At 73.5% G+C, this 55,994-nt stretch carries 49 protein-coding genes and 1 tRNA gene (1 of these 50 running past the window's edge); 24 read left to right on the forward strand and 26 right to left on the reverse strand.

The features are described 5' to 3' along the window. A partial coding sequence (locus tag BM064_RS27395; RefSeq protein ID WP_177236187.1) for a hypothetical protein occupies positions 1-262 on the forward strand: 262 nt, incomplete at its 5' end. 522 nt (positions 263-784) lie between these two features. On the opposite strand, the gene pnp is transcribed toward BM064_RS27395, so the two are convergent. The 5 genes from pnp to BM064_RS08370 all read right to left on the reverse strand — a co-directional run bounded on the left by pnp (position 785) and on the right by BM064_RS08370 (position 7,510). Then, positions 785-2,923: a polyribonucleotide nucleotidyltransferase gene (gene pnp, locus BM064_RS08350; RefSeq protein ID WP_092859320.1), complete on the reverse strand. Its 2,139-nt coding sequence runs from the start codon at positions 2,921-2,923 to the stop codon at positions 785-787. Between the two features lie 299 nt (positions 2,924-3,222). Continuing rightward, positions 3,223-3,492 carry a 30S ribosomal protein S15 gene (gene rpsO, locus BM064_RS08355; protein ID WP_092859321.1) on the reverse strand — a complete coding sequence of 90 codons (270 nt, stop codon included), beginning with the start codon at positions 3,490-3,492 and terminating at the stop codon, positions 3,223-3,225. A 636-nt stretch (positions 3,493-4,128) separates the two neighbouring features. Then, entirely contained in the window at positions 4,129-5,028 is a 900-nt protein-coding gene (gene rpoH, locus BM064_RS08360; protein ID WP_092859322.1) for an RNA polymerase sigma factor RpoH, read from the reverse strand. A 175-nt stretch (positions 5,029-5,203) separates the two neighbouring features. After that, a complete protein-coding gene (locus tag BM064_RS08365) occupies positions 5,204-6,274 on the reverse strand; it encodes a hypothetical protein (protein WP_092859323.1) in 1,071 nt (356 codons plus the stop codon). A 126-nt stretch (positions 6,275-6,400) separates the two neighbouring features. Further along, positions 6,401-7,510 (reverse strand): pseudouridine synthase, encoded by a 1,110-nt coding sequence (locus BM064_RS08370; protein WP_092859324.1) that lies wholly within the window; start codon positions 7,508-7,510, stop codon positions 6,401-6,403. Here BM064_RS08370 and BM064_RS08375 point away from each other — a divergent pair. From BM064_RS08375 to BM064_RS08385, 3 genes are all read left to right on the forward strand, one after another. Next, on the forward strand, positions 7,509-7,859 hold the full coding sequence (locus BM064_RS08375) for a DUF6476 family protein (RefSeq protein ID WP_092859325.1): 351 nt from the start codon (positions 7,509-7,511) through the stop codon (positions 7,857-7,859). The genes BM064_RS08370 and BM064_RS08375 overlap by 2 nt on opposite strands. A gap of 219 nt (positions 7,860-8,078) precedes the next feature. After that, positions 8,079-8,153: transfer RNA gene (locus BM064_RS08380), tRNA-Glu, on the forward strand. A gap of 198 nt (positions 8,154-8,351) precedes the next feature. Continuing rightward, the gene (locus BM064_RS08385) at positions 8,352-8,921 is read left to right on the forward strand and encodes a 5-formyltetrahydrofolate cyclo-ligase (RefSeq protein ID WP_092859326.1); all 570 of its coding nucleotides are present in this window, start codon (positions 8,352-8,354) and stop codon (positions 8,919-8,921) included. A 157-nt stretch (positions 8,922-9,078) separates the two neighbouring features. On the opposite strand, the gene BM064_RS08390 is transcribed toward BM064_RS08385, so the two are convergent. After that, a complete protein-coding gene (locus tag BM064_RS08390; protein ID WP_092859327.1) occupies positions 9,079-10,332 on the reverse strand; it encodes an Hsp70 family protein in 1,254 nt (417 codons plus the stop codon). A 677-nt stretch (positions 10,333-11,009) separates the two neighbouring features. On the opposite strand from BM064_RS08390, the gene BM064_RS08395 reads away from it, so the two are divergent. Next, a complete protein-coding gene (locus BM064_RS08395; protein ID WP_092859328.1) occupies positions 11,010-13,493 on the forward strand; it encodes a ligase-associated DNA damage response DEXH box helicase in 2,484 nt (827 codons plus the stop codon). Between the two features lie 218 nt (positions 13,494-13,711). Next, a complete protein-coding gene (gene infC / locus BM064_RS08400) occupies positions 13,712-14,203 on the forward strand; it encodes a translation initiation factor IF-3 (RefSeq protein ID WP_245779099.1) in 492 nt (163 codons plus the stop codon). 179 nt (positions 14,204-14,382) lie between these two features. Here the strand turns inward: infC and BM064_RS08405 are convergent, their stop codons facing one another. Next, on the reverse strand, positions 14,383-14,886 hold the full coding sequence (locus tag BM064_RS08405) for an Lrp/AsnC family transcriptional regulator (protein ID WP_092859329.1): 504 nt from the start codon (positions 14,884-14,886) through the stop codon (positions 14,383-14,385). A gap of 150 nt (positions 14,887-15,036) precedes the next feature. Here BM064_RS08405 and BM064_RS08410 point away from each other — a divergent pair, with 150 nt between their 5' ends. Further along, positions 15,037-16,044, forward strand: a complete 1,008-nt coding sequence (locus BM064_RS08410; RefSeq protein WP_092859330.1) for an NADP-dependent oxidoreductase — start codon at positions 15,037-15,039, stop codon at positions 16,042-16,044. 450 nt (positions 16,045-16,494) lie between these two features. On the opposite strand, the gene BM064_RS08415 is transcribed toward BM064_RS08410, so the two are convergent. Beyond that, complete coding sequence (locus tag BM064_RS08415) at positions 16,495-17,721, reverse strand: argininosuccinate synthase (protein WP_092859331.1); 1,227 nt, start codon at positions 17,719-17,721, stop codon at positions 16,495-16,497. A gap of 284 nt (positions 17,722-18,005) precedes the next feature. Between BM064_RS08415 and BM064_RS08420 the strand changes: the two genes are divergently transcribed. The 3 genes from BM064_RS08420 (at position 18,006) to BM064_RS08430 (ending at position 20,487) form a co-directional block, all read left to right on the forward strand. Beyond that, entirely contained in the window at positions 18,006-18,980 is a 975-nt protein-coding gene (locus tag BM064_RS08420) for a calcium/sodium antiporter (protein WP_092859332.1), read from the forward strand. Between the two features lie 110 nt (positions 18,981-19,090). Next, the gene (locus BM064_RS08425; RefSeq protein ID WP_092859817.1) at positions 19,091-19,798 is read left to right on the forward strand and encodes a 3-oxoacid CoA-transferase subunit A; all 708 of its coding nucleotides are present in this window, start codon (positions 19,091-19,093) and stop codon (positions 19,796-19,798) included. Further along, positions 19,795-20,487 (forward strand): 3-oxoacid CoA-transferase subunit B, encoded by a 693-nt coding sequence (locus tag BM064_RS08430; protein WP_092859333.1) that lies wholly within the window; start codon positions 19,795-19,797, stop codon positions 20,485-20,487. Before BM064_RS08425 ends, BM064_RS08430 begins: the two co-directional genes overlap by 4 nt. A 100-nt stretch (positions 20,488-20,587) precedes the next feature. On the opposite strand, the gene BM064_RS08435 is transcribed toward BM064_RS08430, so the two are convergent. Next, positions 20,588-21,766, reverse strand: coding sequence for an MFS transporter (locus tag BM064_RS08435; RefSeq protein WP_177236188.1), 1,179 nt, complete (start codon positions 21,764-21,766; stop codon positions 20,588-20,590). A gap of 70 nt (positions 21,767-21,836) precedes the next feature. Further along, complete coding sequence (gene mobA / locus BM064_RS08440) at positions 21,837-22,547, reverse strand: molybdenum cofactor guanylyltransferase MobA (protein ID WP_092859335.1); 711 nt, start codon at positions 22,545-22,547, stop codon at positions 21,837-21,839. Positions 22,548-22,700: 153 nt separating this feature from the next. Between mobA and BM064_RS08445 the strand changes: the two genes are divergently transcribed. The 3 genes from BM064_RS08445 (at position 22,701) to BM064_RS08455 (ending at position 26,070) form a co-directional block, all read left to right on the forward strand. Then, entirely contained in the window at positions 22,701-23,540 is an 840-nt protein-coding gene (locus tag BM064_RS08445; RefSeq protein WP_143103286.1) for an AzlC family ABC transporter permease, read from the forward strand. Further along, positions 23,537-23,866, forward strand: coding sequence for an AzlD domain-containing protein (locus BM064_RS08450; RefSeq protein WP_092859337.1), 330 nt, complete (start codon positions 23,537-23,539; stop codon positions 23,864-23,866). The genes BM064_RS08445 and BM064_RS08450 overlap by 4 nt, the downstream gene beginning before the upstream one ends. Positions 23,867-24,237: 371 nt before the next feature. Further along, entirely contained in the window at positions 24,238-26,070 is a 1,833-nt protein-coding gene (locus BM064_RS08455; protein WP_092859338.1) for an adenine deaminase, read from the forward strand. 291 nt (positions 26,071-26,361) lie between these two features. Here the strand turns inward: BM064_RS08455 and BM064_RS08460 are convergent, their stop codons facing one another. Further along, positions 26,362-27,054: a TerB family tellurite resistance protein gene (locus tag BM064_RS08460; RefSeq protein ID WP_092859339.1), complete on the reverse strand. Its 693-nt coding sequence runs from the start codon at positions 27,052-27,054 to the stop codon at positions 26,362-26,364. Positions 27,055-27,188: 134 nt separating this feature from the next. Beyond that, entirely contained in the window at positions 27,189-27,707 is a 519-nt protein-coding gene (locus BM064_RS08465; protein WP_092859340.1) for a GNAT family N-acetyltransferase, read from the reverse strand. 126 nt (positions 27,708-27,833) lie between these two features. On the opposite strand from BM064_RS08465, the gene BM064_RS08470 reads away from it, so the two are divergent. Continuing rightward, positions 27,834-28,478: a flavin reductase family protein gene (locus tag BM064_RS08470; RefSeq protein WP_092859341.1), complete on the forward strand. Its 645-nt coding sequence runs from the start codon at positions 27,834-27,836 to the stop codon at positions 28,476-28,478. After that, the gene (locus BM064_RS08475; protein WP_245779100.1) at positions 28,475-29,035 is read left to right on the forward strand and encodes an adenine phosphoribosyltransferase; all 561 of its coding nucleotides are present in this window, start codon (positions 28,475-28,477) and stop codon (positions 29,033-29,035) included. The genes BM064_RS08470 and BM064_RS08475 overlap by 4 nt, the downstream gene beginning before the upstream one ends. Before the next feature lie 414 nt (positions 29,036-29,449). On the opposite strand, the gene BM064_RS08480 is transcribed toward BM064_RS08475, so the two are convergent. Next, positions 29,450-30,169 carry a DUF1428 domain-containing protein gene (locus BM064_RS08480; protein WP_177236189.1) on the reverse strand — a complete coding sequence of 240 codons (720 nt, stop codon included), beginning with the start codon at positions 30,167-30,169 and terminating at the stop codon, positions 29,450-29,452. A gap of 78 nt (positions 30,170-30,247) precedes the next feature. Between BM064_RS08480 and BM064_RS08485 the strand changes: the two genes are divergently transcribed. After that, complete coding sequence (locus BM064_RS08485; RefSeq protein ID WP_092859343.1) at positions 30,248-30,706, forward strand: MarR family winged helix-turn-helix transcriptional regulator; 459 nt, start codon at positions 30,248-30,250, stop codon at positions 30,704-30,706. A 31-nt stretch (positions 30,707-30,737) separates the two neighbouring features. Here the strand turns inward: BM064_RS08485 and BM064_RS08490 are convergent, their stop codons facing one another. The 8 genes from BM064_RS08490 to BM064_RS28010 form a co-directional block, all read right to left on the reverse strand. Beyond that, positions 30,738-32,156: an FAD-binding oxidoreductase gene (locus BM064_RS08490; RefSeq protein ID WP_092859344.1), complete on the reverse strand. Its 1,419-nt coding sequence runs from the start codon at positions 32,154-32,156 to the stop codon at positions 30,738-30,740. A gap of 7 nt (positions 32,157-32,163) precedes the next feature. After that, positions 32,164-33,231 carry an L-threonylcarbamoyladenylate synthase gene (locus BM064_RS08495; RefSeq protein ID WP_092859345.1) on the reverse strand — a complete coding sequence of 356 codons (1,068 nt, stop codon included), beginning with the start codon at positions 33,229-33,231 and terminating at the stop codon, positions 32,164-32,166. A gap of 137 nt (positions 33,232-33,368) precedes the next feature. After that, a complete protein-coding gene (locus BM064_RS08500) occupies positions 33,369-34,226 on the reverse strand; it encodes an MBL fold metallo-hydrolase (protein WP_143103287.1) in 858 nt (285 codons plus the stop codon). A 36-nt stretch (positions 34,227-34,262) separates the two neighbouring features. Continuing rightward, complete coding sequence (locus BM064_RS08505) at positions 34,263-34,742, reverse strand: cyclic nucleotide-binding domain-containing protein (RefSeq protein ID WP_092859347.1); 480 nt, start codon at positions 34,740-34,742, stop codon at positions 34,263-34,265. Between the two features lie 33 nt (positions 34,743-34,775). Then, a complete protein-coding gene (locus BM064_RS08510; protein ID WP_092859348.1) occupies positions 34,776-37,349 on the reverse strand; it encodes an ABC transporter ATP-binding protein/permease in 2,574 nt (857 codons plus the stop codon). A gap of 153 nt (positions 37,350-37,502) precedes the next feature. After that, positions 37,503-40,697 (reverse strand): efflux RND transporter permease subunit, encoded by a 3,195-nt coding sequence (locus tag BM064_RS08515; protein ID WP_092859349.1) that lies wholly within the window; start codon positions 40,695-40,697, stop codon positions 37,503-37,505. Between the two features lie 5 nt (positions 40,698-40,702). Next, positions 40,703-42,232, reverse strand: coding sequence for an efflux RND transporter periplasmic adaptor subunit (locus BM064_RS08520; protein ID WP_092859350.1), 1,530 nt, complete (start codon positions 42,230-42,232; stop codon positions 40,703-40,705). 273 nt (positions 42,233-42,505) lie between these two features. After that, positions 42,506-43,141, reverse strand: coding sequence for a glutathione S-transferase family protein (locus tag BM064_RS28010; RefSeq protein ID WP_092859351.1), 636 nt, complete (start codon positions 43,139-43,141; stop codon positions 42,506-42,508). A 180-nt stretch (positions 43,142-43,321) separates the two neighbouring features. Here BM064_RS28010 and ispH point away from each other — a divergent pair, with 180 nt between their 5' ends. The 4 genes from ispH (at position 43,322) to rnhA (ending at position 46,131) form a co-directional block, all read left to right on the forward strand. Beyond that, positions 43,322-44,314: a 4-hydroxy-3-methylbut-2-enyl diphosphate reductase gene (gene ispH / locus BM064_RS08530; RefSeq protein ID WP_092859819.1), complete on the forward strand. Its 993-nt coding sequence runs from the start codon at positions 43,322-43,324 to the stop codon at positions 44,312-44,314. A 67-nt stretch (positions 44,315-44,381) separates the two neighbouring features. Then, positions 44,382-45,029 (forward strand): class I SAM-dependent DNA methyltransferase, encoded by a 648-nt coding sequence (locus tag BM064_RS08535; protein ID WP_092859352.1) that lies wholly within the window; start codon positions 44,382-44,384, stop codon positions 45,027-45,029. Further along, complete coding sequence (locus BM064_RS08540; RefSeq protein ID WP_177236190.1) at positions 45,026-45,637, forward strand: LysE family translocator; 612 nt, start codon at positions 45,026-45,028, stop codon at positions 45,635-45,637. The genes BM064_RS08535 and BM064_RS08540 overlap by 4 nt, the downstream gene beginning before the upstream one ends. A gap of 2 nt (positions 45,638-45,639) precedes the next feature. Beyond that, positions 45,640-46,131, forward strand: a complete 492-nt coding sequence (gene rnhA / locus BM064_RS08545) for a ribonuclease HI (RefSeq protein WP_092859353.1) — start codon at positions 45,640-45,642, stop codon at positions 46,129-46,131. A gap of 419 nt (positions 46,132-46,550) precedes the next feature. On the opposite strand, the gene BM064_RS08550 is transcribed toward rnhA, so the two are convergent. Further along, complete coding sequence (locus BM064_RS08550) at positions 46,551-47,879, reverse strand: dicarboxylate/amino acid:cation symporter (RefSeq protein ID WP_245779101.1); 1,329 nt, start codon at positions 47,877-47,879, stop codon at positions 46,551-46,553. Between the two features lie 309 nt (positions 47,880-48,188). Here BM064_RS08550 and BM064_RS08555 point away from each other — a divergent pair, with 309 nt between their 5' ends. Genes BM064_RS08555 through BM064_RS08570 form a run of 4 tightly spaced genes read left to right on the forward strand, consistent with a single transcriptional unit; the run spans position 48,189 to position 51,077 of the window. Beyond that, on the forward strand, positions 48,189-48,569 hold the full coding sequence (locus tag BM064_RS08555) for a cupin domain-containing protein (protein WP_092859355.1): 381 nt from the start codon (positions 48,189-48,191) through the stop codon (positions 48,567-48,569). Then, entirely contained in the window at positions 48,566-49,660 is a 1,095-nt protein-coding gene (gene mtnA, locus BM064_RS08560; RefSeq protein ID WP_092859356.1) for an S-methyl-5-thioribose-1-phosphate isomerase, read from the forward strand. Before BM064_RS08555 ends, mtnA begins: the two co-directional genes overlap by 4 nt. Positions 49,661-49,665: 5 nt before the next feature. Next, entirely contained in the window at positions 49,666-50,463 is a 798-nt protein-coding gene (locus tag BM064_RS08565) for a GNAT family N-acetyltransferase (protein ID WP_092859357.1), read from the forward strand. Beyond that, complete coding sequence (locus BM064_RS08570; RefSeq protein ID WP_092859358.1) at positions 50,463-51,077, forward strand: FMN-binding negative transcriptional regulator; 615 nt, start codon at positions 50,463-50,465, stop codon at positions 51,075-51,077. Before BM064_RS08565 ends, BM064_RS08570 begins: the two co-directional genes overlap by 1 nt. Before the next feature lie 135 nt (positions 51,078-51,212). On the opposite strand, the gene BM064_RS08575 is transcribed toward BM064_RS08570, so the two are convergent. The 4 genes from BM064_RS08575 to uvrC form a co-directional block, all read right to left on the reverse strand. Then, entirely contained in the window at positions 51,213-51,785 is a 573-nt protein-coding gene (locus BM064_RS08575) for an HD domain-containing protein (protein ID WP_092859359.1), read from the reverse strand. Positions 51,786-52,055: 270 nt separating this feature from the next. After that, a complete protein-coding gene (locus BM064_RS08580) occupies positions 52,056-53,477 on the reverse strand; it encodes a mannose-1-phosphate guanylyltransferase/mannose-6-phosphate isomerase (RefSeq protein WP_092859821.1) in 1,422 nt (473 codons plus the stop codon). 148 nt (positions 53,478-53,625) lie between these two features. Beyond that, a complete protein-coding gene (locus BM064_RS08585; RefSeq protein ID WP_092859360.1) occupies positions 53,626-54,897 on the reverse strand; it encodes a hypothetical protein in 1,272 nt (423 codons plus the stop codon). Between the two features lie 360 nt (positions 54,898-55,257). Beyond that, positions 55,258-55,994 carry the 3' end of an excinuclease ABC subunit UvrC gene (gene uvrC, locus BM064_RS08590; protein WP_092859361.1) on the reverse strand. Its footprint extends 1,237 nt past the window's final position, so 737 of the gene's 1,974 nt are visible here — the last part of the coding sequence; the start codon falls outside the window, past its right edge — the gene reads right to left on this strand; the stop codon is at positions 55,258-55,260.

Genomic DNA, 55,994 nt, shown 5'->3' on the forward strand with positions numbered 1-55,994 from the left:
CGTCCCCGTCGTCGACGAGGCGGGCAGCGCCCTCGACATCAGCGCCGGCTCGCCCACCGCCTCGGCCGAGAAGGTCGGAGGCGTCGGCGGCCAGTTGGTCAACGCCTCTGCCAGCCTCGGCGACAGCTACACGATCCATGCCGCCTTCGCCGCCGACGCGCTCTCCGTCGGACGCTGGAGGGTGCAGACCTGGCTGGAGCTGGGCGGCGAGCCGCAGATGCTCGACCAGTTCGAGATCCGGGTTCAGGAGGCCAACGGCTGAGAGGGTTTCAAGGCCCGTTCAAGGGCCGGAAAAGTGCTGACACTTTCCTTGCGCGCTTCGGCCAACAATTTTTGCGCGCTACACCCCTCCGGTCAAGGATCGCGAAGCGACCCGCGCTTGCGCGGGCTTGTCCTTGACCGGAGGGGGCGAGTCGCTCAGGCATCGCAAGCGAGAGACGGCTCCGGAGGACAGGCGCGGGCCTTGTTCTTGGGTGAGTCAGGAGCCCGCCGGAGGCTCCCCCCTCTCCGATCCCTCTCCCCCTTTGCAGCCCGCGCGACGCAGCCAAGCCCGCCCGCAGGGCGCCTGCGAACCCGGGCGCCCGGCGCGCCCCTTCAGAACCGGATCGCGCGATCCGGGAAGGACGGCGTCCGCCTCCCCGGCGGCGGCGCGCAGCGGGCCGGGTGGTCGGGGTTGCGGCGCCTTCCGAGGCCAGGCCCGCAGGCCGCCCCGGTTTCGGGCGGCGCGCAACGCAAAGGGGCCCCGTCGCCGGGGCCCCTCGCAACGTCCGGGGATGGGGAAGGCTCAGCCCTCCTCCTTCTCCCGCACGATCTCTTCGCCGGTCTCCTGGTCGACGACCTTCATCGACAGGCGGGTCTTGCCGCGGTCGTCGAAGCCGAGCAGCTTCACGCGAACCTCCTGGCCCTCCTTGACGAGGTCCTTGGGGTTGGCGCCGCGCTCGTTGGTCATCTGCGAGATGTGGACCAGGCCGTCGCGCTTGCCGAAGTAGTTCACGAAGGCGCCGAAATCCATGATCTTCACGACCTTGCCGCGGTAGATCTTGTTGATCTCCGGCTCGGCCACGATCGAGTTGATCAGCTCGCGCGCCTTCTCGATGCAGGCCGCGTCCGGCGAGGCCAGCTTGATCAGGCCCTCGTCGTTGATGTCGACCTTGGCGCCCGACTCCTCGACGATGCCGCGGATCACCTTGCCGCCCGAGCCGATCACTTCGCGGATCTTGTCGGGGTTGATCTGCATGGTCTCGATGCGCGGGGCGTGGGCGGAGAACTCCTGGCGGCCCGAGCTGAGCGCCTTGTTCATCTCGCCCAGGATGTGCATCCGGCCGTCCTTGGCCTGCGCCAGGGCCTGCTGCATGATCGCGGGCGTGATGCCGGCGACCTTGATGTCCATCTGCAGCGAGGTCACGCCGTTCTCGGTGCCGGCCACCTTGAAGTCCATGTCGCCGAGGTGATCCTCGTCGCCCAGGATGTCGGTGAGCACCGCGAACTGGCCGTCGTCCTCGAGGATCAGGCCCATCGCGACGCCGGCCACGGGGGCCTTCAGCGGCACGCCCGCGTCCATCATCGACAGCGAGCCGCCGCAGACGGTGGCCATCGAGGAGGAGCCGTTGGACTCGGTGATCTCCGAGACCAGGCGGATCGTGTAGGGGAAGTCGGTCGCCGCCGGCAGCACCGCCTGCAGCGCGCGCCAGGCGAGCTTGCCGTGGCCGATCTCACGCCGGCCGGGCGCGCCCATGCGGCCGGTCTCGCCCACCGAGTAGGGGGGGAAGTTGTAGTGCAGCAGGAAGCGCTCGCGCCAGTCGCCTTCGAGCGCGTCGATGATCTGCTCGTCGTCGCCGGTGCCCAGCGTGGTCACGACCAGGGCCTGGGTCTCGCCGCGGGTGAAGAGCGAGGAGCCGTGGGTCCGGGGCAGCACGCCCACCTCGGCCAGGATCGGCCGCACGGTGGTGCGGTCGCGGCCGTCGATGCGGGCGCCGCCGGCGATCACGTCGCCGCGCAGGACCGAGGACTCCAGCTTCTTGAAGCAGTCCTTCAGCGCCGGGCCGTCGGCCATGTCCTCGTCCGAGAGGGCCGCCTTCACCGTGTCGCGCGCGGCGGCGATGGCGTCCTGGCGGGCCAGCTTGTCCTTGATCGCGAAGGCGGCGCGCATCGCGTCCTCGCCCGCGGCCTTGACCTTGGCGAAGAGGGCGGAGTTGTCCGGCGGCGTGAAGTCGAACGGCTCCTTGGCGGCGTCCTCGGCGAGCGAGATGATCATGTCGATCACCGGCTGCATCGCCTCGTGGCCGAAGGTCACCGCGCCCAGCATCTCCTCCTCGGAGAGCTCGTAGGCCTCGGACTCGACCATCATCACCGCGTCCTGGGTGCCGGCGATGACCAGGTTGAGGCGCTGATCGGGGTTCTCCATCAGCTTCTGCATGTCCTGGACGTCGGGGTTCAGGACATACTTGCCGTCGCAATAGCCGACGCGCGCGGCGCCGATCGGGCCCATGAAGGGCACGCCCGAGAGCGTCAGCGCGGCGGAGGCCGCGATCATCGCCACGATGTCGGGATCGTTGACCAGGTCATGCGACAGGACCGTGCAGACCACCTGCGTCTCGTGCTTGAAGCCCGGGACGAACAGGGGGCGGATCGGCCGGTCGATCAGGCGCGACGTCAGCGTCTCCTTCTCGGAGGGGCGCGCCTCGCGCTTGAAGAAGCCGCCGGGGATCTTGCCCGCGGCGTAGAACTTCTCCTGGTAGTGGACGGTCAGCGGGAAGAAATCGAGACCTTCCTTCGGCTTCTTGTCGAAGGTGACGGCGGCGTGGACGGTGGTCTCGCCCAGGGTGGCCAGCACCGAGCCGTCGGCCTGGCGCGCCACGCGCCCGGTCTCGAGGGTCAGCGTCTCGCCGCCCCACTCCATGGATTTCTTGTGGATCTGGAACATTCTCGTTTCCCTTCGGCGGCGTGGCGCCCCTGCGCTTCGCCGCGTTGCGCGCCCCCGGCCGGGCCGGTGCGGGCGCGGGCCCCTGGTTTCGTATCGCAGACGCTTCGACCCCGGGGCCTGGGGCGGAAACGAACGGACGGATCGGCGGGGCCGGTCTCGCCTCCCGGAGAGGGGCCCGTCGCCGGTGCGGCTTCCGCCCCGGGGGGCGGCGGGTTCAGGAGGGCGCGCCGCGCGTCGCTCTCCCTTCGCTCACGCCATTCAGATGGCGAAAGGCGCGCCCGGGGGCGCGCCTTGGCCGCTCAGCGACGGATGCCGAGGCGGGTGATGATCGTCTTGTAGCGATCCTCGTCCTTGCCCTTCACGTAGTCCAGCAGCTTGCGGCGCTGGGCCACCATCTTCAGAAGGCCACGACGGGAGTGGTTGTCCTTCTTGTGCGACTTGAAGTGCTCGGTCAGGTTGGTGATCCGCTCGGTGAGGATCGCCACCTGGACCTCGGGCGAGCCGGTGTCGCCGTCCTTGGTCGCGAATTCCTTGATCAGCGCTTCCTTGCGCTCGACGGTGATCGACATCGGGGGCCTCCTTGGGCTTGGGGGTTCATCGGCGGGGGCCAGGGGCCTCCGCTCCGGTCGGGCGCACGCCGGGATGTCGTCCAGCGCGGTCCTTGGCGGAAGTGCGGGCTTATGCACCGGATCGCGCGGGAAGGGAAGAGGGTTCCGTTGCGGCGCAACGGGGCCCGGATGGGGGCGGGGGGGCCGCAGGCGCCCTGCGGGCGGGCTTGGCGGGGGCGCTCGGTCGGGGGACGGTGGAGGGGATTGGGGAGGGCGGAGCCTCCGGCGGGCTCCTGACTCACCCAAGAACAAGCCCCGCGCCTGTCCTCCGGATCCGTCCATCGCGTCTGATGCCTGAGCGACTCGGCAGGATCGGTCAAGGACAAGCCGCGCAAGCGCGGTCGCTTCGCGATCCTTGACCGCTCCCGCCGAGTCGCTCTTACGGCATCCGCGATGGACGGCTCCGGAGAACAGGCGCTCTGCGAGGGCTGGCGGGCGTCGCGCCATGGCGCTTCGACGGCCGGGGCGGGCCAGGAGGCCGGCGGGGAGCGCCGGACGGAAAGCGCCGAAACGGCGAGGCGGGAGGCGGATGCGGAACCGCCCGCGGCGGGGCGCGGGCGGTTCCTTCGTTCTCGTCGTCGGAGCGGCCGGGGAGCCTCAGGCGATCTCGCGGATCAGGCCCTTTTCGGCGGCGAGCTCGCGCATCTTCTTCTGCAGCTTCTCGAAGGCCCGGACCTCGATCTGGCGGACGCGCTCGCGGCTGACGTCGTAGACCTTGGAGAGGTCCTCCAGCGTCACCGGGTCGTCCTTCAGGCGACGCTCGGTCAGGATGTGGCGCTCGCGCTCGTTGAGGCTCTCCATCGCGGCCATCAGCAGCTCGCGGCGGCTCTCGAGCTCGTTGCGCTCGGCGTATTCGGCGGCCTGGTCGGCGTCGTCGTCGGCCAGCCAGTCCTGCCACTCGGCCGAACCCTCGCCGTCCGCCTTCAGCGGCGCGTTCAGCGAGGCGTCGCCGCCCGAGAGGCGCCGGTTCATCGCGATCACCTCGTCATGGGTGACGCCCAGGTTCTTGGCGATGGTCTCGACGTTCTCGGGGCGAAGGTCGCCCTCCTCCAGCGCGCCGATGCGGTTCTTGGCCTTGCGCAGGTTGAAGAACAGCTTCTTCTGCGCCGCGGTGGTGCCCATCTTCACCAGCGACCACGACCGCAGGATGTATTCCTGGATGGCCGCACGAATCCACCACATGGCGTAGGTCGCCAGACGGAAGCCCTTCTCGGGGTCGAAACGCTTGACGGCCTGCATCAGGCCCACGTTCGCCTCCGAGATCACTTCCGCGGTCGGCAGGCCGTAGCCGCGGTAGCCCATGGCGATCTTGGCCGCGAGACGCAGGTGCGACGTCACCATCTTGTGCGCCGCCTCCTTGTCGTCGTGGTCCGCCCAGGCCTTGGCCAGCATGTACTCCTCTTCCGGCTCCAGCATCGGGAACTTCCGGATCTCCTGCAGATAGCGGGAGAGCCCCTGTTCCGGCGACGGCGCCGGGAGCTTGGCGTATGTGGTCATGCATCCCTCCTTCGCCCACGCCCCGCCCGCGCGGTCGCGGGATCCAGGGCGCAACGGGCCTTCGGGGGACGCCGGGCGTCCTCCGGAAAAGCCATATGGTGACGTCGGAACGTTAAGACAACGTTTGGGGCGGTTTCCTGTTCGTGAGCTGACCGGACCGGGGAATCCGCCCCTCTCAGCCCGGCGGCGAAGCGGGCGGCGGCGCGGCGGCGGACTTGCCCTCGGTCTCCTTCAGGGCGTTGGGGATGAACATCTCCGAGAAGCCGGCGAGGAAGGCGAACAGCAGCAGCGTCGTGCCCGCATGGGCCGCGTCGACGCCGGCCATGATCCAGCCGCCCTGGATCAGCAGCACCGCGACGCCGGCCGCGATCGCCCCCGTGGCGATCCGCGAGGCGCCCAGCACCACCATCTCGGCCAGCGAGATGGCGTGGTCCACCTTCACCTTGCCCAGCGCGTAGATCACCGAGAAATACGAGCCCACCGCCCCGGTCAGCAGCAGGTTCGCCACCGCCGGGAGACCCTCGTCCGGGGCGCCCAGCGGGCCGAAGAACCGCGCCGCCGCCGCCGAGAACATCGCCGCCAGGATCACGCACAGCGCCAGCGCCACGCTGGCGCCGACCAGGTAGCGGCTGCGCACGATGCTGTCGCGATAGGTCTCGATGGCCGCGCGGGCCCGCGAGATCAGCCCGGAGGCCACCTCCGGGCTGCCGTCCAGCGCCGCGGCCACCGCCTGCGCCGCCTGCCACATCGAGCGCTCGCGGATCGCCTCGTAGTTCTGCTGGGCGACGTCGAGCGGCAGCACCGGGCGAGCGCCCACGATCGCCGTGACCATCGCCGCCACGTCGGAAGAGAGGCCGTGGTAGCGCTCGCGGAACGCGCGCCCGTCGCCGTGGCGCACCGCATAGCGCAGGGCCCGCAGCCCGCCGTCGCCCGAGGGCGCGTCCCGGTCCTCGGTCGAGAACACCATGTACTGGTCGGTGCACACGTAGATGCGCACCACGCGCTCGCCCAGCTCGGCGACGAGCTCGTCGAGCCAGGCCTTGAACCGGTCCCCGGCCGCCGCGCCGGCGGGCGCCGGGTCTTCGGCCGCGCGCGCCTGGTCGTACCCGTTCCCGTCCGCGTCCCCGTCCGCCTCCGGGATCGGCATCGCCATGCCGACGTCGGCGTCCCGGGGCCTGGGCGCGTCGGCCTTGCCGGCGGCGGCGTCGCCCCGGTCGGAGTCCTCGCTGGAGCCGTCTCGCGGCATGGTCGGCCACCCTCCCCTCAAGCCATTTCCGCGCCCGCGCGCGGAGAATGGCGGGAGGCTGGCCCCGGGAAGACGCAACGTCAAGACCATTCCGGCAAGCGGTTCACCCCGCCGGCGGACGGCGCCTCACAGCCCCAGCGCGTCGGCCAGCGCCTGCATGTCGGGGGGCAGCGGCGCCTCGAAGCGCATCGCCTCGCCGGTCACCGGGTGGTCGAAGCCGAGCGTGGCGGCGTGCAGCGCCTGGCGGGGGAAGGCGGAGAGCGCCTCGACCGCCGCCTCGCCCAGCTCTCCCGGCGCCTTGCGCGAGCGGCCGCCGTAGACCGCGTCGCCCACCAGCGGGCAGCCCAGCCAGCTCATGTGCACGCGGATCTGATGGGTGCGCCCGGTCTCCAGCCGGCACTCGACGCGGCTGACGGCGGGGCGCGCGGCAGGGCCCGCATGGGCGAGCGTGCGCAGATGCGAGACCGCGATCCGCCCGCCGGACTTCGCGACCGCCATCCGCTTGCGGTCGGCGCGGTGGCGGTCGATGCGCGTCTCGACCCTGAGCCAGCCGCCGCCCTCGTCCTCCACCCCCGGCAGGCCCAGCGCCCGGGGGTCCGAGGTCAGGGGCGCCGACCAGGCGAAGGCCTGGTAGGCGCGCTCGAGGTCGTGGGCGGCGAAGCGCTCGGACAGGCCGTGGTGGGCGGCGTCGGACTTCGCGACCACCAGCAGGCCGGAGGTGTCCTTGTCGATGCGGTGCACGATGCCCGGCCGCGCCTCGCCGCCGACGCCCGACAGCGAGCCGGCGCAATGCGCCAGCAGGGCGTTGACCAGCGTGCCGGTCGTCGCGCCCGGCGCGGGGTGCACCACCATGCCCGCGGGCTTGTTCACCACGATCAGGTGCGCGTCCTCGAAGACCACGTCGAGCGGGATCGCCTCGGGCAGGGGCCGGGCGGGCGCGGGGGCGGGGAGGGCGACCGTCCAGGCCTCGCCGGCCTTGACCTTGGCGCGCGCGTCGCGCACCACCGCTCCGTCCCGCTCGGCGGCGCCGCCCTCCACCAGCGCGCGCAGGCGCGAGCGGCTCAGGCCCGCCGGCGCCAGCGTCGCGAGGGCCTTGTCCAGGCGCTCCCCCTCCAGCGCCTCGGGGATCTCGAACAGGAGGGGGCCGGACGCGGCCGGATCCGGCGCGCCGGAGACATCGTCCCCGTCGTCCGCCAGGTCGGCGTCGTCTTGGTCATCGGTCAGGTGCTCGCTCATGTCCCGCAACCTATCTCCTGCGCTCGCCGAGGACGAGGACGAGTTTCCCGAGCCCCCGCGCCTGCGACGCCTGCGCTGGATGGTGTCGGGGCTGATGGTGACGATGATGCTGGGCGTGGCGGTGATCGCGGTCACCATCGCGGTGCGCCTGTGGGCGCCCCAGCCCGCCGCCCAGCCGGTGACGGCCGAGGCGCTGAGCCTGCCCGAGGGCGCCGAGATCACCGCGCTGGGCGCCTCGTCCGTCGAGATCCTGGCCACCGTGCGCCTGCCCGACGGGACCGAGGCGCTGCTGACCTTCCGCCGCGCGGACGGCGAGCGGCTGTCCCAGACCCCGATCCGGCGGGAGTGAGCGGCGGCGACGACGGATCGGCCCCCGCCCGCGCCGGCCGCGCCGGGCGTCGCCTCCCGCAGGCGGGGCCAGGCGGGCGGGGCCGGGCGGGCGGGGCCGGAGGGCCTCCCGGGGCTCCTGCCATTCGGTCGCAGGAAATTTTCGAGGGGGCTCAGGAGGTCCCCTTGACTCCCCTCCGGCTCCCGAATATCTCCCCGCTCAACGCAGCCGAGGCATCCTGTCCCCTTCGTCTAGCGGTTAGGACGCCACCCTCTCACGGTGGAAACAGGGGTTCGATTCCCCTAGGGGATGCCAATCTTCCGCGGCTCGCGGACCAGGGCCGACGCCACCAGCGTCGGCCCTTTCGCTTTTCCGGACATCGGCTTGCGGGCGGCGGCTCGCGGACGGCGGCTTGCGGGCGCCCTGCGGGAGACGCTTGACGGGCTCGGGCGTCCTGCGGGACACAGCCTGCGGCGCCGCCGCCCTGGCGCGCCGGATCGCGCGGAGACCGCCATGGACATCGCCGACGCCAAGGCCGAGGCCCGCCGCGCCGCCTTCGCCCGCAGGCGGGAGGCGCGCCTGGCGCTGGGCCCCGCGCCGCAGGCCGCCACCGACGCGGCGCTGGCCGCCCTGCTGGCCCGCCCGGACGAGATCGTCGCCGGCTACATCCCGATCCGCACCGAGATCGACCCCCGCCCCCTGATGACGCGCCTGCACGCCGCCGGCCGGCGCCTGTGCGTGCCGGTGATCGAGGCCGCGGGCCGGCCGCTGCGGTTCCGCGAATGGACGCCGGAGACGGAGATGGTCGAGGGCCCCTTCGGCGCCGCGGTCCCCGCCGCGGGCGCCTGGCTGACCCCCGGCGCGCTGATCGTGCCGCTGGTGGCCTTCGACGCGGGCCTGCTGCGGCTGGGCTATGGCGGGGGCTTCTACGACCGCACGCTCGAGGCGCTGGCGCGCCCGCCCGCCCCGCCCCCCTTCGCGCTGGGCCTCGCCTATGCCGCGCAGGAGGCCGGGCCCCTGCCCGCCGAGCCCACCGACCGCCCCCTCGACGCCGTCGCCACCGAGACCGGCCTGCGCCCCTGACGCCCGCCCCGCGCCGGCGGCCGCATGGCCGCCCAGGCGCAGGCGCCTCGCCCGCGGGACGCAGGGGGGCGGCGGGGTTGCGGGAACGCTCGGCCGCGTCGGGCGGCCGAGCCGGGCTGGGCGTCGAGGCGGGGCGAGGCGGGCGGATCGCCCCGGCTCAGGCCGCGCGGGCGGCCGGCGCGGCGGCGGCGAGGGCGAGGCCGTCGACGATCGAGCCGAAGGCGTCCGAGCGCTCGATCCGCGCCGCGGGGCAGGCGGCCTCGGCCTCCTGCGAGACCAGCGTCATCAGCGAGGAGCCGCCCACCAGGATCACCGAGCCGACCTCGCCCGGCGCGATGCCGGCCAGGCGCAGGGTCTCGTCCATCGCCGCGCGCAGCTCGCCCCGGAAACCCTCCAGCGAGGTGTCGAGCGAGGCGGGCGAGATCGGCGCGGCCAGGGCGCGCTCGACGCAGGCCATGTCGATGACCGCGCCCTCGGCCCCGCCGTTGGCGGCGATCTTGCCGGCCTCGACCGCGAAGGCGAGCTCGTGGCCGCGCTGGTCGCGGATCACGCGGGCGAGGCGCTCCATGGCGGCGGGGTCCACGGCCTCCTTGACCATGCCCTCGACCAGGCGCTCGGTCTCGCGGGTGTAGAGGAAGGGGATCGTGGCCCAGGTGGAGAGCTCGACGTAGGTGGCGTTGGGCACCGGGCGCAGGGCGCCGCTCATCGGCTCGCGCAGCTCGCCGTGCAGGCCCAGCAGGGGCATGGCGTGGGTCATCGAGACGGCGTGGTCGAAGTCGGTGCCGCCCAGCCGCACGCCGTGGGAGGCGAGGATCGAGACCTGGCCGCCCTCGACCCGGAAGGCGGAGAAGTCCGAGGTGCCGCCGCCGATGTCGACCACCAGCCCGACCTCGCCGGCGCGGCCGAGGCCGTGGGCGGCCAGCGCCGCCGCCTCGGGCTCGTACATGAAGGCCACGTCCCGGAAGCCGGCGGCGAGGTAGCAGGCGCGCAGGTCCTCCTCGGCGCGGGCGTCGCGGGCGGGGTCGGGGTGGAAGCGGACCGGGCGGCCGGAGAGGGCGGTCTCGAAGCGCAGGCCCGAGGCGGCCTCGGCGCGGGCCTTCACCTCGCGCAGGAAGGCGGCGACGACGAGGGCGAGGGTGCGGCGGCGGCCGCCCAGCAGGCGCTGCTCGTGGAAGAGGGGGGTTCCGAGGACGCTTTTCAGGGCGCGCATGTAGCGGCCCTCGTCGCCCTCGATCAGGGCCTCGGCGGCGGCGGAGCCGATGCGCATGGGGCCGTCGAGGGGGAAGAAGACGGCGGTGGGCAGGGTGTCCGCGGCGCCCTCGACCGGCAGGCGGCGGGGGGCGGCGCCGTCGAGGATGGCGGCGGCCGAGTTGGAGGTTCCGAAGTCGATGGCGAGGGGGAGGTCGGTCATCGGGCAGCTCCTGTCGGGCGGGCGGTCGCGGCGGGAAGGCGCGCGGCTACCCGATCCCCGCCCGCACGGCAACGATTCGCGCCCCGCGCCGGCGGAGCGAGGCGCCGCGTCGGGCGTCGCGCCCCCGGCCAGGTCCCGCCCGCGGCGCAGGGCGGGCGGGGCGCCCGGCGGCCGTCGGGGCCGGCGTTGCGCCGGGCGAAGCCCGGGCCGGGCGGCGGGGCGGGCGGCGAAGCCCGGGGCGAAGGTCGCGCCCGGGCGACGCGCGGCGGCGCTCGGGGCGGAGCCGGAAGGCGCGCCTCGCGCGGGGCGCCCGGCCCGGCGGACGACCGCGCCGGAAGGCGCGCGGAGAGGGCGCCCGGGGCCGCAAGCGGCGTCGCGAAGGGCGGGCGTGGAGGGCGCCCGGACCGGCGGAGGCCGGCGCGTCGGGCCCCTGCCCCGCGCGGCGGCGGCCGCCGGCGCCGGCGGATCCGGGCGCCGAGCCTCGGCCGGAGCGCCGCCCCCCGCCCCTTCCGCCGCCTCATCTCCCGCCCCTCCGCCGTCCGGGCGCGCCGCCCGCCGGAGGCCCAGGCCCGCCCGCAGGGCGCCTGCGGGCCGGAGGGACCGCCCCCGACGGATCTCGGCGCCCTCGACGCTCCGCGCCCTTCCTGCGGGGCGGCGACCGGCCTAGGTTTCCGGGCATGGACGCCGCCGCCGCCCCCTCCGACCTGCTGCCGCCCCGCTTCGCCGACTGGTTCGCCCGGCGGGGCTGGCAGGCGCATCCCCACCAGCTCGCCCTGCTGGAGCGCGCCCGGCTGGGCGGCGCGGACCTGCTCGTCGCCCCCACCGGCGGCGGCAAGACGCTGGCGGGGTTCCTGCCCTCGCTGGTCGCGCTCGAGGGCGCGCCGCGGCCGGGGCTGCACACGCTCTACGTCTCGCCCCTGAAGGCGCTGGCGGCCGACATCCGGCGCAACCTGCAGAGGCCGATCGAGGAGATGGGCCTCTCGATCCGGGTCGAGGACCGCACCGGCGACACCAGGGCCTCCGCCCGCCGCCGCCAGCGCGCCGACCCGCCGCAGATCCTGCTGACCACGCCCGAGAGCCTGGCCCTGCTGCTCAGCTACGAGGACGCGCCGCGGATCTTCGCCGGCCTCGCCCGCGTGATCGTCGACGAGGCCCATGCGCTCGCCGAATCGAAGCGCGGCGACCAGCTGATGCTGGGGCTCGCCCGCCTGCGCCGCCTCTCGCCCGACCTGACCGTCGCGGGCCTCTCGGCCACCGTCGAGGACCCGGCGAAGCTGGGCCGCTGGCTGTCCCCCTCCGGCTGCCGGGTGCTGACCGCCGATCCGGGGCCCGAGCCCGACATCGCCATGCTGGAGGCGGCGGCCCCGCCGCCCTGGACCGGCCAGGGCGGCCGCTACGCCGCCCCGGAGGTGATGGAGCTGATCCGCCGCCACCGGACCACGCTGATCTTCCACAACACCCGCGCCCAGGCCGAGCTGTTCTTCCAGGCGCTGTGGGCCGCGAACGACGAGACCCTGCCCATCGCCATCCACCACGGCTCCCTCGACCGCGAGGCGCGCACGCGGGTGGAGGCGGCGATGGTCGCCGGCGCCCTGCGCGCGGTGGTCTGCACGGGGACGCTGGATCTCGGGATCGACTGGGGGGACGTGGACCTGGTGGTGCAGGTCGGCGCGCCCAAGAACGTCAAGCGGCTGGTGCAGCGGATCGGGCGGGCGAACCACCGCTACAACGCCCCCTCCCGCGCCCTGATCGTGCCCGCCAACCGCTTCGAGGTGCTGGAATGCCAGGCCGCGCTGGAGGCGGTGCGCGACCATGACCTCGACGGCGAGGCGGAGCGGCCGCCGTCGCTCGACGTGCTCTGCCAGCACATTCTCGCGACGGCCTGCGCGGGGCCGTTCCAGGCCGACGCGCTCTATGACGAGGTCCGCCTCGCGGGCCCCTACGCCGACCTCCCCCGCGCGGATTTCGACGCCTGCCTCGCGTTCTGCGCCACCGGCGGCTACGCGCTCGCCGCCTACGACCGCTGGAAGCGGCTGGTGGAGGCGCCGCCCGGGACCTTCCGCCTGCGCGACCCGCGCCTGACGCGGGCGATCCGCATGAACCTCGGCACCATCGTCGGCACGGAGACGCTGGGCGTGCGCCTGAAGGGCAAGCGCGGCGGAGGGCCGAAGCTGGGCGAGGTCGAGGAGGACTTCGCCGCCACCCTCTCGCCCGGCGACACCTTCCTGATCGGCGGCGAGGTGGTGCGCTTCGACGCGTTGCGCGAACTGACGCTCGAGGTCTCCCGCGCCCCCGGCCGCAAGCCCAGGATCGCGGTTTTCGGGGGCACCAAGTTCTCCACCTCCACGCTGCTGTCGAACCGGGTGATGGACCTGCTGCAGGCCCCGGAGCGCTGGGCGACGCTGCCGCCGGCGGTGGAGAGCTGGCTGCGCCTGCAGGCCGAGCGCTCCGAGATCCCCCCGCGCGATGGGCTGCTGGTCGAGACCTTCGCCCGCGGTCTCGCCGGCGTCGGCCACGCGGGCTTCCCCGGCGCCGGAGGCGGGGACCTGCGCCACCATCTCGGCGTCTACGGCTTCGCCGGGCGCAACGCCCACCAGACGCTGGGCCTGCTGCTGACCCGGCGGATGGAGACGGCGGGGCTGGCGCCGCTGGGCTTCGTCGCCTCCGACTACGCGCTGCTGATCTGGGGGCTGGAGGAGGTGGTCGACCCCGCCCCCCTGTTCGAGCCCGAGGGCCTGCGCGAGGGGCTGGACCTCTGGCTCGGCGACAACGCCGTGATGAAGCGCACCTTCCGCTCGGCCGCGATCATCGCGGGCCTGATCGAGCGCAACCAGCCGGGCGGGCGGAAGTCCGGGCGGCAGGCGACCTTCTCCTCGGACATCCTCTACGACACCCTGCGCCGCTACGACCCCGACCACCTGATGATGCGCATCACCCGGGACGAGGCGATGCGCGGCCTGGTCGACTTCGACCGGATCGAGGCGATGCTGACCCGCGCCGCCGGCCGCATCCGCCACGTGCGGGCCGAGGGCGTCACCCCGCTCGCCGCCCCCCTGCTGCTCGAGGTCGGCAAGGTCCCGATCAAGGGCGAGGGCGCCGAGCGGCTGGTCGAGGGCGAGGCCGCCGCCCTGATGGCCGAGGCGGGGCTGACCGGCGTCTAGGCGCGCGAAGCACGCTCCCGCCGGCGTGTCCGGCGGAGTTTCCTCCGGACTTTCCGCAGGGGCGGCGTCTTGCGGAATCGCGCGCTTTCGACCACATTGCGTCCCAAGCGAGCCTCCCCACAGGACGGCGCGCTTTTTCCGCTTCGGCTACAAAGGACGTGAAGACCATAGCCCGCAGACCGCATCAGGCGCCGCCCACCCGCGACACCGGCCCCCGAGTGAACGACAAGATCCGCTGCCCCGAGATCCGCCTCATCGATCATGAGGGCGAGAATCGCGGCGTTCTGGATCCCCGCGACGCCCTGCGCATGGCCGAGGACGTCGGCCTCGACCTCGTCGAGATCTCGCCGAACGCCACGCCGCCGGTGTGCAAGATCATGGACTTCGGCAAGTTCAAGTACGAACAGCAGAAGAAGGCCAACGAGGCGCGCAAGAAGCAGCACATCATCGAGATCAAGGAAGTCAAGTTCCGTCCGAACATCGACAAGCACGACTACGATGTGAAGATGCGCAACGTGACCCGCTTCCTCGAGGATGGCGACAAGGTGAAGGTGACGCTCCGCTTCCGCGGCCGCGAGATGGCGCACCAGGACCTCGGCCGCGACGTGCTCGAGCGGATCGCCGCCGACACGCTCGAGCTCGGCAAGGTCGAGTCGATGCCCAAGATGGAAGGCCGCCAGATGATCATGGTGATCGCGCCCAAGGCGTGATCCGGGATCTTCGGGCGATCGAAGGGGCGCGCGCCGCAGGGTGCGCGCCCCTCGTCGTTTCCGCGGCGGGGCGCACGCCCTCGGCGGTCGCGGCGAGGCCCGCCCCGCGGGCGCCCCGGGCCTGACCCGGGGCCTCCCACCGCCCGCCGCGGGCGCGCCGCGGGGGGAGCGCGCCGCCCTCAGTCCAGCGGGATCGCCGTGGTCGAGCGCACCACCTTCAGCGAGAACGAGGACTGCATCTGCGCCACCCCCGGCAGCTGCGCCAGCGCCTCGCGGTGGATGCGGGCGAAATCCTCGGGGTCGCGGGCCAGGATCTTCAGCAGGTAGTCGGCCGAGCCCGCCATCAGGTGGCATTCCATCACGTCGGGGATGCGGGCGACCGCCGTCTCGAAGGCGTCGAGCAGCTCGGTGGTCTGGCCGGAGAGCTTGATCTCCACGAAGACGGTCGAGCGGCGGCCGGCGGCCTTGGGCTCCAGCAGGGCCGCGTAGCCGCGGATCACGCCCTCGGCCTCCAGCCGCGCCACCCGCCGGTGGCAGGCCGAGGGCGAGAGATGCACCCGCTCGGCGAGCTCCGAGTTCGGCAGCCGCCCATCCGCCTGCAGCACCGCCAGGATGGCGAGATCGATGGAATCGAGCGCCGCAGGGGCGAGGGGCGCGAGGGTCTTCGAGGATCGGGTCCGCATGCGTGCGATCATTGCGCATGGAGACCGCCGGCGCCATCCCCCGCGCGCGCCCCTGCCGCCGCGGCGCGCTTGACTTGCCCGTCACCCTCGGGCGCCCTGCGCGCCGGAGAACAGCGGGGCCGCGACCCCGCGCAGGGAGGAGACCACGCCATGACCCGCACCCGCCAGGTCGTCATCCGGGAGCTGCCGAAGGGCGCGCTCGCCGCCTCGAACTTCGCGCTGACGGAGGCGGAGCTGCCGGCGCCGGAGGAGGGCGAGGCGCTGGTGAAGACGATCCTGATGTCGATCGACGCCGCCAACCGCGCCTGGATGCAGGGCGCCACCTACCGCGAGGCGGTGAAGGCCGGCGACGTGATGCACACTTACGCCATCGCCGAGGTGGTCGAGAGCCGGGATCCGTCGCTGGCCCCCGGCGACGTGGTCGCCGTCGAATCGGGCTGGACCGAATACGCGGTGGTGAAGGCCCGCAAGGCGATCAGGCTGCCGGCGGTGCGGCCGCTGTCGAACCTGCTCTCGGTCTTCGGCATCGCCGGCAAGACCGCCTATCACGGGCTGGTGCACGTGGGCCGGCCGAAGGCGGGAGAGACGGTGCTGGTCTCGGCCGCCGCCGGCTCGGTCGGCATGTACGTGGGCCAGATCGCCAAGGCGCTGGGCTGCCGGGCGGTGGGGATCGCGGGCGGCGCGGAGAAATGCGCCTGGGTGGTCGAGGAGCTGGGCTTCGACGCCTGCGTCGACTACCGCGACCCCGGCTTCTTCAAGGCGCTGAAGGCGGCCTGCCCGGACGGGGTGGACGTCTATTTCGACAACGTCGGCGGCACGATCCTCGAGACGGCGCTGTTCCTGATGAACCTCAAGGGGCGGGTGGTCTGCTGCGGGGCGGTCTCGCAATACGACGAGACGGCGCCCACGGGCCCGCGCAACCTGCCCGGGCTGGTGGTGGTCAAGCGGCTGCGGATGGAGGGGTTCATCGTCATGGACTTCGCCGACAAGGACGCCGAGGCGAACGAGAAGCTGGCCGGCTGGGTGCAGTCCGGCGCGCTGAAGGTGGCCGAGGACGTGGTCGAGGGCCTCGAGAACGCCCCCGCCGCCCTGATCGGCCTGCTGAAGGGCGAGAACCGCGGCAAGCGCATGGTCCGCGTCGCCCCCGACCCCGCCTGATCCGCAGAGCCAGGCCCCCGCGGCCGGCGTCCCGCGCGAGCGGAGCGAGGCGCCGCGGCAGGCGTCCCGCCCGGGGCTGGGGGTCCGCCCGCGGCGCGGGGCGGGCGCGCCGCGCGGGGGCGCCGTTTCCCGGCGCCGCCGTCGCACGGCGCCGGAAGGGGGCTCCCGACGTCCCGGCCGGGGCCTGCCCGCCGCACGCGCGACGCCCGCCCCGGCGCCGCGCGCCTGACGGAAACCAAGGGCGCGACCCCGACGCGGCGCCGCCGGCCCGCAGGGCCGGCCCTGCGACGCCGGCCGAGGGCGCCCGGCCCCGGCGCCGCCCGACGCCGGCCCGGGGCGACCGGGCCGCAGGCGCCGCCTCCCGCCCCGCGCCGCGAGCCCCACGGGACCCGCAGGCGCAAGGCCCGACGCGGCGCCCGGCCCGCAGGGCCGGGCTCGGCCCCGACGCGCTCAGCCCTTCAGCTTGCGGTCCCGCGTCGCCAGCAGCTTCAGCCGCAGCGCGTTGAGCTTGATGAACCCGGCCGCGTCCTTCTGGTCGTAGGCGCCCGCGTCGTCCTCGAAGGTCACGTGGGCCTCCGAGTAGAGCGACCGCTCCGACCACCGCCCCACCACGCTCGCCAGGCCCTTGTAGAGCTTCAGCCGCACCGTCCCCTCGACATGGGTCTGGCTGAGGTCGATCGCCGCCTGCAGCATCTCCCGCTCCGGCGAGAACCAGTAGCCGTTGTAGATCAGCTCCGCATAGCGCGGCATCAGCTCGTCCTTCAGATGCGCCGCCCCGCGGTCGAGCGTGATCTGCTCGATCCCCCGGTGCGCCGCCAGCAGGATCGTGCCGCCCGGCGTCTCGTAGATGCCGCGGGACTTCATGCCCACGTAGCGCCCCTCGACCAGGTCCAGCCGGCCGATGCCGTGCTTGCGGCCATACTCGTTCAGCGCCGTCAGGATCGTCGCCGGGCTCATCGCCTCGCCGTTGATCGAGACGGCGTCGCCCTTCTCGAAGCCCACTTCGATGAACTCGGGCGCGTCGGGCGCATCCTCGGGGTTCACCGTGCGCTGGTAGACGTAGTCGGGCGCGTCGACCGCCGGATCCTCCAGCACCTTGCCCTCGGACGAGGTGTGCAGGAGGTTCGCGTCGACCGAGAACGGCGCCTCGCCGCGCTTGTCCTTGGGCACCGGCACCTGGTTCCTCTCGGCCCACTCGATCAGCGTGGTGCGCGAGGTCAGCGACCACAGCCGCCAGGGCGCGATCACCTTGATGTCGGGGTTCAGCGCATAGGCCGACAGCTCGAACCGCACCTGGTCGTTGCCCTTGCCGGTCGCGCCGTGGGCGATGGCGTCGGCGCCGGTCTCCTGCGCGATCTCCACCAGCCGCTTCGAGATCAGCGGCCGCGCGATCGAGGTGCCCAGCAGGTAGAGCCCCTCGTAGACCGCGTTGGCGCGGAACATCGGGAACACGAAATCGCGCACGAACTCCTCGCGCACGTCCTCGATGTAGATGTTCTCGGGCTTGATCCCCAGCAGCTCGGCCTTCTTGCGCGCGGGGTCCAGCTCCTCGCCCTGGCCGAGATCGGCGGTGAAGGTGACGACCTCGCAGCCGTACTCCACCTGCAGCCACTTGAGGATGATCGAGGTGTCGAGTCCGCCCGAATAGGCGAGGACGACTTTCTTGGGCGCGGACATTGCGGGTCTCCGGGTTGCGGCCTTGCGCCGCGGCCAGGCCGTATGCCGGGCCGCGGGCGCGCCCGCGTTACCTCCGCCGCGTCACGGGCGCAAGAGCGGGCGGCCCGCCGACGGGGTTTCGCCGGCCCCGCCCGGGCCCGCCGCCCCCGCCCCGCCCGGCGCGACGCCCGCCCGCGGCCCGCCCCCGCGTCGCGCCGACGAGGGCGACCCCCCTTGCGCGTCCCGCGGCGATCCCCACCTGAGCCCCACTGCGCAGAGACCCGCGCAGAAGGGAATTCGCAGCCATGCTAGACACCTGGGCCCCGCTTCTGGGCGGGCTCGTCCTCCTTATGGCCGGGGGCGAACTCCTGGTCCGCGGCGCCGTGCAGGCCGCCGAGCGCATCGGGATCTCGCCGCTGGTGATCGGCCTGACCCTGGTCGGGTTCGGCACCTCCATGCCCGAGCTCGTCACCTCCGTGCAGGCCGGTCTCGACGGCTCGCCGGGGATCGCCTACGGCAACATCGTTGGCTCGAACATCGCCAACATCCTGCTGATCGCCGGCATCTCGGCGCTGATCTGCCCGATGCTCATCGCCCGTTCGGCGCTGCGGCGCGACGCGGTGGCGATGCTCGCCGTCGCCGCCGGCTTCGCCGCGCTCGCCGCGGTCCTGCCGATGGGGCGGGCGGCCGGCGCCGGGCTGGTCGCGCTGCTGGTCGCCTACATCTGGTTCGTGATCCGCCAGGAGCGCGCCGCCGCCGACGGGGGCGCGATCCATGACAAGAGCGCGGCCCTCGCCGCCGCCGATCCCGGCCTCGCGCCGGACCACGGCGGCGCGCGGCTGGTCCTGCCGCTGGTCATCGCGCTGGCCGGCCTCGCGCTGGTCGTCGCGGGCGGCTCGTTGCTGGTCGACGGCGCGGTGGCGCTCGCCCGCGGCTTCGGCGTCTCCGAGACGGTGATCGGCCTGACCATCGTCGCCGTCGGCACCTCGGCGCCCGAGCTGGTGACCTCGGTGATCGCGGCGCTGAAGCGGCAGGGGGACGTGGCCTTCGGCAACGTCGTGGGCTCCAACATCTACAACATCCTCGGGATCGGCGGCGTCACCGCCGCGATCGCCCCCTCCCACGTGCCGCCCGAGATCGTGGGCTTCGACGCCCCGGTGATGGTCGCCGTGTCGCTGGCGCTGGTGATCTTCGCGGCCACCGGCCTCAGGATCGGCCGGCGCGAGGGCGCCGCGCTGGTCGCGGGCTACGGCGGCTACCTGTGGATGCTCTGGCCCTGAAAGGGGCCGGGGCGCCCTTCGCGGCACGCTGGCGTTTCCGGGCGAAAGGGGTCATGACTCCCCCGAAACGAAGAAACGCGGAGGTGCGCGACGTGACCAAGGCGATGGGCGTGACCCGTCCCGTGATGACGGCCGAAGAGGCGCTGGCCGACGTGAAGGACGGCGCCACCGTCCTGATCGGCGGCTTCGGCGGATCCGGCAACCCGGTGGAGCTGATCCACGCCCTGATCGACCAGGGCGCGCGGGAGCTGACGGTGGTCAACAACAACGCCGGCAACGGCGAGGTCGGCCTCGCCGCCCTGATCCGCGAGGGTCGGGTGGCGAAGGTGATCTGCTCCTTCCCCCGTTCCGCCGCCTCGCACCACTTCAACGAGGCCTACCTGAACGGCAGGATCGAGCTCGAGACCGTCCCCCAGGGCACGCTGGCCGAGCGCATCCGCGCCGGCGGCTCGGGCATCCCGGCCTTCTACACCCGCACCTCCGTCGGAACGCCCCTGGCCGAGGGCAAGCCCGTCGCCACCTTCGACGGGCGCGACTACGTGCAGGAGCGCGCCATCACCGGCGACCTCGCCCTGGTGAAGGCGTCGCGCGCCGACCGCTGCGGGAACCTGCAGTTCCACCTCGCCATGCGCAACTTCGGCCCGATCATGTGCATGGCCGCGACCTGCGCCGTGGTGCAGGCCGACGAGATCCTCGAGCCCGGCGAGATGGACCCCGAGCAGGTGGTCACCCCCGGCATCTTCGTGAACCGCCTGGTCCACGTCCCCGGCGCCGTGCAGGAGCAGGTCCTCTTCGAACAGGGAGCGCGCTACCCATGACCGAAGCCGCCACGAAACCCCGAGCCGCCGGCCTGACCCGCAGCCAGATGGCCTGGCGCGCCGCCCAGGACATCCCCGACGGCGCCTTCGTGAACCTCGGGATCGGCATGCCCGAGCTCGCCGCGCAATATGTGCCTGAGGGCCGCCAGGTCACCTACCACTCGGAGAACGGGATCCTCGGCTTCGGCGAGGGCCCGGCGCCCGAGGACGTGGACTGGGACCTGATCAACGCCGGCAAGAAGCCGGTGACGCTGAACCCCGGGGCCTCGATCTTCCACCACGCCGACAGCTTCGCGATGATCCGCGGCGGGCACATCGACCTCGCCCTGCTCGGCGCTTTCCAGATCGCCCCCAACGGCGACCTCGCCAACTGGCGGGCGGGGAACGAGGGCATCCCCGCCGTCGGCGGCGCGATGGACCTGGTCTCGGGCGCCAAGGCGGTGTGGTGCATCACCGAGCACACCACCAAGACCGGCGAGCCCAAGCTGGTGGAAAGCTGCAGCTACCCGCTGACCGGCATCAAGGTGGTCTCGCGCATCTACACCAACCTGGGCGTCGTGCACATCGAGGACGGCCGCTTCGTCCTCAAGGCCGTCGCCCCCGGCGTGACGCCCGAGGAAGTGGCCGAGAAGACCGGCGCCTTCCTCGACATCTCCGGCGAGATCGAGCGCATCGCGCCCCCGGCCTGATCCGAGGCGCGCCGCCCGCCCGCCGGCTCCGGGGTCGGCGGGCGGGCGTCCCGGCCGCGCAGCGGACGGCAGAGCCGCCCCCGACCCCGCCGACAGGCGCTCAGGCCGGCTTCTGCATCGTCCCGTCCCAGCGCCGCCGCAGCTCCAGCGACAGCAGCAGGGCCGCCGTCGACATCGCCGCCGCGATCCACCACGCCCCGCCGCCGAACTGCGGATAGACCACCGCCGCCGCCGCCGAGGCGCCGGCCATCAGCACGCCCGAGCCCAGCACCTGCATCACCGCCTGCGCCGCCCCCGACAGCCGCTCGGGCGCCGCCGCCTGGATGAAGGCGATGGATCCCAGGTGCGCCGCCGCGAAGCTCAGCGCATGGGTCCCCTGCAGGACCCACAGCAGCGGCCCGGTCGGGTCCAGGGTCATCGCCGCCCAGCGCAGCGCCCCCACGCCGCCCGCCAGCGCGATCGCCCCCGGCGCCCCCAGCCGGCGCACCAGCGCCGGGCCGAAGAAGATCATCAGCCCCACCTCGACCAGCACCCCGAAGGCCCAGAGCAGGCCGATGGTCTCCTCCGCCACCCCCAGCGCCCGCCAGTGCACCGAGGCGTAGACGTACTGCACCCCGTGGCTCGCCTGCGCGAAGCCCGAGGCCAGCGCGAAGATCACGAACAGCTTCGAGGACACCAGCCGCCGCATCTCGCGCAGGCTCGGCGGCGTCGCCCCCTTCACCCGGCCGCCGCCGGGATGGGTCCCCCCCAGCCAGGCCGCGGCCGCGAGGAAGGCCACGATGGCCCACAGCGCCGCGTCCGCGCCCAGCAGCGCCAGCGCGCCCCCCATCACCACGTTCATCACCAGGAAGCTCGCCGAGCCCACGGCCCGCGCATGGGCGTACTCGAACCCGAAGCTGCGCGCCGCCGCCGCCCCCAGCGCGTCCCCGATCGGCATCATCGCCGAGAACACGCCCGCGGTGAGCATGGTCAGCGCCAGCAGCGCCCAGGGCGCCCCGGCCGCGAGATGCAGCAGGAACAGCGCCGCTCCCGTGATCCCCACGACGGCCAGCATCAGCCGGCGCGCCTCCATCCGGTCGGCCATCACCGGCAGCGCCAGCCCCGCCAGCAGCCGCATCACGATGCCCGCCGAGGTGTAGACCCCGATCTCCGCCTCGCTCAGCCCCCAGTCCTTCAGCCACAGCGGCCAGAACGGCAGGTAGACCCCCATCGCCCCGAAGAAGGCGACGTAGTAGCCCGAGGTGCGCAGGAACACGCCCGACAGCAGCGGCGGGCTCATCGCCCGCCCCCGGGGCGGCGGCGCGCCGGCCGATCCGCTCGGCGGCGCGCGCTCGGGGAGGCTCGGTGGATCACGCCTCGTCCTTTCCTGGCGCGGAGGGGGACGCGGACCCCCGGGCCATCGCCCGCCAGATCCGCTCGGCCTGCGCCATATCAGCCGGCGTGTTGATGTTGAAGAAGGGATCGGGGGGCCCCGCGAAGCGCGCGGTCGCATGGCCCTGCGCCGCCGCCCAGCCCCGCACCCGGCGCGTTCCCGCCGCCAGCGCCGCGCGCAGCTCCTCGCGCAGCGCGCAGGACCACAGGCCCACGGCGGGATGCAGCGCCTCGCGCCCCTCGGCGTCGGGCCCGCTCGCGAGCGCGATGGGCGCCCCCTCGGCCCGGGCCGCCTCCGCCAGCCGCGCCAGCAGGTCGCGGGGCAGAAAGGGCGTGTCCCAGGGCGCGGTCGCGACCTGCTCGGCCCCCAGCCCCGCCGCCCAGTCCATCGCCGAGAGCACGCCGGCGAGCGGCCCCTGCCGCGCGCCGCCCCGCCCCTCGGCCGCCCCCCCGAGCGCGGCGCCGCCGGCCCCGGCCGGGGCGGCGTCCGCCAGCACCGGCAGACCCCAGGCCGCGAAGCGCGCCGGATCTCCGTTCGCGCTCAGCGCCATGGGCCCCGCCGCGGGCCGCAGCCGCGCGATCACATGCGCCAGCAGCGGGCGTCCGCCCAGCGGCGCCAGGCCCTTGTCGCCGCCGCCCATGCGCCGGGCCTCGCCGCCGGCGAGGATCACCACCGGCAGGCCGCTCATCGGGCGCCGCCCCGCCGGCGGCGCGATGCCGAACGGTGACGCAAGGCCTCACGATCGCTGAATTGCACGGGGACGGCCCTCAAGGTAAGGAACGCTGACCAAGCCAGCCGAAACACGAACGGTCCCGCCGCGGGCCGGGAGATCATGCGCAGGATGAGCGACCTCGCCCCCCGCCGCAACCCGTCCGCCGCGGCCGCCCGGCCCGTCGGCGCGCCGGACGACGCCCCCGGGAACGCCTCCGGCGAGGACCCCGCCTTCTCCGGCCCCCTGTGGCGCGTGGCGCTGGAGGGCACGACCGCGAGCCTGCCCTTCATCGTCTCGGTGATCCCCTTCGGGATGCTGTTCGGAGCGGTCGCGACCGCGGCGGGCCTCGACCCGCTGAAGGCGATGGTGCTGACCGTGGCGGTGATCGCCGGCGCCTCCCAGTTCGCCTTCATCGAGCTGCTCTCCGACCAGGCGCCGGTCATCGTCGCCGTGGCGGCGGCGCTGGCGGTGAACCTGCGCATGGCGATGTATTCCGCCTCCCTCGCCCCCCACATCGGCAAGGCGCCGGCCTGGGTGCGGCTGATCGCGGGCTTCTTCGTGGTCGACCAGGTCTACGGCCTCTCGATGCGCCGCTGGGCGGTGATCCCGCACGAGCCGCTGCCCCGCAAGCTCGCCTTCTACTTCGGCGTCGCCGTGCCGATGAGCTCGGCCTGGGTCGCCTGTTCGGCGCTGGGCCTGGCGGTCGGCGGCTCGATCCCCGGCTGGCTGCCCGTCGACTTCATGCCGCCGGCGATGTTCCTGGCCATCGTCGCCCCGATGATCCGCGGGACCGCCAACATCTGCGCGGCGCTGGCGGCGGTGGCGGCCTCGCTGGCGCTCGCCTGGGCGCCGTGGAACCTCGGTCTGATCGTGGCGGCCGCCGTCGGCATGGGCGTGGGCGCCGCGGTCGAGATCCGCCTCGCCCGCCGCAGCGCCGGCTCGCCCGGGCGCACGGAGGCCCCGCGATGATCGCCGTCTCCGACGCCACGCTCTGGGCCGCCATCGCGGCGCTGGGCGTGTGCACCTACCTGATCCGCTGGTCCTTCATCGGCCTCGCCGGGGGGCGCGAGTTCCCCGAGTGGGCGATGCGCCTGCTGCGCTACGTCCCCGTCACGGTGCTGCCGGCGATGGTCGCCCCGATGGTCGTCTGGCCCCGCGCGCTGGAGGGCGAGACCGACCCCTACCGCATCCTCGCCGCCCTGACGGTGCTGCTGATCGGCGCCGTCACCGGCCGGCTGCTGCTCTCCATCGTCTCCGGCATCGGCCTCCTGCTGCTCCTCCAGACCTTCGCCTGACGCCCGCCCCCAGCCGGCCCCGGACCCTGCCGGGAGCGCCTGTTCTCCGGAGCCGTCCGTCGCTGATGCCGATCAGAGCGACTCGCCCGCCCCGGTCAAGGATCGCGAAGCGACCCCCCGCAGGGGGGCTCGTCCTTGACCGGGGCGGGCGAGTCGCTCAGGCATCTTCAGCGACGGACGGCTGCGGAGGACAGGCGCGGGCCTGTTCTTGGGTGAGTTCAGAAGCGCCCCTGCGGGCGCCAGCCCGCCGCGCGCGCAGCGCGCGCAGGCCAGGCCCGCCCGCCGGGCGCCTCCTCTCCCCTTGCCCCTCCCCCTCCCGGGCGCCACCCTCCGGTCGACCTTCCCGCCCCCCGACGGAGCCTCGCCCCCGGATGCCGACCCTTCCCTCCGCCGACCCGCGCCTCGCCCATGGCGTCCGCCCCTGGTCCGAGCTCGCGCCCCAGCTGGTCGAGGTCGCCGCCGGCCGCGCCCCCGCCGACCTGGTGATCTGCGGGGGCGTCTGGGCCAACGTGCATTCGGGCGAGCTGATCCCCGGCATCGACCTCGCCGTCCTCGGCGGCCGCTTCGCCTATTGCGGCCCGGACGCGGGCCCCTGCATCGGCGAGGACACCTGCGTGATCGAGGCCCGCGGCCGGATCCTGTCCCCCGGCCTGGTCGACGCGCACATGCATGTCGAATCCGGGATGCTGACGCCGACCGAGTTCGTCCGCGCCGTCGCCCCCCACGGCTCCACCACGCTCTTCGCCGACCCGCACGAGATCGCCAACGTCATGGGGATCGAGGGCGTGCGCCTGATGCATGACGAGGCGATGGTCCAGCCGATCAACCTCTACATGCAGGCCCCGTCCTGCGTGCCCTCCGCCCCCGGCCTCGAGATGCCGGGCGCCGAGCTGGGCCCCGAGGAGATCGCGCAGATGATGACCTGGCCCGGCATCGCGGGCCTCGGCGAGGTGATGAATTTTCCAGGGGTCGCCGCCGGCGACGCGAAGATGATGGGCGAGATCGCCGAGGCCATGGCCGCAGGCAAGACGGTCGGCGGCCATTACGCCTCGCCCGAACTGGGCCGCGCCTTCCACGCCTACGCCGCCGGCGGCCCCGCCGACGACCACGAGGGCACGCGGGCCCAGGACGCCGTCGCCCGCGTCCGACAGGGCATGGCGGCGATGCTGCGCCTGGGCTCGGCCTGGTACGACGTCGCCGCCCAGGTGCGCGCGGTGACCGAGGCCGGGCTCGACACCCGCAAGCTGATCCTGTGCACCGACGACTGCTACGCCGCCACCCTGGTCCGCGAGGGCCACATGGACCGCGTCCTGCGCCACGCGATCGCCCAAGGGTTGCGCCCGATGACCGCCCTGCAGATGTGCACGGTCAACGCAGCCAGCCACTTCGGGCTGGAGCGCGAGCTCGGCTCCATCGCCCCCGGCCGCCGCGCCGACGTGGTGCTGACCGAGAGCCTCGTCGACTTCCGCGCCCAGACCGTGATCTGCCGCGGGGAGATCGTGGCCGAGGGCGGCGAGATGCTCGCCCCCCGCCCCGGCTTCATCTGGCCCCAGCCTGCGAAGGACACCGTCCACCTCGCCCGCGCGGTCGCGCCCGGGGACTTCCGGGTCGAGGCCCCCGCCGGCGCCAACTACGCCCGCGCCCGGGTCATCGGCGTGGTCGAGAACCAGGCCCCCACCCGGGCGCTGGAGGCCGAGGTCCCCGTCGTCGACGGCGCCCTCTGCCCCGAATCCGCCCCCGGGGACCTGAGCCGCATCGCGGTGGTCGAGCGTCACCACGGCACGGGCGAGATCGCCAACGCGCTGGTCTGCGGCTTCGGCTACGAGGTCCCCTGCGCCGTCGCCTCGACCGTCGCCCACGACTGCCACCAGGTGATCGTGGTGGGCCGGTCCGCGGCCGACATGGCGCTGGCCGTCAACCGCCTGGCCGAGATCGGCGGCGGCGCCTGCGTGTGGCGAGAGGGGCGCGAGCTCGCCTGCGTCCCCCTCCCCGTCGCCGGCCTGATGTCCGACGCCCCGGCCGAGCAGGTGGCCGCCCAGGCCGAGGTCCTCGCCCAGGCCCTGCGCGACTGCGGCTGCACGCTCAACAACGCCTTCATGCAGCACTCGCTGCTGGCGCTGGCGGTGATCCCGTCCCTGCGGATCTCCGACAAGGGCCTGGTCGACGTCGAGACCTTCGAGCTGACCGAGGTGGTGATCTCGTAGGGCGCATCTCGATGCGCCATACCGGCGAACGCCAGGGGAAACGGCGATGGAGCGGCGCATTGAAATGCGCCCTACGCCGGCGCCCCGGGCTTGACCCGGGGCCTCCTGCCCGCGGCGAGGTCGGACGCGCCGGTGGATCGGGAGGCGCTACGCCTCCGCGACGGGCGCCGCCGTGGGCCGCGGGGAGAGGCCCCGGGTCAAGCCCGGGGCGCCCCTGGCGCGGAGGTCTCGACAGGCGTCGGAGGGATGCGGCGGCGGCCGGACGCGGGCCGGCGCCGGGCCGCCCGAACCTCAGGCGTGGGCGCCCTGGCGCATCTGCATGATCTCGTCGTAGGCGTCGTTCACCGCGGCGAGGCGCTGGGTGGCGAGGCGCACGGCCTCCTCCGGCACGCCGCGGGCGATCATCCGGTCGGGATGCGTCTCGCGCACCAGCTTGCGCCAGGCGCGGCGGATCTTGTCGTCGGAATCCTCGGGGCGCACGCCCAGCACCTCGTAGGGGTCCGGCGCGGCGCCCGGCGCGTAGCGGGCGTGCAGCGTGCGATAGACCCGCTCGGGCAGGGCGAACAGCCGCCAGACTTCGCGCAGGAAGGCTTCCTCGTCGGGGTGGAATTCTCCATCGGCGGCGGCGACGTGGAACAACCCCTCCAGCAGGTCCTCGAGCGGGGCCTTGCGGTCCCCGAACATGCGCGCGACCGAGGCCGCGTAGCCCTCGAACCCCGCCACGTCGGTGCGGGCCATGTTGAAGATCCGGGCGGCCTGGCGCTCGGCGCTGGGGGGGATGTGGAACACCTCGCGGAAGGCCGCGACCTCGTCGCGCGTCACCTGGCCGTCGGCCTTGGCCATCTTGGCTCCCAGCGCGATCACCGCGATGGCGAAGCCGGCGGTCTGCTCGGGCGGGGTCTTCAGCCGCTCGAACACGTCCGCGAAGCTCTCGCCCTCGCGCAGCGCACGCAGCGCCTCGGCTATCCTGGTCCAGATCGACATCGGCTCATCCTAGCGGCGGGCGGCGGGTTCCGCGAGCCGGCAGGGCAGCGTTGCGGCGTCGCGCCTGCCGGCGGTCAGGAGGGGGGCTCCCGAAGGTCTCACGCAGGGCGGGCGCGGCTCCGGCGGCGGCGGGCTCAGCCCGGGATCAGCGGGCCTTCCCAGCGCTGGACCTCGCCGGCCACGCCCTCCCAGGCGCCGGGGACGCCCAGCTCGCGCCCCAGCACGCGGGCGGGGTTGGTGGGGGGCGGGAACACCAGGCCGCGGCCCAGCTCGCGGGTGAAGCCGAAGCGGCGGTAATAGGGCTCGTCCCCCACCAGCGCCACGCGGGTCCAGCCGAGCTGCCCCGCCGTCTCCAGCGTCAGCCCGATCAGCGTGCCGGCCAGCCCCTCGCCCTGGCGGGTCGGATGGACGGCGACGGGGCCCAGCAGCAGGCAGGGCGTGCGGGCCTCGCCGATCTGCACCGGCCAGTAGCGGATGGCGCCTGCGACCGCGTCGTATTCGTCGCGCGCCAGCAGGCACAGCTCGGGGATCGGGGACACCCCGTCGCGCAGGCGGTAGGAGCTGAGCGCGGTCCGCCCCGGCGCGAAACAGGTGTCGTAGAGCCACTCGACCTCCGCCTCGTCCTGCGGACGCTCGCGCATCACTCGGAACATGGGCGGGGATCCATCGGCTGGGGGGGAGGCGGACGCGAAGGGCCCCGTAGCATGTCCGGCGCGTTCTCGTCTAGAACGGGCGCGGACCCCTCCCGCACGGGAGCGCCAAGGATCAAGGAGAGCCGCGTGCAGTATCGCATCCGGGACGGCCACCCCCTGCCCCACAATCCGTTCAAGGCGATCGTGGCGCCGCGCCCGATCGGCTGGATCTCGTCCGTCGACAAGGCGGGCCGGGTGAACCTCGCGCCCTACTCGTTCTTCAACGGGGTGGCGGACGATCCGCCGATGGTGATGTTCTCGATCAACGACCGCAAGGTCGGCCGGCGGGACGAGACCAAGGACAGCCTCGTCAACGTGCGCGAAACCGGGGAGTTCGTGGCCAACGTGGTGGGCTGGGAGCTGCGGGACGCGATGAACCTGACCTCGGGCGCCTATGCGCCGGGCGAGGACGAGCTCGCCATGGCCGGCCTGACCGCGGCGCCGAGCCTCGAGGTCGCGCCCCCGCGCATCGCCGAGGCGCCCGCCTCGATGGAATGCCGGCTGGTGCAGGAGATCGTGCTGCCCCACGGCGACCGCTCGATGGAGAACGTGATGGTGATCGGCGAGGTGGTCGCCGTGCACATCCGCGACGCGTTCCTCACCGACGGCATCTTCGACCTGACCAAGGTGCAGCCGGTCGCCCGCTGCGGCTACAAGGACTATGCGGTGGTGCGGGAGCTCTTTTCGATGACCCGCCCCGGCGGCGGCGACGCGGGGAACATGAAGCCGTGAACGCCGCGCAGAAACCCTTCGGCTGGGGCGACGACGTGCGCGACTACATCCGCACCATCCCCGACTTTCCCAAGCCGGGGATCCAGTTCCGGGACGTGATGCCGCTGTTCGGCCATCCCCGCGGCCTGCGGGCGGCGGTCGACCGGCTGGTGCAGCCCTTCGCGGGCCTGCGCATCCAGCACGTCGCGGGGCTGGAGGCGCGCGGCTTCATCATCGGCGGCGCCTGCGCCCACCAGCTCTCGGCCGGGTTCCTCGCGATGCGCAAGCAGGGCAAGCTGCCCGGGCCCCGCCTCGCCCAGTCCTACGCGCTGGAATACGGCGAGGCGGTGCTCGAGGTCCACGACGACGCCGTGGAGGCCGGCGAGCAGGTGCTGATCGTCGACGACCTGCTGGCCACCGGCGGCACCGCCGAGGCGGCGGTGAAGCTGATCGAGCGACTGGGCGGCGAGGTGGTGGGCGCGGCCTTCGTGGTCGACCTGCCCGACCTGGGCGGGCGCGCGCGGCTCGAGCGGATGGGCGTCGCCGTGCACACGCTCTGCGCCTACGCGGGCGACTGAGACCGGCGGGGCGGCGGGCCGTAAACCCTCCGCTCACGCTGTTTCGTGCCTGCGGAAACCTTTGCTGAACCTTCCGCGGTCCACAAAGGCCTCGCCCCGCGCCCGAGGCGTCCGGCGCGACGCGGCGCCGAGACCGCGCGGGGCGCGTTCCGATGGACGCGGTCCCGCGCGTGGCTTGGCGGCGTGGGAGCGTATTGGGGTGAGTGGCGTTTGTTGCCGGCGGGGCCGGCGTCCATCATGCGGCCGCAGGACCGCCGCCGGAGGCGCGGCCCCCGGCGGCGGTCCGGCGCTCCGGGTCCGTCCCGGGCCCGGTCCGGCGCCTCGCGACGCCGCCCGCCCCCTGCCCGGACCCGTGGCCGGGGCCGGCGGGGGCGCGCGGCAGGCGCGTTTCGGCCCCTCTGGGGGCCGGCGGGATCAGGCGTCGACCAGCGGCGCGAAGCCGCCGAAGATCGCCCGGCTCATGTCGCCGACCATCTCGCCGGAGAACTCCGGGTCCGCCATCAGCTTCTCCCAGGCCGCGTCGCGCACCGCCTTCGAGGGCCACTCGATGAAGCCCAGCGCCACGCTCTCGCCGTCCTCCAGCGCCACGGCGCGGCGCATGTCGGTGCGCTTGCCCTCGGGCACGTGATCGCCCCAGCCGTCGAGGCAGCGCAGCGCGCCCGCGGCGATGATCGCCTCGGACTTGCGCACCGCCTCGGCGCCGTAGCGCTCGCGCGCCGAGGTGGCCACGGGGAACAGGGCGGCGTCGATATAGGCCTCCGGCGCGCCGGGGGCGCCGGCGCCGCGCTCGGACAGCAGCTCGAAGCCGCCGAAGATCATGCGCTGGCCGTCGAAGGGCATCTCGAACGGCGGGGCGTCCTCGGCGGGCGGGGCGGACATCGCCTCCATGCAGGCGGCGGCGGTCTCGGCGTCGGGAAACTCGATCCAGGAGAAGACCGGCGTCTCCTCCGGCGTCGAGTCCACGGCGCGATACATGTCGGTGCGCTTGCCGGGGGGCACCTGATCGCCCCAGGCGTCGACCACGCGCAGGGCGCCCAGGCCGCGGATCATCGGGGCCATCTCCCGCGCGAAGGCGGCGTAGGGCTCGCGCCCGGCGGTCGGCGCGGCGATGACGGCGGCGGAGATGTAGACCATCGGATCAGCTCCAACTTCGCCGGCCGCAGGGGATTCGGCCGGCTTGACAATATGGTTTGATATCAACATAAACTTCCCATGTCCACCGCAGAGCCCCCTCGCCCCAGCTTCGCCGAGACCCTCGAGGTCCGCGACCGCTGCCTGTGCTTCGCCACCCAGCGCGCCGCGCGCGCGCTGAGCCGGCGCTTCGACGACGCCTTCCGCCCGCTGGAGCTGACCAACGGGCAGTATTCGCTGATGATGGCGCTGAACCAGCCGCAGCCGCCGTCGCTGGGCCGGGTGGCGGATTTCCTGGCGATGGACCGCTCGACCCTGACCGCGGCGCTCAAGCCCCTGGTCCGCCGCGGGCTGGTGGCGGTGGCCGAGGACCCCAGGGACCGCCGCGGCCGCCGCCCGTCGCTGACCGACGCCGGGCGCGCGCTGCTGGCCGCCGCCCTGCCGATCTGGCGCGAGACCCACGCCGCCGTGGACGCCGAGCTCGACGCGGCCGGGGCCGGCCCGGCCGAGCTGCGCGCGGCGCTGTGGTCGCTGGCCTGAGCCGGCGCCCCCCCGGGCGCCGCGCGGCCGGTCAGCCCAGCACGGCGCCGGGGTTCATGATCCCGTGGGGGTCCAGCGCCGCCTTGATCGCGCGCATCGCCGCCAGCTTCGCCGGGTCGCCGTAGCGGACCAGATCCTCGGCCTTGAAGCGGCCGATCCCGTGCTCGGCGCTGATCGAGCCGCCGTGCGCATGCGTCAGGTCATGCACCACCCGGGTCAGCGCGCCCTTCGCCTGGGCGTACTCGTCGCGCGTGCGCCCCACGGCGGGGAACAGGTTGTAGTGCAGGTTGCCGTCGCCGAGGTGGCCGAAGGGGTTCAGCCGCAGGTCCGGCGCGATCGCGCGCAGCGCCGGCGCGGCCTCCTCCATGAACCGCGCCACCCGGCTCAGCGGCAGCGAGATGTCGTGCGAGGCGACCGAGCCGACCTTGCGGTTGCCCTCCGGGATCGACTCGCGCAGGCGCCAGAAGTCGGCGCGCTGCTGGTCGGACTGCGACAGCGCCCCGTCGGTGGCGAGCCCGGCCTCGAAAGCCGTGGCGAGCGCTCCCTCCAGCGCCTCGCCGATGCCCTCGCCGCCGCCGACCTCCATCAGCACCGACCACTCAGGCACCGGATCGACCGGGCAGCGGGTCCCGGCCACATGCTCGAGCGCGAAACCGATGCCCACGCCCGAGAGCAGCTCGAAGGCCGAGAGCTGCTCGCCCACCGCCGCGCGCACGTGGTGCAGCAGCGCCAGCGCCGCGTCGGGCGAGGTGACGGCGACGAAGGCCGCCTGCTGCTCCGCCGGCCGCGGGAACAGCCGCAGGCAGGCCGCCGTCACCAGCCCCAGCGTCCCCTCCGAGCCGATCAGCAGCCCGCGCAGGTCGTAGCCGGTGTTGTCCTTCCTGAGCCGCTTGAGCGAGCGCAGGATCGAGCCGTCGGGCAGCACCGCCTCCACCCCCAGGCACAGGTCCCGCGCCATCCCGTAGCGCAGCACGTTCAGCCCGCCGGCGTTGGTCCCCAGCACGCCGCCGATGCGGGCCGAGCCCTCCGAGGCGATGGACAGCGGGAACAGCCGCCCCGCCGCTTCCGCCGCCGCCTGCGCGTCGGCGAGGATCACCCCCGCCTCGACGATCATCACGTCGTCGTCGGGGTTCACCTCGCGCACCCGGTTCAGCCGCTCGGTGGAGACGACCATGCCCTCCACCCCCTCGGGGCGGAGCTGCCCGCCGACCAGGCCGGTGCCGCCGGCGTGGGGGACGAGGCCGACGCGGGCCTCGGCGCAGCGGCGCACGATCTCGGCCGCCTCCTCCACCGTGCCGGGGCGCAGCACGGCGGCGGCGCGGCCGGGGGCGATGTCGCGCATGTCACGCAGGTAGGGGGCGGCGTCCGCGCCCTCGCGCAGGCCCGCCGGGCCCAGCAGCTCGCGAAGACCGTCGAGGAAGGCGGGGGTGGGGGCGCGAAGCTCGGGCATGTCGGTCTCAGGCGTCAGGATCGGGAAGGTCGAAGGGATCGGCGAGCGGATCGGTCCGCGGCGCCGCGGCGCGGCGCAGCCGGTCGTTGACGGCGAGGCCCAGCCCCGCCTCCGGCACCGGGGCCACCGCGATGGTCCCCGCCCCGCCCATCGCCGCGTCCAGCGCGCGCAGATGGGCGAAGAGGTTCGCCGCCGCCTCCGCCACGTCGCCGGAGGGCGAAAGGTTCAGGTAGGGCCCCGCGGCCGCGGGCCCCGGTCCGAACCCGAGCCAGCCCTCGCCCTGCCGGGGCGCCTCCGCGTTCAGCCGCAGCGCCGCGCCGGGCGCGTAGTGGGAGGCCAGCATTCCCGGCGCCGAGACCTGCGGGCGCCGGCTCGAGGTCGGCGGGGCGGGCGGGTGGGCGCCGACCTCGAGCCGGCGACCGCAGGTCTCGGCCATCGCCTCCAGCGCCAGCCCGCCCGGCCGCAGCACCGCCGGCGTCTCGCCCTCGAAGCCGAGGATCGTGCTCTCGACCCCCACCGGGCAGGCGCCGCCGTCGAGGACCGCGTCGATGCGCCCGGAGAGCCCGTCGAGGACATGCGCCGCCGTCGTCGGGCTGACCTTGCCGGATCGGTTGGCCGAGGGCGCGGCGACCGGCGCGCCGGTCGCGGCCAGCAGCGCGCGGGCCAGCGGATGCGCGGGGACCCGGATCGCCACCGTCGGCAGGCCCGCCGTCACCGCCTCCGCCAGGCCGGAGCCGGGCCGGCGCGGCAGCACCAGCGTCAGGGGGCCGGGCCAGAAGGCCTCGGCCAGGGCGCGCGCGGCCTTGGGGAAGATCGCCAGCCGCTCGGCCGCTTCGAGGTCGGGGACATGGGCGATCAGCGGATTGAAGCTCGGCCGCCCCTTGGCCGCGTAGATCCCCGCGGCGCTCGCCGCGAGGTCCGCCCGTCCGCCGAGGCCGTAGACCGTCTCGGTGGGGAAGGCGACCAGCCCGCCCGCGCGCAGGATCTCCGCCGCCCGCGCCACGCCGGCCGCGTCGCCGGCAAGGCGCTCGGTCGGCCGCGCGGGCCAGGGATCGGGGGGGCGCTGGGCGCTCATCGGGGATCGTCCGCTCCGCCGGCGGAAGGCCGGGCCGCGCGATGATTGCCGCAGGCCCCGCCCCCGGCGCAAGACGGGCCGCGGTCGCGGGGCGGCCGGAGGTCCGGACGCGGCGGCCGGGCGCCGGCGCCCGGGGGTCAGAGGATCTCCGCCCGCCCCCCGCTCAGCCGCAGGCGCATCCCCTGGCGGGCGAGGCGGGCCAGCGGGTGGACGGCGCGGGCCGCGGCCTCGCGCGCGTCGAGCGTCGCGTCGTCGAGTTCCGGCGGGTGGTGGTGGAACAGGGTCAGCCCGACCCCGCAGCGTTCGGCCAGCGCGCCGCCCACCGACCAGGTGGAGTGGCCCCAGCCCCGGTGCCGCTCGTAATCCGCGTCGTCGTAGGCGGCGTCGTAGAGCATCACCGCCGCCCCCTCGACCGCTTCGGCCACGCCCGCGTCGATCTCGGCGTCGCCATGCTCGTGGTCGCCGATCACGCAGATCGCGCCCTCGCCCGTCTCGATGCGGAAGCCGCAGCAGCCGCCGGGGTGGTTCAGGCGCACCGGCGTCACCTGGAAGCCCGCGGCCTCGAAGGGCTCCGCGGGGCGGAACACGTCCCAGGCGGGCTCGCTCATGTGGATCGGCTGGATCGGGAAGATCGGCGGGCCCGCGAAGGCCATCAGCGTGTCGCGCGCGAACTCGGGATCCGGGCTCAGCCCGCAGCGGATGCGGATGCGCGAGGCCGGGTCGTAGAAGGGCGCGAAGAACGGCGCGCCCATGATGTGGTCGAGATGCAGGTGCGAGAGCAGGATCTCCGCCTCGCAGGGGCGCCCGCTGTCCAGCGCCTCGGTCTTCAGCCGGCGGCCCAGGTCGCGGGCGGCGCTGCCGAGGTCCACGATCAGCGGCGGGGCGCCCGGCGCCTCGCGCCGGATCTCGAAGCACACGGTGTCGCCGCCGAATCGGGCGCGGTCGGCCCGGCCCGTGGGCGCGGAGCCGCCGGCGCCCCAGATCGTCAGGCGCACGCCGCCCTCGGCGGAGGAGGCCCCGGGCGGCGTCACTCAGCCCCCGTCGGTGGGCGCGGCGGGGGCGGCGGCCTGGGCGCGCAGGCGCGCCAGCTCCACCGTGGTGCGCTCCAGCCGCTGGGCCAGGGAGCGCGACATCTCGATCGCCATCTCCGGGAATTCGCGCAGCAGGCGCAGCATGCCCTCGCGCTCGAACAGCAGGGTGCGCAGCTCTCCGCGGGCCTGGACGGTGGCGGTGCGCGGGGTCTCGCACAGCATCGCCATCTCGCCGAACACCTCCGACTCGCCCAGCTGGGCGACCGTCGAGGCGCGGCCGCCGAATTCGACGATCACGTCCGCCTTGCCCGACAGGATCAGGTAGGCGCTGTCGGAGCTGTCGCCCTGGCGGACCACCATCTCGCCGTCCTTGAAGGTGCGGTCCTCGCCCATGAAGGCGAGCAGGCGCAGGCGCGAGGGATCGACCCCCTGGAACATGGGGGTCCGCTGCAGGGCGTTGACCTCGGCTTCGAACTTCACCAGGCGCCCTCCCCTAGCCGCCGCTTGATGTCACTATCTGCCGCCATCGCGAGCCCCGTCAACTGCGGCCGGGTCTTCGCCGGCTCCGTCCTCTTGCGTCACCCGCCCCTGGCGGTCGATGCGGATCACGTGGTCGGCCGCCTGGGCGGCCGCCTCGCGGTCGGTTCCATAGATCAGCGCGCCGCCGTTCAGCTCCTGGCGCAGCAGGGCGCGCAGGGCGGCGTCGGCCTCGGCCTCGCCGGCCGCGATCCCGTCGAGCACCAGCGCGCCGGGGTTCTTCATCAGCGCCCGCGCAAGTCCCATCCTGCGCCGCTGCATCGCGTTGAGCGAGGCGCCGCCGCCCCCCAGCGGCTGGGCGAGACCGGCGCGCAGGATCAGCTCGCGCAGGCCCAGCTCGGCCACCAGGGCGTCGACCCGGTCGCGGAACGGCGCCCAGCTGTCGCGCCGCTCCAGCTTGACCGGGCCGAAGAAGATGTTCTCGGCCATGGTGAAGGCCGGGTGAAAGGCGTCCGGATCGAAGGGGGCGAAGCGGGGGTCGCGGGCCGCGAACTCGCGCAGCTTCGGGCGGGCGTCGAGCAGGACGTGCACCCGCTCGGTCCCGCGCAGCACGCCCAGGCGGTAGCGGGTGGAGCTGTAGCCGAAGGCGATGGCGATCATCCGCGCCTGCGCCGCGCGGTTCAGCTTGTCCGCCCCGCGCTGGCGGCCCAGGCGCAGGATCCCCTCGATGGTGGCGGTCTCCGAGCGGGGGAACAGCCCGTAGCGCTTGAACAGGTCCGAATCCGCCGCCACCCCCTCGAACAGCGACAGCAGCGTCTCGCAGAGGTCGAGGCCGATCTCGACCATCATCTGCCGCACGCCCGCCTCGTCCAGCGCCCGCAGCACGGCGCGGTCCTCGGCGAAGTCGGACCAGCGCAGCTCGGGGTCCAGCGGCAGGGCGAAGAACAGGTTCTCGCCCACCGAGGCGTTGGGGTTGTAGCGGTCGGCCTGCCAGTGGTCGATGAAGTCCTCGCGCATCTCGCCCAGCTCCTCGGAGCCGGCGATGGCGCGGCGCAGGTCCACCAGCCGGGCGGCGAGCGCGGGCGCCTGCTCGGGGTCGAAGCGCGACATCAGGCCGATGGCGTAGAGGTCGTCCTCCAGCCCCAGCACCTGCACCAGGCGCTGGATGCGGGCCTCGACCGCCTCGGCGTCGGCATAGCCGGCCTCGACGGGGTCGATCCACTCGTCGGCGATGTCGTCGGCGGGGGCGCCGGTCATCTCCGCCTCGCGCCGGCGGGCGCCGTGTTCGGGGTCGTCGCCGGGCGCCACGGGGCGGAACAGCAGCCCGTGGACGAGGTTGTCGCGCATCGAGCCGGCGAAGATCCGCGGATCGGCCGGCACGTAGGCGGCGGTGCGGTAGAGGATCGGGGTGCCCGCGGTCCAGTGGTCGCCGCTGTGCCCGTCCACCAGCCCCGAGAGCGCCTGCAGCAGCGACGACCGCGCGAGCGCGTCCTCCCCCACCACCGAGGTCGTGGCCCCCATCGGCGCATGGGCGTCCACCGGCCCGGAGAGCCCGTCGACCGGCGCCCCGTGCAGCGCCAGCGCGTGCGGGCCGACGGGGGCGCTGTCGAGCAGGGGCGCGGGCTCGCCGTCCTCGGCGAAGTTCTCCATCACCGAGTTGTAGCGGGCGTTCATGTCCGAATAGTCCTGGTAGAAGCGCAGCAGCTCCTTCCAGGGGGCGGCGAGGTCCTTGTAGGCGATCAGCACCGCGGTCAGCGCGCCGACGTCGAGCTGGCCGTGGATCACGAACCAGCCGCCGATCAGGAAGATGAAGAACGGCGTCAGGTGGTTCGCGACGTTGTTCACGAACTTGATCAGGTTCTTCAGCAGGAAGATCCGCCGCCGGATCACGTAGTTGTCGTAGAGCTGGCGCGAGACGATCGCCATGTGCCAGCGTCGGGCCCGCAGGGCGCGGATCTCGGTGGCGCCGTCGATCGACTCGTCGATCTCGCGGGCCATGGCGCGGATGTTGGCGAGCCGCACCCGGATCATCGCGATGACCCTGGCCTGCAGCTTGGGCACCAGCCAGGCCTGCACCGGGTATAGGCACAGCGCCGCCGCCCCGATCAGCGGGTTCTGGACGATGATGAAGGCCAGGTAGACCAGGAAGCTGCCGCCCTGCGAGACGGGGGTCGAGATGATCGCGCCCACGAAATCGCCGATGGGCGCGAGCTCGGCCGAGATCATCTGCACCAGTTCGCCCGGCGAGGTGCCCTTCAGCCGCGACAGCGGCCGGCCCATCACCCGGCGGTAGAGGTCGAAGCGCATCCGGCGCAGCATCCGCTCGCCCAGGATGCCGCGTTGCACGTTCTGGGCGTATTTGACGCCGTTGTTGACAGAGATCGCCAGCAGGTAGGCGAAGCACAGCGCGATCAGGTACTGCGTCTGCTCCAGCGGGACGCCGAAGAACTCCTGCGGGAACTCGGTCCCCGAGATCGCCTCGTTGATGATGGTCTTGGGAAGCTCGAGCGTGATCCAGATGATCGGAAAGGTGAGCAGCGTGAAGAACAGCAGCACGAGCTGGTCGCGGGCGGAATGCCGCCAGACGAAGCGCGTCATCTTCTCGGCCATGCTCGGCGCAGATCCCTCGGTTCGCCGCAGCCCGTCGTTGGATGCGGGGCGACGCGGCAGTCTCCCCGATACCTGACGGTTTTTGAAGGGGGTTTCATGCGCCGCTCATGATCGGGCGGCGCCGGGGCCGCGGGACAGGCCCGCGGCCCGGCCTCAGACGGCCCGCCCCGCGCCGCGTCCGCCCAGGCCCGCGCGCCGCCTCCGCCCCAGGCCTGCGTCCAGCCCCAGCCGCCCCATCCGCCGCGCCGAGACCAGCGCCGCGCGCACGTCGCGCTGCAGCGTCACCAGCGCCGGCGTCACCAGCAGCACCAGGAAGAACCCCGCCCCCAGCCCGAAGCACAGCGACACCACCGTGGGCTTGAGGAACTGCGCCTCCTGCGAGGTCTCGGTCAGCAGGGGGGCGAGGCCCACGACGGTGGTCAGCGTGGTCAGCATCACCGGGCGCAGCCGGTCGCAGACCGCGTCGATCACCGCGGGAACCAGCGCCCGCCTGCGCGCATACTCGTCGATGGTCGAGACCAGCACGATCGAGTCGTTGATGATGATCCCGCTCATCCCGATCATGCCCACGACCGAGAACAGGGTCAGCGGCAGGCCCATCCACAGGTGCCCCCAGACCACGCCCACCAGCCCGAAGGGCACCACCGCGATCACCGCCAGCGGCCGCAGCCACGAGGCGAAGACCCAGGCCAGCACCAGGTAGATGCCGATCATCGCGGCGGCGAAGCCGTATTCCGCCTCGGCCAGGAACCGCCGCTCCTGCTCGGCCAGCCCCGACAAGCTCCAGCGCACGTCGTGGCGCGCGGCGGCCAGCGGCAGGATCCGCTCGCGCAGGTCGGTCTCGATCTCCTGCGCGCGGGCGGCGTCGGACTGGTCGATGTCGCCCGAGACGGTGACCGAGACCACCCCGTCCACCCGCCGGATCACCGAGAAGCCGGGCCGCGCCTCGACCGTCACCAGCTCCGAGATCGGCACCCAGTCGCCGCCCTCGGCCCGCACCCGCGTGCGGGCGAGGAAGTCGGCCGAGAGCTCGTCGCGCGCCAGCGCCACGGTGATCGAGGCGTCGCGCCCCTCCACCGCGAACTCCGCCGCCTTGGTCCCGGTCAGCCGCCGGCGCAGCTCCGCCCCCAGCGCGTCGGTGGTGAAGCCCAGCGCCTCGCCCAGCGGCGTCAGGCTCAGCACCAGCTCGGTCTTGTCGTAGGCGAGGCTGTCCTCCAGCGCCGAGACCTCCGGATACTGCGACAGCGCCGCCTGGATGTCCTCGGAGGCGGCCTTCAGCACCTGGGGGTCGGCGCCGGTCAGCTCGATCGACACCGCGTCCCCGCCGGGGCCCGAGCGCATGAAGCGGAAGGCCACCACCTCGGCCATCGGGTGACGCACCAGCCGCGCCTGCACCGCGGCGTTGAACTCCGAGGAGGAATAGGGCCGCAGGTCCGCGTCGATCAGCTCGGCGTCCACCGAGGCGAGCTGCCAGGGCTCCTTCTCGTCCTGCACCGAGAGGCCCCGCCGCCCCCCCGCCCCGATGCGCGAGAGGGTGAAGCGGATCGGGTTCAGGCCGTGGCGTTCCTCGAACTCGGCCGCCGTCTCCCGCAGGGCCTGGTCGACGAGGGCGAGCTGGGCGAGCGTGTCCTCCCGCTCCGCCCCGGCCAGCATGGCGATGTTGGCGGTGATCTGCCCCTGCTCGGGCGCGTTCCAGAACCGCCATTGCAGCTCGCCCGTCACCAGCCGCTCCACCGACAGCAGCAGCAGCATGACCGAGAGGCCCAGCAGCGGATAGCGCAGCACCATCGCGAGCTTCATCGCCGGGCGGAACACCCGCGCCACGAAGCGCTCGAAGCCGCGGTTCACCCATTCCGAGGGCCGGTCGTACCAGCGCCGCCGCCGCCCGCCCTCCAGCGCGTGGCGCATGTGGTTGGGCAGCACCAGGAAGCATTCCAGCAGGCTGGCGGCCAGCACGATGCACACCACCACCGGGATGTCCTCGACCATCCGCCCGAAGCGCCCGCCCAGCGCCAGCATCCCCGAGAAGGCCAGCAGCGTGGTCACCGCCGAGGAGAACACCGGCGCCGCCATCCGCCGCGCCGCCGTCTCCGCCGCCGAGACCGGCGACAGGCCCCGGCGCCGCGCCAGGTGGTCGGCGTGCTCGCCCACCACGATGGCGTCGTCCACCACCATGCCCAGCGTCAGGATCAGCCCGAACAACGAGACCATGTTGATCGAGACGCCCAACGCCCACATCCCCCCCGCCGCCGCCAGCAGCGCGGTGGGGATGCCCGCGGCCACCCACAGCGCCGTGCGCGCGTTGAGGAACAGGAACAGCACGCCGACCACCAGCAGCAGCCCGAACAGCGCGTTGTCGAGCAGCAGCGCCAGCCGGTCCTCGATGCTGTTGGCGAGCGTGTTGACGAAGTCGATCCGCACGCCCTCGGGCAGGGTCGGGCGCATCTCGTCGGCCACCCGCTCGGCCAGGGCGAACTGGCGCAGGGTGTCGCCGGTCTCGCCCCGGCTGATGCGGATCACCGTGGCGGGGGCGCCGTGGACATAGAACCGCTCGCCCTGGCGCACGCCGTCGTCGACGACGGCGGCCACGTCGCGCACGCGCAGCTTCTGCCCGTCGGCGCCGGTGCGCACCACCACGTCGCCCACGCTCTCGCGGGTGCGGCTCTCCTCCCCGGTCGAGATCCGGGCCCCGCCGGGCGTGGCGCCCCCGGGGCTGGAGGCGGCCGCGGCCGAGACGGCGGCCGAGACCTCGGCCAGCGTCACGTCGTGGCGCATCAGCAGCGGTTCCGAGGCCTCGACCCGGATGTAGTCGTGCGCCACCCCGCGCACCGAGATCCGGGTCAGCCCCGCGTCGCGCAGCCGCTCGGCGTATTCGTCGGCGAGCCGGACCAGAAGGTCGGCGTCGACGGGGCCGTGGAACACCACGTCGGTGACGGGAAAGGTCCAGGCGTGCCGGTCGACGGTGGGCGTCTCGGTCCCGTCGGGCAGCGGCCCGGCCGAGGAGACCGCGGCCGACACCGACTCGGCCGCCGCGAACAGGTCGTAGCCCGGCTCGAAGGTCACGGTGATGCGCGCGCGGCCCTCCTGGGCGCGGGCCGAGATCTCGTCGACGCCCTCCACCTCCGACAGCGACGGCTGCAGGACCTGGACGACGTTGCGGTCCACCTGCTCCGGCCCGGCGCCGGGCCAGGCGACGTTCACGTAGACGTTGTTCATGACGATGTCGGGCATGAACTGGGTGCGCAGGTTCTGCACCGCCCCCAGCCCGGCCACGATCATCGCCATCAAGAGCAGGTTCGCCGCCGTGCCGTGGCGGACGAAGTAGCCGAAGATCCCGGGCCGGCGCATGGCGCTCAGCCGCCCGAGGTCGCCGAGGCGGCCCCGCCTTCCAGCCGCTCGACCAGCCCGCGCGGCGCCCGCTCGCCCTGCATCCGCTCCAGCAGGCGCTGGCGCTCTGCGGGGTCGAGGTCGGCGCCGCGGATCCGCTCGCGCAGGGCCTCGGCCCGCTCGGGGCTCAGCATCAGCATCTCGTCGCCCGGCGCCCCCGCGAGGCCCGAGGCGCCGCCCGGCAGCGGCGTCGCGGCGGCCTCGGCGGCCTGCAGCGCCGCCTCGCCGGTGGCGACCACGCGGGCCTTGGCGCCGGCGCCGAGCTGGGGCTTGCGGATCGCCACCATGCGCTCGCCGAAGGGGGCGTCGGCGACGATCAGCGTCTCGCCCACCCGGCGCAGGATGCGCACCCGCCGCTCGCGCAGCCGGTCCTCGGCGTCGACCACCAGCACCCGCCCGTCCTCGTCCGCCGCGGCGGCGGGGATCGAGGCGACGCCCTGCAGCGCCGGCTCCTCGATCGCGGCGGCGACGAAGTCGCCCTCCCGGAACAGGTCGCCCGCCGAGGCCTCCAGCCGCAGGAACAGGGTGCGCCCGGTGCGCGCCTCGCCGGTGGCGGCGGCGGCGCGCGCGAGGCGGGCGGGGATCGTCGCATCGACCTCGCCCAGCTCCAGCCGCACCCGCGCGGGCAGGTCGCGCAGCCCGCCGGCGTCGTCCAGCAGGCGGGCGTATTCGGCGTTCGAGACGCGGACCGAGGCCTCCAGCCGGCCCGGGTCGATCAGCGCGCCCAGCTTCTCGTTCGCCGCCACCTGGCGGCCGAGCACCGCGGCCGTCTCGGTCAGCAGGCCGTCGAAAGGGGCGCGGATCTCGGTCTCGGCCAGCGCGCGGCGGGCGTCCTCCAGCTCCAGCCTCGCGCGGCGCAGGGCGGTGGCGTTCATCTCCGAGGCCGTCTGCGCCTGCGACAGCGCCTGCTGGGCGTCGATCCGGGACTGGTGAGCGAGCGCGAGGTTCAGCTCCGCCGTCTCCACCGCCGCGGTCGAGCCGACCAGCCGCTCCGCCAGCCCCCGCTGGCGCTCCAGCGCCTGGCCCTGGAGGCGGACCCGCTCCTCCGCCGCCTCGAGGTCGAGGGCCGCGAGGTCCAGCGTGCGCACCGCGGCGGCGCGGTCGGTCTCGGCCTCGGCCAGCGCGATCTCGGCCCGGCGCACGGCCGATTGCGCATCGGCAGGGTCGAGGCGGAACAGCAGCTCCCCCGCCCGCACCGCGCCGCCGTCGACGAAGGCGGGCGAGAGCTCCGCCAGCCGGCCCGCCAGCGCGGGGCGCAGCTCCAGCCGGCGGGCGGAGACGATCTCGCCATAGGCGGTCAGGGTGGGGGTCACGTCCTGGGGGCGGGGGACGACGGTCTCGACCGCGAACACCCGCTCGGTCGAGGGGCCGCGGGGCGCCGGCGCCTCGGCCGCCTCCCTCTGGGCGAGGTGCAGCCGCCAGGCGCCGTTGGCGATCAGCCCCGCCGCGAGGGCGAGGAGGGCCAGTCCCGTCAGGCTGCGCATCACGAAGCGCATGGGCTCTCCCGTCCGGCCGGCCGCGGTGCGGGTCGGCGATGAACAGACTTACCGCGGGCGGGCCTTCGGCGCGAGCCCGCGGTCGGTTGCATGCTGTCACGGGCGGGAGAGCGGCTTCCGTCGCCGCCCGGCCGGCTTTCCGCCTGCCGGGGCGCGGCGCCGCAAAAGGGGGTCCTCCGCGCGGGCGGAGGCAAGGGGGGCCTCCGCGCGGGCGGAGGCAGGAGGCCCCGGGCCAGGCCCGGGGCGCGCCCCCGGCGGCGGGCCCGGCGCCGGTCAGGCGGGCCGGGTCGCCTTGGGCCCCGCGATCTCCTGCGCCCGGCGGTAGGCGGGGCGGGCGCGGATCCGCTCCAGCCAGGCGGCGGCGTTGGGCGTCTCCTCGATCGGGGTCGCGAGGTAGCGCGAGCCCGGGGTCAGGCCGAAGGCGCACATGATGTCGGCGCAGGTGAACTCGGGGCCCGCCAGCCAGTCGTGCTTCGCCAGCGTCTGCTCGAGGAAGGCCAGCGCCCCCGCCTCGCGCCGCGCGATCACGGTCCCCAGCCGCTCGGCCCGGGTGCCCGAGGCCCCCGAGGCCAGCGCCCCGCGGGTGAAGTAGATCCCCAGCATCGAGGCGTTGAAGTGCATCCAGTAGAGATAGTCGGCGTAGTTGGCCTGCTCGGGCCTCACCGTCAGCCGGCCGCCGGCGTGGCGGTGGCAGATATGCTCCAGGATCACCGCGGATTCGGTCAGCACGCGCTCGCCGTCCTCGATCACCGGGGCGGTGGCGGCGGGGTGCAGCGCGCGGTAGCCGTCGGGCGCCAGGAAGTCCGGCCCGCGGTCGTGCCAGCGCAGCTCGTATGGCAGGCCCAGCTCCTCCATCAGCCAGACGACCCGGTCCGACTGGGAGACCCCCAGGTGGTGAATGACGATCATGATGTCCCTCCCGTCGCCCGCCTCGCGGACGTTGCGGCGGAGGGTGGCGCCCGGCGGTGCGGCGCGCAACAGGGTCGCGCCCGGCCCCGGCGCGGCGGCGCGCGGTTGAAGCGGCCCGCCCGCGCGCGTAGGTCTGGGGCGACCGCCGCGCGCCGCGCGCGCCCCCGGATGGAGGCCGAGATGTCCCCGATCCCCGCCGATCCCGTTTCCCCGGGGCTTCCGCCCCTGACCATCCACCTCGCCGCGCCCCGCGGCTTCTGCGCGGGCGTCGACCGGGCGATCAAGATCGTGGAGATGGCGCTCGAGAAATGGGGCGCGCCGGTCTACGTGCGTCACGAGATCGTGCACAACCGCTATGTCGTCGACGGGCTGCGCGACAAGGGCGCCGTCTTCGTCGAGGAGCTGGACGAGTGTCCCGACGACCGCCCCGTCGTGTTCTCGGCCCACGGCGTGCCCAAGTCGGTGCCCGCGGCGGCCTCGGCGCGCGAGATGCTGTTCGTCGACGCCACCTGCCCGCTGGTCTCCAAGGTCCATATCGAGGCCGAGCGCCACGCCGCCAGGGGCCTGCAGATCGTGATGATCGGCCACGCCGGCCACCCCGAGACCATCGGCACCATGGGCCAGCTCCCCGAGGGCGAGGTCCTGCTGGTCGAGACGGTCGAGGACGTGGCGACCCTGGCGCCCCGCGACCCCGAGCGTCTGGCCTTCGTCACCCAGACCACGCTCTCGGTCGACGACACCGCCGACATCGCCGCGGCGCTGGCGGCCCGGTTCCCCGCGATCCAGGGGCCGCACAAGGAAGACATCTGCTACGCCACCACCAACCGCCAGGAGGCGGTGAAGGCGATGGCCCCGAAGATCCAGGCGCTGCTGGTGATCGGGGCGCCGAACTCCTCCAACTCCAAGCGCCTGGTGGAGGTGGGGAAGAAGGCCGGCTGCGCCTACTCGCAGCTCGTCCAGCGTGCCGCAGACATCGACTGGCGCGCGATCGAGGGCGTGACCTCGGTCGGCGTCACCGCCGGCGCCTCCGCGCCCGAGGTGCTGGTCGAGGAGGTCATCGACGCCTTCCGCGCCCGCCGCTCGGTCAGCGTCGAGCTGGTCGAGACCGCCGTCGAGCGGGTCGAGTTCAAGCCCCCGCGCATCCTGCGCCAGCCCGCCGGCGACGCCGCATGAGCGCCCCGGAGGGGCGAAGCATGGACGCGCCGGAGGGGCGAAGCATGGGCGCCTGGAGGGGCAGGGCATGAGCGCCCCGGACGCTTCACGGGACGTCGGGACCACCGGCGACGATCGAACCCTTGCCTACTACGACGCCAACGCCGCCGACTACGACGCCTGGTCCAACCCCGGCGACCACCTGCGCAGCGAGCGCGGCTCGCTGACCCGCTTCCTCGCGGCGATGCCCGCGGGCGGCCGGGCGCTGGACCTCGGCTGCGGCGCCGGGCATTGGGCGGCGGCGATGATCGCGGCCGGCTTCTCGGTGCGCGCCCTCGACGCCTCCGCGGGACTGGTCGCCCAGGCCCGCGCCAGGGGCGTGCCGGCGGAACTCGGCCGTTTCGAGGACCTCGCCGAGACCGCCGCCTACGACGGCGCCTGGATCAGCTTCAGCCTGCTGCACGCCCCGCTCGCCGACTGGCCCGACGTGCTGGCCCGCGTCGCCCGCGCCCTGCGCCCCGGCGGAGCGCTGTTCCTCGGCGTGAAGGAGGGCGAGGGCGAGATCCGCGACCGCCTCGGCCGCCGCTATTCCTACATCCGCGAGCCCGCCCTGCGCGCCCTGCTGACCGGGGCCGGCTTCGCGCGGATCGAGATCGAGACCGGCCGCGAGACCGGCCGCGACGGCTCGGAGACCGGCATCCTCCTGACCCACGCCCGCCTTGGAGAGGCCCGATGATCACCCCCGAATTCCTGCTGACCGCGCTGATCGTGGTGATGATCCCCGGAACCGGGGCGATCTATACGCTGTCCTGCGGCCTGAGCCGCGGCCGCGCCGCCGCGATGGCGGCCGTCGCCGGCTGCAGCTTCGCCGTCCTCTTCCACATGGCGGCCGCGCTGGCCGGGCTGGCGGCGATCCTCCATGCCTCGGCGGTGCTGTTCCAGGCGGTGAAGTTCGCCGGCGTCGCCTTCCTTCTGTGGATGGCCTGGACCACCCTGCGCGAGAGCGGCGCCCTCTCGGCCCCTGCGGCGGTCGCAGAGCAGGGCCTGCGCCGCATCGCCACCCGCGCGGTGCTGATCAACCTGCTGAACCCTAAGCTCGCGATCTTCTTCGCGGCCTTCCTGCCGCAGTTCGTCCAGCCCGGCCCCGGCGCCACCGTGCAGATGGCGATCCTGGGCCTGGTCTTCACCGCCCTGACCGCGGCGGTCTTCGCGGTCTACGGCCTCTTCGCCGCCTCGGCCCGCGACTGGATCCTGGCCTCCGAGACGGCGATGGCCTGGATGCGCCGCGCCTTCGCCGCCTGCTTCGCCGGCCTCGGCCTGCGGCTGGCCCTGGCGGAGCGCTGAGCATGGCCGAGTTCTTCGCCTATACCGACGGCGCCTGCTCCGGAAACCCCGGCCCCGGCGGCTGGGGCGCGCTGCTGGTCGCGATGCAGGACGGCGAGGTGGTGCGCGAGCGGGAGCTCTCGGGCGGCGAGCCCGAGACCACCAACAACCGCATGGAGCTGATGGCCGCGATCTCGGCGCTGGAGACGCTGGGCCGCCCCACCGTGATCACGGTGGTGACGGACTCGAACTACGTGAAGGGCGGCGTCACCGGCTGGATCCACGGCTGGAAGCGCAACGGCTGGAAGACCGCCTCGAAGTCCCCGGTGAAGAACGAGGACCTGTGGCGCCGCCTCGACGCCGCCCAGGCCCGCCACTCGGTGACCTGGAAATGGGTCAAGGGCCACGCCGGCCACGAGGAGAACGAGCGCGCCGACGCCCTCGCCCGCTCCGGAATGGCCCCGTTCAAGCCCGCCAAGCCCAAGAAGCCCCGCAAACCCGCCGCCGCCCGCTGAGCGCCCCCCGGTTGCAGAGTTGACAGCTGTCAACTCCGCCCCCCCCTCCAGGGCCCCCGCCCGCCCCCGGCGCCCCGGCGCGACGCCGGCCACGCCTCGCAAAGCGCCTGTTCTCCGGAGCCGTCTCTCGCTGATGCCGTAAAGAGCGACTCGGGCGGAGGGGTCAAGGATCGCGAAGCGACCCCCGAAGGGGCCTTGTCCTTTACCCCTCCCGGCGAGTCGCTCAGGCATCTTCAGCGAGAGACGGGTCCGGAGAACAGGCGCGGGCTTGTTCTTTGGTGAGTCAGGAGCCCGCCGGAGGCTCGCGCCCCAGACGATCCCTCCCAACGCCCCCGCAAGCGCCGGCCCAGCCAAGCCCGCCCGCAGGGCGCCTGTAGAAGCCCAGCCGGCGCGACCCCGCAGAGACGCGCCGGCGCCGATCACTCGCCCGGACGCGGATGCGCGAGCCCGGCGAGCTTCGCCTCGGCCGTGGGGTCGATCCCGAGGTGCTCGTCGGTCATCACGCCCGCGTCGGGGTCTTCGAAGACCGCCATGTCGAGCTTGCCCTCGCCCTTGGCCACGATGGTCGAGACCACGGCGTCGCCGGTGATGTTCACCGCCGTGCGGATCATGTCCATCAGCCGGTCGACGCCCAGGATGATGGCGATGCCCTCGATGGGCAGGCCCACCTGGCCCAGCACCATGGTCAGCATCACCAGCCCCACCCCCGGCACGCCGGCGGTTCCGATCGAGGCCAGCACCGCCATGGCGATCACCGTCAGGTAGCCCCCGACGCCGAGGTCGATGCCGTAGACGTTGGCCAGGAACACCGTCGCCACGCCCTGCATGATCGCGGTGCCGTCCATGTTGATCGTGGCGCCGAAGGGCACCGTGAACGAGGCGACCGACTGGTCCGCGCCGATCCGCTCGGTCACGCAGCGGTAGGTCACCGGGATGGTGGCGTTCGACGAGGCGGTCGAGAAGGCGAAGACCTGCGCCGGGCGGATCTTGCGCATGAACACCAGCGGGTTCAGCCCCGACAGCGCCCGCAGGATCAGCATCAGCGTGCCGAACAGGTGGATCAGCAGCGCCGCGGTCAGGGTCAGCACGTAGGCCAGCACCGGCAGGAACAGCTCGATCCCCTGCTCGGCGAAGGTCTTGGCGATCAGGCAGAAGACGCCGATGGGCGCGAAGGCCATGACGATCTGCACGACCTTCATCATCAGCTCGTTCATGTACTCGCAGGCCGCCACGAAGCCCGAGGACTTCTCGCCCAGCATCAGGGCGGCGACGCCGACCACGATCACGTAGAAGATGATCTGCAGCATCTCGCCCTGGGCGAAGGCGGCGATGGGGTTGGTGGGCACGATCGCCGCGAACACGTCCCAGACCGTCGGCGCCGCCTTGGCGGTCACGCCCGAGGTGTCGACGCCCGCCATGTCGAAGCCGATCCCCGGCCCCACCACCAGCGCCAGCGCGATCGCCACGGCGATGGCGATGGCGGTGGTCGCGAGGTAGAGGGCGAAGCTCTTGCCCCCCACGCGCCCCAGCGCCCGGATGTCGCCGATGCCCGCGACGCCGCAGATCAGCGAGAACACCACCAGCGGCACCACCAGCATCTTGAGCGCGTTGACGAACATCTTGCCGAGCATGGCGAACAGCCCGCCGGTGACGTGCTCGGCGATGAAGTCGGAGCCGATCGCGTTGAAGACCAGCCCCACGACGATGCCCAGCCCCATCCCCAGCATGACCTGCAGGGTGAGGGACATCTTTCTGACTGCCGCCGCCATTTCCCGATCCTCCGTCGAATGCGATGAGGAAGGATCGCACGGATGTCGCGACGCGCAAAAACATTGACGCGCCGCGACCGTTGCAGCGCAAAAGCTTCCGCCGAACGGATGTCGAAACCGTCAGGCGGTCCCATGCGATGTATTTTTTTACCTACAAATCACCTTCCCGCCGCCGCCCGGGGGAATCGCGGATAGGGAGAGCCCCGGCCCCGGCCTTCGCTCCCTTCGCCGCCGCGGCGTCGGCGGGGCCGCTTTCCTCGCGCGGCCAAGCCTCCTATCCTGCGCGCCATGACCCGGCTCCGCTCCCCGCTCGTGCTCCCCGGCGCCGCCGGCGCGCCCTTCTCGACGCGCGAGCGCTGCACGATCCGCGAGCTGCTCAACGACCCCGCCGACCCCGCCGCGAGCCTCGCCGAGGCCACCGTCGCCCCGGGCGCCGTGACCGAGCTGCACGCGCTGGACGTCGACGAGCGCTACGTGGTGCTGCGCGGCAGCGGGCGGCTGGAGCTCGACGGCGAGGGGCGGGACCTCGGGCCCGGCGACGCCGCGCTGATCCCCGCCGGCTGCGCCCAGCGGATCGCCAACACCGGGACGGAGGAGCTGGTGTTCCTCTGCCTCTGCACCCCCCGTTTCACGTCCGCGGGCTACACCCCGCTGGAGGAGATCCCATGAAGATCGACGGCGTCCCCTACCGCACGATCTGGCCCGCCGCCGACGGCGCGGTCGAGATCCTGGACCAGACCCTGTTTCCCCACCGCTTCGAGATCCTGCGCCTGACGGGGCTGGACGAGGCCGCCCACGCCATCCGCGCGATGCAGGTGCGCGGCGCGCCGCTGATCGGCGCGACCGCCGCCTACGGGCTGGCGCTGGCGCTGCGCAAGGACGCCTCGGACGCGGGGCTCGCCTCGGCCGCCGCGACGCTGCTGGCGACCCGGCCGACGGCGGTGAACCTGCACTGGGCGCTGGAGCGGATGAAGGCGGCGCTCGCCCCCCTCGCCCCCGCCGAGCGGGCGGACGCCGCCTGGGCCGAGGCCGCGGCGCTCTGCGACGAGGACGTGGCGATCAACGCCGCCATCGGCGACCACGGGCTGAAGATCGTCGAGGAGCTCGCCGCGAAGAAGGCGCCGGGAGAGCCCGTGCGCATCCTCACCCATTGCAACGCCGGCTGGCTCGCGACCGTCGACTGGGGCACCGCCACCGCGCCGATCTACAAGGCCCACGACAAGGGCGTCCCGGTCGAGGTCTGGGTGGACGAGACCCGGCCGCGCAACCAGGGCGCCTTCCTGACGGCCTGGGAGCTCGGCCGCCACGGCGTGCCCCACAAGGTCATCGTGGACAACGCCGGCGGCCACCTGATGCAGCGCGGGCTGGTGGACATGGTGATCGTGGGCACCGACCGCACCACCGCGCGCGGCGACGTCTGCAACAAGATCGGCACCTATCTCAAGGCGCTGGCGGCCCATGACAACGGCGTGCCGTTCTACGTGGCCCTGCCCTCGCCCACCATCGACTTCACCGTGGACGACGGGTTCGAGATCCCGATCGAGGAACGCTCGGGGGACGAGGTCTCCTGGCTCCCCGGCCTCACCGATGCGGGCGACTACACAAGGGTGCGCCTCACGCCCGAGACCTCGCCCGCCGCCAACCCCGCCTTCGACGTCACCCCCGCCCGCCTGGTCACCGCGCTGGTGACGGAGCGGGGCGTCTGCCCCGCCACGCGCGAGGGCATCGCGGGCCTGTTCCCCGAGCGCGCGGCCGCCTGAGCCGGATGCCCAGGGTCCTGACCACCGAGCGGCTGACGCTCCGCCCCCTGCGCCGCGCCGACGCCCCGGCGCTGGCGCAGGCGGTGTTCGCGGAGGGCGAGGTCGCGACCATGCTGTTCCACGACTGCGCCACCCCCGCGCGGCAGCGCCACTGGGCCGACGACTGGTGCGAGGGCCTGGGCGAGGACGGCGCCCGCGGCGCCGGGATCTGGCGGGCCGGCGGCCTCGGCGCCTTCGCCATCGAGGGGCGGCCGGAAGCGGATCCCGCGCTGCAGGGCTTCCTCGGCGTCGTGGGCTTCTACGGCGCGACGCCCGCGGGCGGCGGCTGGGCGGGCGAGGTGTTCTACGCCCTCGCGCGCCCGGCCCACGGCCGCGGCGCGATGACCGAGGCGGCGAGCGCCGCGCTGGGGGCCTTCCGGGCCCTGCCCGGCCCGCTGCGCCTTTATGCGACCGTGTGGGACCGGCTGAACCCCGCCTCGATCCGGGTGCTGGAGCGCCTGGGCCTGGTCGCCGACGGGCGCATGAAGCTGCTCGACGAATATGCCGAGGCGCGGGTGCTGAGCCTCGCCGACTACGAGCTCGGCCGTCTGCGCGCGGCCCCCGCGGGCGCGCGGGAGGCGCTGGCCCGCACCGCCGCCCTGAAGCTCGGCCACATGGCGCATGAGGGGCTGGTCGCGCGCGAGGACGCGCTGGCCCGCCTCGCGGCCGCCGCGCCCGAGGTCGCGCCGACCCGTTTCGCCGAGGCCTTCGACGAGGGCGCCGCCCTTCCCGGCCTCGCCGTCCTGCGCTGGAGCCGCGCCTGATGCATCCCAATCCCGCCTTCCGCCACGCCGTGCGCGCGCAGCATCTGGAGCTCGCCCGCGCGCGCGGCTTCGGCACGCTGACCGTCTCGGCCGAGCCCTTCCCCCTGCTCTCCCACGTGCCGTTCGTGATGGAGGAGGAGGGGACGGTCGACCTGCACCTGGTCCGCTCCAACCCGATCTCGCGGGCGCTGGCGGCGGGACCGGCCCCGGCGGTGCTGGCGGTGCAGGGGCCCGACGGCTACGTCTCGCCCGACTGGTACGGCGATCCGGGGCAGGTCCCGACCTGGAACTACGTCGCCGTGCACCTGCGCGGCCGCCTCTCGCTGCGCGCGCCCGAGACCCTGCGCCCGCATCTCGAGGCGCTCTCGGACCATTTCGAGGCGACGCTGCCGAAGACGCCCTGGAAGATGTCCAAGGTCCCCGAGGAGGCGCTGGCGAAGCTGGAGCGGATGATCCTGCCCGTGCGCCTCGCGATCGAGGAGACCGACGGCACCTGGAAGCTGGGCCAGAACAAGCCCGAGGCGATGCGCCTGGGCGCGGCGGGGGCGATCGAGGGCTCCCACGGGGCCGAGCTCGCGGAGCTGGCCGCGCTGATGCGGGATCCGCCGGCCTGAGGCGGCGCGCCCCGCTCGCCCTCATCCCCGCCGCCGGCCCCGGGCGGCGCCCCGGGCTCGCCCCGGGGCCTCTCCCGCCCTCGCGCCCCGCGCTTCCGCCGGGCGCCGCGCCGGCTCCGGAGCCCTCCGGACAGGCTACATCCGCGCCCGCGTCGCCGCGTCCGCCGCCTCGCGGATCGCGCGCAGCAGGGGGTGGGCGTCGGTGCGCTCGACGCCGTAGGTCAGGTTGAAGCCGTGGTCGAAGTCGGGCGGGGTCGCGCCGACAGCGTGCTGGAGGATCGTCTCCAGCTTGTCGAACCCCTTGGCGAGCCGCGCCTCCGGCGTCCGGGCGGCCGCGTATTCCTCCCACAGCCCCAGCATCTCGTGGCGCAGATCCTCGGGGAGCGGGGCGCAGAGGCTCTGCATGTCCGCCCGCTCGCGCGCCTCGCGTCCGTCGTCGGCGGCCTGCAGGACCGCGGGCACGTCGCCCGAGATCGCCTCGCCCAGGTCGTGGACCAGCGCCAGCTTCAGCAGCCGCTCGAGGTCCACGCCCGGCAGCTCGCGCGCGAAGAGCACGATCATCAGGGCGAGGCGCCAGGAATGCTCGGCCGTGCTCTCCGCCCGCCCGCCGGAGGTGAACCCCGAGCGGAGCGTGTCCTTCAGGCGCTCGGCGCCCTCCAGGAAGGCGAGGATGGCGGCGAGGCGGTCGGGGGCGATGGGCTGGGTCATGGCTGGACGATGCCTCCGCAGATCGCGGACCGGAAGGGGGCGCAAGCCCCGCCGCCCGCGCCCCGGCTCCCCCGGCCGGGCGGAGGCGGGGGTGGGCGGGCGGGAGCCTCCGGCCGGGTGGGGGAGCCGGGGCGCGGCCCGCCCTCGACGATCACGAGACCGGCCCGCCCTGGGCAGAGCCAGGGGCGGGCCGGCGATCCCCGCCCGCGCCCGGCGCGGGCGACCGGTTGCGGCCCGCGCCGGGCGCGGACCTCGAAACGCGCGCCTGCGTCAGGCGCGGGCGTAGACGTCCTCGTAGCGGATGATGTCGTCTTCGCCGAGATAGGCGCCCGACTGCACCTCGATCAGGTACATCGGCACCTTGCCCGGGTTCTCCATCCGGTGGACGGCGCCCAGCGGGATGTAGACCGACTGGTTCTCGCTCAGGAGCTTCACCTCCTCGTCCACGGTCACCTTGGCCGTGCCCTCGACCACCACCCAGTGCTCGGAGCGGTGGACGTGGCTCTGCAGGCTGAGCTGCGCGCCCGGATAGACCATGATCCGCTTCACCTGGAAGCGGCGGCCGAGGCTGAGCGTCTCGTACCACCCCCAGGGGCGGTGGAAACGCGGGAAGTCCTCGGCCTGGCCCTTGTTCTGCTGCTTGAGGGCGGAGACCGCCTCCTTCACCCGCTGGGCCTGGCGGATGTCGGCGACCACGACCGCGTCCTGCATGGCGACCGCCACGACGTTCTCGAGCCCGATGCCCACCAGCTGCACGCCGTCCGAGTCGGTGCGCAGGTAGGTGTTGGCGCAGTCGATGGCCGTGGCCCCGCCGGTGGTGGCGACCCCCTGCCCGTCCGGCCCGCTCTCGCGCCACACCGTCTCCCACGAGCCGAGGTCGTTCCAGCCCCCGTCGAAGGGCACCACCGAGAGGTTGGCCGCCTTCTCCATCACCGCGTAGTCGATGGAGATCTCGGCCGCGCCCTCGTACTCGGCCTCGCCGAGACGGAAGAAGCACAGGTCCGGCCGGCCGGCCTCGACCGAGGCGCGCACCGGGGCCATCAGCTGGGGCGCATGCTCGGCGAAGGCCGCGAGGATGGTGCGGACCGAGAACAGGAAGATGCCCGCGTTCCACAGGAAGCGGCCGGTGGCCAGCATCTCGCCCGCCTTCTCGGCGGTCGGCTTCTCGACGAAGCAGGTCAGCGGCGCGGCGGCGCCGGCGCTGGGGGCGGCGGGCAGCTCGAGGTAGCCGTAGCCGGTCTCGGGCCGGTCGGGGGTGATGCCGAAGGTGACGATGCGGCCCGCCTCGGCGGCCTCGGCCCCGACCTCGACGGCGGCGCGGAAGGCCTCGTCGTCGCGGATCACGTGGTCCGAGGGGGCCACGAGCATCAGCGCGTCAGGCTCGCCCTCCAGCGCGATGGCGGCGGCGAGCACGGCGGGGGCGGTGTTCCTCAGCGCCGGCTCGATCAGGATCTTGGAGGCGTCGCCCCCCATCTCGCCCAGCTGCTGGGTGGCGATGAAGCGGAACTCGGCGTTGGTGAGCAGCACGGGGGGCGCGTAGCCCGGGCCCGACAGGCGGCTCACGGTCTGCTGGAACAGCGAGGTCTCGCCCATCAGGGCGGAGAACTGCTTCGGATAGCTCTTGCGCGAGAGCGGCCACAGGCGGGTGCCCGAGCCGCCGCACAGGATGACCGGATAGATCTTGCGGATCATGTCGACGTTCGCCTCCGAAGGCAGGTTTTTCCACACACACGAGGTCCCCGCGCCCCCGTCCCACCGGGAGCGCAGGGACCTTGATAGCCGCTCGGGGCGGGCGGTCAAAGTTTCGGGAGCGGAGCGCGGCGGTTGGGCGCGGCGGAGCTTAGAAGAGCTTCAGAATGAAGGACACAAGCTCCCACGCGATTTCGCCCAGCCGATACATCGAGACGAGTCGCTCAATCTCATCCACCGAGCGCCCGACGCGGCGTGCGAGCTCGACTATCTGCTCGGGCCTCATGCTGCCGAAGCGGATCAGCCAGGCCAGCCGGGTCGCCAAGCGATAGAACGCGTCGCGTGCAGCTTCACCGAGGATCGGGGCGCCTTCCGTGGCGCCGGACTGATCGAGGATATCGAGGTCTTCCGCCATCTCTTCCGCGAGCGGCGGGTCCAGCGTGTCCTCGTTCTCTTCCAACAGGACCCGGTAGGCCTGTCGAGCGTCTTGCGGCGGCATCTGGGATTGGTGTTTGAACCGTTCTGCGACAAGCTCCGCAACCGCCTTCACGCCGATGCGCATGTCGATCGTGCTTTGCGCGCAGGTGTCGCGGAATGCGATCAGACGGCTATCTTCGCCCAGATCCCCCAGCGACTTCATCTCCCTCCCGATTTCGAGAGCGGCGAGGTTGAAGTCGTCGTGCAGGCGGCGAGGGTTGGCGCGATAACTGGTCAGGGCTCGGTCGAGGCGCCGGACCGTCGCCTTCAATTCTGGGACACGGTTGCCGAGACCGTCTTCACGGAAGTCGTCCAGAGCGTCGGCGACTCGGTTCACGGCATCGGCGACGATGTCGGCGTCGTCCTCGGGGACCGGAAAACTGGAGATTCGAGCCGTGCTTGACGAAAGATCGAGAACTTCGCCTTGTGGAAGCGCTGCCGCGCGCTCGGCGATCAATTCCGAGATCCGTGCGTTCAGTTCCCGCGGCGCACCTTCCCAAAGCGCGTCGGAAATCAGCGCTATGTCCCGCTCTAGGTCCCAGTCGATGGCCCCACCGCTGAGGCGCGCCTCATACCATCCGACCCAAACGTCCCAGCCATCACCGGCGTCTAGGAGTTTTCGTCTAAGATCATTCCAAAGCTCCAGTAGCTGCTGTGGTTGGCGCGTCAGCCACAGCGGCAAAAGGGCCAGCTGATCGCTGCCCTGCTCGACGTACGCTACGGTGTCTGCTTCGGCGGCGGCTTTGGCAGCATCAGTGGCATCGCGAAAAGCGTCGTCCACGGTAGAGGCCGTCGCTCTAGCGGCAGCGGCGTAAACGCAGGCTTTGGCGGCGTAAACGTGGACATTGGTTGCGACTGTGGCAGCTGCTGCGTTGGCGATAGCGGCGGCGGCAGCGTGGGCGGCGAGGACGGCGTTCTTGGCGTCCTGAGTCTTAGCCTTGGTCACGAGAGCCTCGAACTTGGCTTCGGTCGTGACTACGGCTGCGTTCGCGACCACGGCAGCCCGTTTAATACCGGCGTCATTCGAAAAAACGACACCTGCGGATGATGTATACAGTGCGCGTATGCATGGAGCTAATAGATTGGAAGGGAAGTTAGCTTCGGAGTTGGAGTCGGCCAAGACTAGAATAGGAAGTGCTTGGAGTGCAGCGCGGATTGAAAAGACTCGCGCGAAGTGCGGCGGCTGGCGCTCAAGCCAGTGTGCGACTGCATCGATGTCGCTAAACTTCGGAAGATCCGCCACTCAGTGCCCCGTTATTCAACGCCGTCGAACATAGACGGCGGGCGGGTCCGCGCAAGCGCCCCCTCACCCTTCCGGGTGGAAATGCGCCCAGACCGTCTCCGCCAGCGCCTCGCTGACGCCCTCCACCGCCTTCAGGTCTTCGATCCCGGCGCGCCCCACAGCCTTGGCGGAGCCGAAATGGGCCAGCAGGGCGCGTTTGCGGGCCGGTCCCACGCCGGCGATCTCGTCCAGCGGGTTGGCGGAGACGGCCTTGGAGCGTTTGGCGCGGTGGGTGCCGATGGCGAAGCGGTGGGCTTCGTCGCGGAGGCGCTGGATGAAATAGAGGGTGGGGCTGCGGTGGGGGAGCGCGAAAGGCGGCCTCCCCGGGGCATGGAAGATCTCCTTGCCGGCGTCGCGGTCCTCGCCCTTGGCGACGCCGAAGAGGGCGATGTCCTCGAGGCCGAGCTCGGTCATCACCCCGTGGGTGGCGGAGACCTGGCCCTGGCCGCCGTCGATCAGGAGAAGGTCCGGCCACAGGCCCTTGTCGCGGTCCGGGTCCTCCTTCAGCAGGCGGGCGAAGCGGCGGTCGAGGACCTCGCGCATCATCGCGAAGTCGTCGCCGGCGGCGCCCTCGCGCTTGATGTTGAACTTGCGGTACTGGGACTTCTCGAAGCCCTCGGGGCCGGCGACGATCATCGCGCCGACCGCGTGGGCGCCCTGGATGTGGGAGTTGTCGTAGACCTCCACCCGCCGCGGGGGGGCGTCGAGGCCGAAGCTCTCGGCCAGGCTTTCCAGCAGGGCGGTCTGGGCGGAGCTCTCGG

It is taken from the genome of Albimonas pacifica, from assembly GCF_900113695.1.
In the GTDB taxonomy this organism is placed as follows: Bacteria; Pseudomonadota; Alphaproteobacteria; order Rhodobacterales; family Rhodobacteraceae; genus Albimonas; species Albimonas pacifica.

Excerpts from the sequence above, each read along its gene's own strand:
- BM064_RS08495 (WP_092859345.1), bottom strand. The coding sequence starts at position 33,231 with ATGAGCGCCCAGCGCCCCCCCGATCCCTGGCCCGCGCGGCCGACCGAG.
- BM064_RS28010 (WP_092859351.1), bottom strand. The coding sequence starts at position 43,141 with ATGATCGTCATTCACCACCTGGGGGTCTCCCAGTCGGACCGGGTCGTC.
- rpoH (WP_092859322.1), bottom strand. The coding sequence starts at position 5,028 with ATGACCACATACGCCAAGCTCCCGGCGCCGTCGCCGGAACAGGGGCTC.
- BM064_RS08540 (WP_177236190.1), top strand. The coding sequence starts at position 45,026 with ATGATCACCCCCGAATTCCTGCTGACCGCGCTGATCGTGGTGATGATC.
- BM064_RS08365 (WP_092859323.1), bottom strand. The coding sequence starts at position 6,274 with ATGCCGCGAGACGGCTCCAGCGAGGACTCCGACCGGGGCGACGCCGCC.
- BM064_RS08515 (WP_092859349.1), bottom strand. The coding sequence starts at position 40,697 with ATGCGCCGGCCCGGGATCTTCGGCTACTTCGTCCGCCACGGCACGGCG.
- BM064_RS08520 (WP_092859350.1), bottom strand. The coding sequence starts at position 42,232 with ATGCGCTTCGTGATGCGCAGCCTGACGGGACTGGCCCTCCTCGCCCTC.
- BM064_RS08555 (WP_092859355.1), top strand. The coding sequence starts at position 48,189 with ATGACCCGGCTCCGCTCCCCGCTCGTGCTCCCCGGCGCCGCCGGCGCG.
- BM064_RS08405 (WP_092859329.1), bottom strand. The coding sequence starts at position 14,886 with ATGCGGACCCGATCCTCGAAGACCCTCGCGCCCCTCGCCCCTGCGGCG.
- BM064_RS08435 (WP_177236188.1), bottom strand. The coding sequence starts at position 21,766 with ATGAGCCCGCCGCTGCTGTCGGGCGTGTTCCTGCGCACCTCGGGCTAC.
- BM064_RS08430 (WP_092859333.1), top strand. The coding sequence starts at position 19,795 with ATGACCGAAGCCGCCACGAAACCCCGAGCCGCCGGCCTGACCCGCAGC.
- pnp (WP_092859320.1), bottom strand. The coding sequence starts at position 2,923 with ATGTTCCAGATCCACAAGAAATCCATGGAGTGGGGCGGCGAGACGCTG.
- BM064_RS08420 (WP_092859332.1), top strand. The coding sequence starts at position 18,006 with ATGCTAGACACCTGGGCCCCGCTTCTGGGCGGGCTCGTCCTCCTTATG.
- BM064_RS08490 (WP_092859344.1), bottom strand. The coding sequence starts at position 32,156 with ATGCCCGAGCTTCGCGCCCCCACCCCCGCCTTCCTCGACGGTCTTCGC.
- rnhA (WP_092859353.1), top strand. The coding sequence starts at position 45,640 with ATGGCCGAGTTCTTCGCCTATACCGACGGCGCCTGCTCCGGAAACCCC.
- BM064_RS08375 (WP_092859325.1), top strand. The coding sequence starts at position 7,509 with ATGTCCCGCAACCTATCTCCTGCGCTCGCCGAGGACGAGGACGAGTTT.
- BM064_RS08575 (WP_092859359.1), bottom strand. The coding sequence starts at position 51,785 with ATGACCCAGCCCATCGCCCCCGACCGCCTCGCCGCCATCCTCGCCTTC.
- mtnA (WP_092859356.1), top strand. The coding sequence starts at position 48,566 with ATGAAGATCGACGGCGTCCCCTACCGCACGATCTGGCCCGCCGCCGAC.
- BM064_RS08390 (WP_092859327.1), bottom strand. The coding sequence starts at position 10,332 with ATGACCGACCTCCCCCTCGCCATCGACTTCGGAACCTCCAACTCGGCC.
- BM064_RS08570 (WP_092859358.1), top strand. The coding sequence starts at position 50,463 with ATGCATCCCAATCCCGCCTTCCGCCACGCCGTGCGCGCGCAGCATCTG.
- mobA (WP_092859335.1), bottom strand. The coding sequence starts at position 22,547 with ATGAGCGGCCTGCCGGTGGTGATCCTCGCCGGCGGCGAGGCCCGGCGC.
- BM064_RS08510 (WP_092859348.1), bottom strand. The coding sequence starts at position 37,349 with ATGGCCGAGAAGATGACGCGCTTCGTCTGGCGGCATTCCGCCCGCGAC.
- BM064_RS08460 (WP_092859339.1), bottom strand. The coding sequence starts at position 27,054 with ATGTCGATCTGGACCAGGATAGCCGAGGCGCTGCGTGCGCTGCGCGAG.
- BM064_RS08445 (WP_143103286.1), top strand. The coding sequence starts at position 22,701 with ATGAGCGACCTCGCCCCCCGCCGCAACCCGTCCGCCGCGGCCGCCCGG.
- ispH (WP_092859819.1), top strand. The coding sequence starts at position 43,322 with ATGTCCCCGATCCCCGCCGATCCCGTTTCCCCGGGGCTTCCGCCCCTG.
- BM064_RS08480 (WP_177236189.1), bottom strand. The coding sequence starts at position 30,169 with ATGGTCTACATCTCCGCCGCCGTCATCGCCGCGCCGACCGCCGGGCGC.
- BM064_RS08415 (WP_092859331.1), bottom strand. The coding sequence starts at position 17,721 with ATGTCCGCGCCCAAGAAAGTCGTCCTCGCCTATTCGGGCGGACTCGAC.
- BM064_RS08370 (WP_092859324.1), bottom strand. The coding sequence starts at position 7,510 with ATGAGCGAGCACCTGACCGATGACCAAGACGACGCCGACCTGGCGGAC.
- BM064_RS08450 (WP_092859337.1), top strand. The coding sequence starts at position 23,537 with ATGATCGCCGTCTCCGACGCCACGCTCTGGGCCGCCATCGCGGCGCTG.
- BM064_RS08385 (WP_092859326.1), top strand. The coding sequence starts at position 8,352 with ATGGACATCGCCGACGCCAAGGCCGAGGCCCGCCGCGCCGCCTTCGCC.
- BM064_RS08580 (WP_092859821.1), bottom strand. The coding sequence starts at position 53,477 with ATGATCCGCAAGATCTATCCGGTCATCCTGTGCGGCGGCTCGGGCACC.
- BM064_RS08455 (WP_092859338.1), top strand. The coding sequence starts at position 24,238 with ATGCCGACCCTTCCCTCCGCCGACCCGCGCCTCGCCCATGGCGTCCGC.
- BM064_RS08565 (WP_092859357.1), top strand. The coding sequence starts at position 49,666 with ATGCCCAGGGTCCTGACCACCGAGCGGCTGACGCTCCGCCCCCTGCGC.
- BM064_RS08550 (WP_245779101.1), bottom strand. The coding sequence starts at position 47,879 with ATGTCCCTCACCCTGCAGGTCATGCTGGGGATGGGGCTGGGCATCGTC.
- rpsO (WP_092859321.1), bottom strand. The coding sequence starts at position 3,492 with ATGTCGATCACCGTCGAGCGCAAGGAAGCGCTGATCAAGGAATTCGCG.
- BM064_RS08535 (WP_092859352.1), top strand. The coding sequence starts at position 44,382 with ATGAGCGCCCCGGACGCTTCACGGGACGTCGGGACCACCGGCGACGAT.
- BM064_RS08485 (WP_092859343.1), top strand. The coding sequence starts at position 30,248 with ATGTCCACCGCAGAGCCCCCTCGCCCCAGCTTCGCCGAGACCCTCGAG.
- BM064_RS08395 (WP_092859328.1), top strand. The coding sequence starts at position 11,010 with ATGGACGCCGCCGCCGCCCCCTCCGACCTGCTGCCGCCCCGCTTCGCC.
- BM064_RS08410 (WP_092859330.1), top strand. The coding sequence starts at position 15,037 with ATGACCCGCACCCGCCAGGTCGTCATCCGGGAGCTGCCGAAGGGCGCG.
- BM064_RS08465 (WP_092859340.1), bottom strand. The coding sequence starts at position 27,707 with ATGTTCCGAGTGATGCGCGAGCGTCCGCAGGACGAGGCGGAGGTCGAG.